The sequence below is a fragment of the Pelagicoccus albus genome (genome assembly GCF_014230145.1).
Taxonomy (GTDB): domain Bacteria; phylum Verrucomicrobiota; class Verrucomicrobiia; order Opitutales; family Opitutaceae; genus Pelagicoccus; species Pelagicoccus albus.
The window spans coordinates 344,411-402,081 of the sequence record NZ_JACHVC010000007.1 but is presented as its reverse complement, the minus strand read 5'-3'; the positions used below and the strand labels follow the sequence as shown (position 1 = coordinate 402,081).

48 protein-coding genes and 1 tRNA gene (2 of these 49 running past the window's edge) are annotated in these 57,671 nt (G+C 51.7%); 23 read left to right on the top strand and 26 right to left on the bottom strand.

The genetic code is table 11. The annotated features are described in order from the left end of the window. The 3 genes in view from H5P27_RS08580 to H5P27_RS08570 are tightly spaced (each overlapping or abutting the next) and all read left to right on the top strand, a layout consistent with a single transcriptional unit that may run on beyond the window. Window positions 1-531 carry the final stretch of a YcaO-like family protein gene (locus H5P27_RS08580; protein WP_185659981.1) on the top strand. Its footprint begins 1,230 nt before the window's first position, so the window shows 531 of its 1,761 coding nt (coding positions 1,231-1,761); its start codon lies off the left edge, out of view; it ends in the stop codon at window positions 529-531. Further along, entirely contained in the window at window positions 528-1,751 is a 1,224-nt protein-coding gene (locus tag H5P27_RS08575; RefSeq protein ID WP_185659980.1) for an MFS transporter, read from the top strand. Before H5P27_RS08580 ends, H5P27_RS08575 begins: the two co-directional genes overlap by 4 nt. Then, window positions 1,742-3,283, top strand: coding sequence for an ATP-binding cassette domain-containing protein (locus H5P27_RS08570; RefSeq protein WP_339382573.1), 1,542 nt, complete (start codon window positions 1,742-1,744; stop codon window positions 3,281-3,283). The genes H5P27_RS08575 and H5P27_RS08570 overlap by 10 nt, the downstream gene beginning before the upstream one ends. Window positions 3,284-3,438: 155 nt before the next feature. Here the strand turns inward: H5P27_RS08570 and H5P27_RS08565 are convergent, their stop codons facing one another. Beyond that, entirely contained in the window at window positions 3,439-5,283 is a 1,845-nt protein-coding gene (locus H5P27_RS08565; protein WP_185659978.1) for a beta-L-arabinofuranosidase domain-containing protein, read from the bottom strand. Between the two features lie 112 nt (window positions 5,284-5,395). Here H5P27_RS08565 and H5P27_RS08560 point away from each other — a divergent pair, with 112 nt between their 5' ends. After that, a complete protein-coding gene (locus H5P27_RS08560; RefSeq protein WP_185659977.1) occupies window positions 5,396-6,229 on the top strand; it encodes a helix-turn-helix transcriptional regulator in 834 nt (277 codons plus the stop codon). A 1,950-nt stretch (window positions 6,230-8,179) separates the two neighbouring features. On the opposite strand, the gene H5P27_RS08555 is transcribed toward H5P27_RS08560, so the two are convergent. Next, the gene (locus H5P27_RS08555; RefSeq protein ID WP_185659976.1) at window positions 8,180-8,572 is read right to left on the bottom strand and encodes a CHC2 zinc finger domain-containing protein; all 393 of its coding nucleotides are present in this window, start codon (window positions 8,570-8,572) and stop codon (window positions 8,180-8,182) included. A 221-nt stretch (window positions 8,573-8,793) separates the two neighbouring features. Here H5P27_RS08555 and H5P27_RS08550 point away from each other — a divergent pair, with 221 nt between their 5' ends. The 7 genes from H5P27_RS08550 to H5P27_RS08520 all read left to right on the top strand — a co-directional run bounded on the left by H5P27_RS08550 (window position 8,794) and on the right by H5P27_RS08520 (window position 16,794). Beyond that, window positions 8,794-9,318 (top strand): hypothetical protein, encoded by a 525-nt coding sequence (locus tag H5P27_RS08550; RefSeq protein ID WP_185659975.1) that lies wholly within the window; start codon window positions 8,794-8,796, stop codon window positions 9,316-9,318. Window positions 9,319-9,544: 226 nt separating this feature from the next. Then, window positions 9,545-9,991, top strand: coding sequence for a hypothetical protein (locus H5P27_RS08545; protein WP_185659974.1), 447 nt, complete (start codon window positions 9,545-9,547; stop codon window positions 9,989-9,991). Window positions 9,992-10,268: 277 nt separating this feature from the next. Beyond that, window positions 10,269-11,828, top strand: a complete 1,560-nt coding sequence (gene gapS1 / locus H5P27_RS08540; RefSeq protein ID WP_185659973.1) for a GapS1 family protein — start codon at window positions 10,269-10,271, stop codon at window positions 11,826-11,828. A gap of 67 nt (window positions 11,829-11,895) precedes the next feature. Beyond that, window positions 11,896-12,498, top strand: coding sequence for a restriction endonuclease subunit S (locus H5P27_RS08535; protein ID WP_185659972.1), 603 nt, complete (start codon window positions 11,896-11,898; stop codon window positions 12,496-12,498). 81 nt (window positions 12,499-12,579) lie between these two features. Continuing rightward, entirely contained in the window at window positions 12,580-14,106 is a 1,527-nt protein-coding gene (locus H5P27_RS08530; protein ID WP_185659971.1) for a type I restriction-modification system subunit M, read from the top strand. Continuing rightward, on the top strand, window positions 14,096-15,316 hold the full coding sequence (locus H5P27_RS08525; protein ID WP_185659970.1) for a restriction endonuclease subunit S: 1,221 nt from the start codon (window positions 14,096-14,098) through the stop codon (window positions 15,314-15,316). The genes H5P27_RS08530 and H5P27_RS08525 overlap by 11 nt, the downstream gene beginning before the upstream one ends. Further along, the gene (locus tag H5P27_RS08520; protein WP_185659969.1) at window positions 15,316-16,794 is read left to right on the top strand and encodes an ATP-binding protein; all 1,479 of its coding nucleotides are present in this window, start codon (window positions 15,316-15,318) and stop codon (window positions 16,792-16,794) included. The genes H5P27_RS08525 and H5P27_RS08520 overlap by 1 nt, the downstream gene beginning before the upstream one ends. 239 nt (window positions 16,795-17,033) lie before the next feature. Here H5P27_RS08520 and H5P27_RS08515 read toward each other — a convergent pair whose 3' ends face one another. Continuing rightward, window positions 17,034-17,309: a hypothetical protein gene (locus H5P27_RS08515; RefSeq protein WP_221774649.1), complete on the bottom strand. Its 276-nt coding sequence runs from the start codon at window positions 17,307-17,309 to the stop codon at window positions 17,034-17,036. Window positions 17,310-17,712: 403 nt separating this feature from the next. Between H5P27_RS08515 and H5P27_RS08510 the strand changes: the two genes are divergently transcribed. The 3 genes from H5P27_RS08510 to H5P27_RS08500 are packed head-to-tail and all read left to right on the top strand — an operon-like array spanning window position 17,713 to window position 21,906. After that, window positions 17,713-17,865 carry a hypothetical protein gene (locus H5P27_RS08510; protein WP_185659967.1) on the top strand — a complete coding sequence of 51 codons (153 nt, stop codon included), beginning with the start codon at window positions 17,713-17,715 and terminating at the stop codon, window positions 17,863-17,865. Beyond that, window positions 17,862-21,143 carry a type I restriction endonuclease subunit R gene (locus H5P27_RS08505; RefSeq protein ID WP_185659966.1) on the top strand — a complete coding sequence of 1,094 codons (3,282 nt, stop codon included), beginning with the start codon at window positions 17,862-17,864 and terminating at the stop codon, window positions 21,141-21,143. The genes H5P27_RS08510 and H5P27_RS08505 overlap by 4 nt, the downstream gene beginning before the upstream one ends. A 1-nt stretch (window position 21,144) precedes the next feature. Beyond that, entirely contained in the window at window positions 21,145-21,906 is a 762-nt protein-coding gene (locus H5P27_RS08500; protein ID WP_185659965.1) for a M48 family metallopeptidase, read from the top strand. Window positions 21,907-22,030: 124 nt separating this feature from the next. Here the strand turns inward: H5P27_RS08500 and H5P27_RS08495 are convergent, their stop codons facing one another. The 6 genes from H5P27_RS08495 to H5P27_RS08470 form a co-directional block, all read right to left on the bottom strand. Beyond that, window positions 22,031-23,158, bottom strand: a complete 1,128-nt coding sequence (locus H5P27_RS08495) for a hypothetical protein (protein ID WP_185659964.1) — start codon at window positions 23,156-23,158, stop codon at window positions 22,031-22,033. Window positions 23,159-23,924: 766 nt separating this feature from the next. Continuing rightward, on the bottom strand, window positions 23,925-24,521 hold the full coding sequence (locus H5P27_RS08490) for a hypothetical protein (protein ID WP_185659963.1): 597 nt from the start codon (window positions 24,519-24,521) through the stop codon (window positions 23,925-23,927). A 16-nt stretch (window positions 24,522-24,537) separates the two neighbouring features. Further along, window positions 24,538-24,711, bottom strand: a complete 174-nt coding sequence (locus H5P27_RS20205) for a helix-turn-helix domain-containing protein (RefSeq protein ID WP_425511340.1) — start codon at window positions 24,709-24,711, stop codon at window positions 24,538-24,540. Between the two features lie 636 nt (window positions 24,712-25,347). Beyond that, on the bottom strand, window positions 25,348-26,229 hold the full coding sequence (locus H5P27_RS08480; protein WP_185659961.1) for a hypothetical protein: 882 nt from the start codon (window positions 26,227-26,229) through the stop codon (window positions 25,348-25,350). 189 nt (window positions 26,230-26,418) lie between these two features. Beyond that, on the bottom strand, window positions 26,419-27,798 hold the full coding sequence (locus tag H5P27_RS08475) for a tyrosine-type recombinase/integrase (protein ID WP_185659960.1): 1,380 nt from the start codon (window positions 27,796-27,798) through the stop codon (window positions 26,419-26,421). Window positions 27,799-27,918: 120 nt separating this feature from the next. After that, window positions 27,919-27,990: transfer RNA gene (locus tag H5P27_RS08470), tRNA-Arg, on the bottom strand. A 139-nt stretch (window positions 27,991-28,129) separates the two neighbouring features. Here H5P27_RS08470 and rpsR point away from each other — a divergent pair. After that, on the top strand, window positions 28,130-28,321 hold the full coding sequence (gene rpsR / locus H5P27_RS08465; RefSeq protein ID WP_040899432.1) for a 30S ribosomal protein S18: 192 nt from the start codon (window positions 28,130-28,132) through the stop codon (window positions 28,319-28,321). Window positions 28,322-28,389: 68 nt separating this feature from the next. Continuing rightward, on the top strand, window positions 28,390-29,373 hold the full coding sequence (locus H5P27_RS08460; RefSeq protein WP_185659959.1) for an L-threonylcarbamoyladenylate synthase: 984 nt from the start codon (window positions 28,390-28,392) through the stop codon (window positions 29,371-29,373). Window positions 29,374-29,385: 12 nt separating this feature from the next. Here H5P27_RS08460 and H5P27_RS08455 read toward each other — a convergent pair whose 3' ends face one another. The 6 genes from H5P27_RS08455 to H5P27_RS08430 form a co-directional block, all read right to left on the bottom strand. Then, a complete protein-coding gene (locus H5P27_RS08455; protein WP_185659958.1) occupies window positions 29,386-30,714 on the bottom strand; it encodes a CNNM domain-containing protein in 1,329 nt (442 codons plus the stop codon). Window positions 30,715-30,804: 90 nt separating this feature from the next. Then, window positions 30,805-31,905, bottom strand: a complete 1,101-nt coding sequence (gene hisC / locus H5P27_RS08450; RefSeq protein ID WP_185659957.1) for a histidinol-phosphate transaminase — start codon at window positions 31,903-31,905, stop codon at window positions 30,805-30,807. A 52-nt stretch (window positions 31,906-31,957) separates the two neighbouring features. Further along, a complete protein-coding gene (locus H5P27_RS08445; RefSeq protein ID WP_185659956.1) occupies window positions 31,958-34,585 on the bottom strand; it encodes an ankyrin repeat domain-containing protein in 2,628 nt (875 codons plus the stop codon). Between the two features lie 486 nt (window positions 34,586-35,071). Beyond that, window positions 35,072-35,779, bottom strand: a complete 708-nt coding sequence (locus H5P27_RS08440) for a class I SAM-dependent methyltransferase (RefSeq protein WP_185659955.1) — start codon at window positions 35,777-35,779, stop codon at window positions 35,072-35,074. Between the two features lie 298 nt (window positions 35,780-36,077). Beyond that, a complete protein-coding gene (locus tag H5P27_RS08435; protein ID WP_185659954.1) occupies window positions 36,078-36,593 on the bottom strand; it encodes an FmdB family zinc ribbon protein in 516 nt (171 codons plus the stop codon). Window positions 36,594-36,675: 82 nt separating this feature from the next. Beyond that, window positions 36,676-37,587, bottom strand: a complete 912-nt coding sequence (locus tag H5P27_RS08430) for a YeiH family protein (RefSeq protein WP_246462563.1) — start codon at window positions 37,585-37,587, stop codon at window positions 36,676-36,678. 135 nt (window positions 37,588-37,722) lie between these two features. Here H5P27_RS08430 and H5P27_RS08425 point away from each other — a divergent pair, with 135 nt between their 5' ends. After that, window positions 37,723-38,652 (top strand): LysR family transcriptional regulator, encoded by a 930-nt coding sequence (locus H5P27_RS08425; protein WP_185659952.1) that lies wholly within the window; start codon window positions 37,723-37,725, stop codon window positions 38,650-38,652. A gap of 50 nt (window positions 38,653-38,702) precedes the next feature. On the opposite strand, the gene H5P27_RS08420 is transcribed toward H5P27_RS08425, so the two are convergent. From H5P27_RS08420 to ispH, 4 genes are all read right to left on the bottom strand, one after another. After that, complete coding sequence (locus tag H5P27_RS08420; RefSeq protein ID WP_185659951.1) at window positions 38,703-39,683, bottom strand: GNAT family N-acetyltransferase; 981 nt, start codon at window positions 39,681-39,683, stop codon at window positions 38,703-38,705. Between the two features lie 139 nt (window positions 39,684-39,822). Continuing rightward, window positions 39,823-40,314 (bottom strand): GNAT family N-acetyltransferase, encoded by a 492-nt coding sequence (locus H5P27_RS08415; protein WP_185659950.1) that lies wholly within the window; start codon window positions 40,312-40,314, stop codon window positions 39,823-39,825. 33 nt (window positions 40,315-40,347) lie between these two features. After that, window positions 40,348-41,955 carry an aspartate:alanine exchanger family transporter gene (locus H5P27_RS08410; protein WP_185659949.1) on the bottom strand — a complete coding sequence of 536 codons (1,608 nt, stop codon included), beginning with the start codon at window positions 41,953-41,955 and terminating at the stop codon, window positions 40,348-40,350. 252 nt (window positions 41,956-42,207) lie between these two features. Next, complete coding sequence (gene ispH / locus H5P27_RS08405; RefSeq protein ID WP_246462562.1) at window positions 42,208-43,929, bottom strand: 4-hydroxy-3-methylbut-2-enyl diphosphate reductase; 1,722 nt, start codon at window positions 43,927-43,929, stop codon at window positions 42,208-42,210. Window positions 43,930-44,081: 152 nt separating this feature from the next. On the opposite strand from ispH, the gene H5P27_RS08400 reads away from it, so the two are divergent. Continuing rightward, window positions 44,082-45,881 (top strand): SulP family inorganic anion transporter, encoded by a 1,800-nt coding sequence (locus tag H5P27_RS08400; RefSeq protein WP_185659948.1) that lies wholly within the window; start codon window positions 44,082-44,084, stop codon window positions 45,879-45,881. A 1-nt stretch (window position 45,882) separates the two neighbouring features. On the opposite strand, the gene H5P27_RS08395 is transcribed toward H5P27_RS08400, so the two are convergent. The 5 genes from H5P27_RS08395 to ribB form a co-directional block, all read right to left on the bottom strand. Next, window positions 45,883-46,671, bottom strand: a complete 789-nt coding sequence (locus H5P27_RS08395; protein ID WP_185659947.1) for a GDSL-type esterase/lipase family protein — start codon at window positions 46,669-46,671, stop codon at window positions 45,883-45,885. Between the two features lie 65 nt (window positions 46,672-46,736). Next, entirely contained in the window at window positions 46,737-47,669 is a 933-nt protein-coding gene (gene ftsY / locus H5P27_RS08390; protein WP_185659946.1) for a signal recognition particle-docking protein FtsY, read from the bottom strand. Window positions 47,670-47,699: 30 nt separating this feature from the next. After that, window positions 47,700-48,149, bottom strand: a complete 450-nt coding sequence (gene nusB, locus H5P27_RS08385) for a transcription antitermination factor NusB (RefSeq protein ID WP_185659945.1) — start codon at window positions 48,147-48,149, stop codon at window positions 47,700-47,702. A 2-nt stretch (window positions 48,150-48,151) separates the two neighbouring features. Next, window positions 48,152-48,622, bottom strand: coding sequence for a 6,7-dimethyl-8-ribityllumazine synthase (ribH, locus tag H5P27_RS08380; protein ID WP_185659944.1), 471 nt, complete (start codon window positions 48,620-48,622; stop codon window positions 48,152-48,154). Between the two features lie 119 nt (window positions 48,623-48,741). Next, on the bottom strand, window positions 48,742-49,824 hold the full coding sequence (gene ribB / locus H5P27_RS08375; RefSeq protein ID WP_185659943.1) for a 3,4-dihydroxy-2-butanone-4-phosphate synthase: 1,083 nt from the start codon (window positions 49,822-49,824) through the stop codon (window positions 48,742-48,744). Window positions 49,825-50,285: 461 nt separating this feature from the next. Here ribB and H5P27_RS08370 point away from each other — a divergent pair, with 461 nt between their 5' ends. The 5 genes from H5P27_RS08370 (at window position 50,286) to H5P27_RS08350 (ending at window position 54,906) form a co-directional block, all read left to right on the top strand. Beyond that, window positions 50,286-51,065, top strand: coding sequence for an ATP-binding cassette domain-containing protein (locus tag H5P27_RS08370; RefSeq protein WP_185659942.1), 780 nt, complete (start codon window positions 50,286-50,288; stop codon window positions 51,063-51,065). An 11-nt stretch (window positions 51,066-51,076) separates the two neighbouring features. Then, the gene (locus H5P27_RS08365; RefSeq protein ID WP_185659941.1) at window positions 51,077-52,273 is read left to right on the top strand and encodes an ABC transporter permease; all 1,197 of its coding nucleotides are present in this window, start codon (window positions 51,077-51,079) and stop codon (window positions 52,271-52,273) included. A 186-nt stretch (window positions 52,274-52,459) separates the two neighbouring features. Further along, the gene (locus tag H5P27_RS08360; RefSeq protein WP_185659940.1) at window positions 52,460-53,953 is read left to right on the top strand and encodes a pyruvate carboxylase subunit B; all 1,494 of its coding nucleotides are present in this window, start codon (window positions 52,460-52,462) and stop codon (window positions 53,951-53,953) included. Between the two features lie 67 nt (window positions 53,954-54,020). Further along, complete coding sequence (locus tag H5P27_RS08355) at window positions 54,021-54,269, top strand: hypothetical protein (protein WP_185659939.1); 249 nt, start codon at window positions 54,021-54,023, stop codon at window positions 54,267-54,269. 7 nt (window positions 54,270-54,276) lie between these two features. Next, window positions 54,277-54,906 (top strand): MarC family NAAT transporter, encoded by a 630-nt coding sequence (locus tag H5P27_RS08350; protein ID WP_185659938.1) that lies wholly within the window; start codon window positions 54,277-54,279, stop codon window positions 54,904-54,906. Between the two features lie 12 nt (window positions 54,907-54,918). Here the strand turns inward: H5P27_RS08350 and H5P27_RS08345 are convergent, their stop codons facing one another. Both H5P27_RS08345 and H5P27_RS08340 read right to left on the bottom strand, forming a co-directional pair. Beyond that, complete coding sequence (locus H5P27_RS08345; RefSeq protein ID WP_185659937.1) at window positions 54,919-55,293, bottom strand: metallopeptidase family protein; 375 nt, start codon at window positions 55,291-55,293, stop codon at window positions 54,919-54,921. Window positions 55,294-55,371: 78 nt separating this feature from the next. After that, window positions 55,372-57,671, bottom strand: the 3' portion of a protein-coding gene (locus H5P27_RS08340) for a M16 family metallopeptidase (RefSeq protein ID WP_185659936.1). Its footprint extends 610 nt past the window's final position; only the last 2,300 of its 2,910 coding nucleotides appear in the window; its start codon lies beyond the right edge, outside the window; the stop codon is at window positions 55,372-55,374.

Genomic DNA, 57,671 nt, shown 5'->3' with positions numbered 1-57,671 from the left:
TTCAGTCGAATAATAAAGTCTCCAGAATTCAAATACTCCTTCAGCACAGACAACTCGACGAAGATTCTTTTTCCTCATCTCTCTAGAGTTCGAAGAGGCTCGTCTGATTTCGACGCGTACTTTTCGATAGCACGTCTCGCTCACTCAACAGGCAACTACATGCTCGCGTTCCAAAGCCTTCAGGAATACGAGAAAATGGTAAATGTAGTCAACAGTTCGATACTGTCTCTGTACAAACAGTTCTTCCTGTTAATGCATCACCTCGAAGACAGCACCAAAGTCGAATCAATTCTCGTCGACCTATTCGGACCTTCAGCGCGGGAAGAGATACAACCTCTATTCGACAACGACAACGCCCTCGAGAATACAAACTACCCCGATTGCCCGCACTGCCAAACTTGCAGCTACAAGGAACATTGCAATTTCGAAACTTGGAAAGCCACCCACGATAGGCTGACGAGAAAAATGATACAACCTGACCAGAACCTTCGAAAGGTTCTATACAGCGCGTCCCAACCAAGGTCCGCATGAGTATATTCAAACGAAACCCCGAATTCCTAAAACTTTGGTTCGGAACTTCAACATCCACCTTCGGCGATGCTCTTTTCACCATCTGGTCAGTATCCATTGTATACTCCTCGAGTAAGTCACCGCTTCTTGTGTCGCTGGTATTCCTGTCGGGAATGCTCCCCGATATCCTCTTCCAGCCGATAGCCGGAGCAATCGTCGACAGATACAATCCGAAGAAAATCCTCTCAATATCGGCAACCGCGCAAACGATCCCCTTGATCGGTGTAGCGTTGCTCGCCTACACCGATTCCAAATATCTCACGGCTTCTATAATCATTTTCAATGTAATAGAATCGATCTTCAATACTGCTTACCATAACTCTGTCTACGTCCTAACGCCCGCGACAACTCAGAATGAAGATATTGTTTCAGCGAATTCCGCGATCCGGTCAGCCAGCGAAATATCCAACATTCTAGGTTTTGCACTAGGCGGCTTTCTACTGGCCCATCTCGGATCCATCACGGCGATCGGAATAAACGTGGCATCTTTCGCGATCGTCGCACTAGTGGGGTACTTCCTGAAGATTCCAAAGAAACTGGAAAATCGCGAAAACGAGAACTCCTTCCAGTTGAACGATTTACTGTTGGGATTTAAGTACACTATCAAAATTAAGCGGCTAAGATTCTTTATCATTTGGGCAGCAGTCGGCAATCTAGCGCTAGCCCCAGTAATGATACTCCTGCCGTCAGTGGTGGACAGGCTTCACCCGGGAAATGAAGCCCTTCTTGGATTGCACTATGTCTCCATGAGCATCGGGGGGCTACTTGGTTCTCTAACACTACCGCTCCTCAAGTTGCCAGCCGACAAAAAGTTCTTCGTGGTATCCACAAGTTTTCTCGCCCTCTTCACCGCAGTGATCGCATTTACGAGCCACACGTCACTCAGCCTGGTTTGCGTCTGCATGATATCGATGACAATGGTAGTATCCTCAATTCAAGTCGTATCCGAATTTCAGAAAACCGTCGATATCGACATCCTCGGCAAGTCCATTTCAAGCTTCGAATTCTTCGGATCCCTCGGGCTTCCCTTTGCGATCATTGCGAGCGGCTTCTTTTCTACAGTCTTCAGCATCGAGTCCATTCTCCTCTGGGCGGCCGTCCTTCTGCTTGCGGTAGCAACCTACGCCATGGTTTCAGACTCACTTAAAACAAACTCAACCGGTCTGGAGCCATCGGAGTAGAACTGTCCAACATTAGAAAGTCGTACAACGACAAGCGCGTTCTCGTCGATGTATCCCTCAGCGTGGAGGACGATGAGAACACGTTCATAATCGGCCCGAACGGATCTGGAAAATCCACACTCCTGAGAATTCTCGCAGACGTCGATCGAACATTCCGGGGACACAGAGCCGGACCTAGCAGAGGAGATATAGCATACGTTCCTCAGGAGATCACCTACCAATCGAGCGATAGGACTGTTCTGCAACATCTGCACGACCAAGCCATCCACTCCGAAACGATAGCTCTAGCGATCAAAGCGATGCATGGAATGGGTCTTTCCCGAAAATTCGACCTCGAGAGAAGACTCTGCGAACTCTCCGGAGGGGAGAAGCGAAAGTTAGAACTCTCTATCGCGTTCAGCTCGCAAGCGGAACTGGCATGCCTCGACGAACCAACCAACGACCTGGATGCCGCTGGCATCCACTGGCTACAGTCCGCTATACAGAACTCCTCAATCCCGATCGTATCGATAACTCACAACAGCGAGTTGCTCGAGGATAGCCTCAACCGCTATATACGCATAGAAGACGAAGGCTCATCCATCGTCAGTTTCAGAGGTCTATTCCAGGATTACCTCGAAATGAAGTCGAGACAACTCTCGTCGAGCTGTCATCAATACCTTCAGGCAAAGGAGGAGAAGAAACGCTTGGAACAAGCTATCAACAAGAAGCGAAACTGGGCCATAAAAGGCCAATACAAGAAACCTAAAGACAACGACAAAGGAAGAATCAAAGCTGCTCGAGAGCGTTCAATGAAATCTGCAAGGCAAGCAAAAGCGATGGAGACTAGGTACGATCGCCTGCCTGACCCCACCAAGCCTTTCGAAAAGCCTGTATTTAGATGGGACCTACAATCGAACAACAAGAGCCACAGGCCTGTTATATCCGTGATCAACGCAACCGTAGGATACTCCGGGCACTTCGAGCTTGGCCCCATTGATCTCAATATAACCGCAGGATCGAAGTGGCTTATAAAAGGTCACAATGGAATCGGCAAGACCACACTTCTCCGATCCTTTACAGAACCGGGCCTTGTTCTTGACGGGAAAATAGAGGTCAAACCCAACGTTCGCATAGAGTACCTTTCCCAAGAGATATGTAGCCTCAGACAAGAATTAAGCATTCTTCACTATCTAGTTGAAGAATCCCGATCTACCACACAACAGTGCATGCACGCTCTTTCTCTCGCTCAATTCCATAGATCGAGATGCAACGAGCTCGTGAGCGAGTTGAGTTCCGGAGAGCTAGTCAAACTCGTGCTTTGCTGCCTTTCACTTAAATCTCCACAAGTCATTGTGCTGGACGAACCCACGAATCACTTGGACTTCGAAGCCTGTCAGATAGTCATCGATGCACTAAGTGAATACGACGGAACCTTGGTCATAGTAACCCATGAGGCCAAATTTGAGGAAGCCCTTCCATTGATCAAGGTCGTGCATCTAGAGGAGATTTCCTCAAAGCGATTCGTTCATCCGAAGGCGGCAAGGCTCTGATATAGGCTCAAAGATTCAGCAGAGGAAGTTCAAATACTAGAGGAGACTATCATCCAAACACCATTCTCTTGCCGAGACAGTATTGACCTTCCTTCCCTCGAGCCAAACAGAAAGCCTCCGCAAAGTGGTACGTACTTGTTTTACGGATACTCTCCCTACTCTTCTCCATGAAAATAGGTCGTATACGCTTCGTCGGCGATTTCGTAGATTGGGACTAGCGAAACCGAACCTTCCTTGGTTTTGGCCAAATAATGTCCGGACTGCCAATCGCGCCCCGAAACGTACTGGTGCTCGTACTTGGAAACTATGGAATCCAAGGAAAGACTTGGCTCAGACTCGGTCAAAGCGGCCAAGACAACCGGTCCGTCGAGAAGCGCGAATCGGTTTTCGCCTCCCGGGAGTGGCTCGAGTACCAAACGCTTCGAAAAAGCTACGCGAACGGTGGATTCAGTCCACTTGCGCTCGATCTTCAAACTGCCATCGTCGGACAAACCGGCCTTGACCGGTACGCCGTCGATCGTGATTTCCGCTTTCCCAATCGCCCAACTGGGTTGACGGATTTTCAAAACCCAAGGATCCGTACTCTCACTTTCAACGGCGAGCTCGACAACAAAACGGGTGAGCTCATCGGTACGAACGAAATTCTGCCCGCGGTCGCTTGTGTCTACCATTTGGCGAATACGAATCTCATTTCCGCTTGCGCCAAAGGCAGCTTCGGAAGCCAGGAACTGCCCTACTGTCACTCCTTCGTCCGAAATGTAGTATACAAGATCCTCATACATCGATTGGGCCTGCACCAGCGTTCCATGACAGCACCAGAAGTCATGCGTCTCCGTTCCCCAAACCTTTTTGGAGCCGGGTTCGTTCGGCAAAAAGTAGGCGATCATCCCGGTGTGGGGATTCTGCTGAGCGAGGATTCCATTGTACAATGCCCGTTCGATGTAGTCCGCGTAGCGGGCTTCTCCAGTCCAGCGATACAGATAGTCGGCAACACGTATCATGTTATACACGGTGCAATGCTCCTGCGTGCGGCTTCCGAGAAAGCGTCCAAACTGCTGAGGAGGAATCCAAAATTCGCCTGCGTTGCTACCCGTCGTAGCGAACATTCCCCTATCCTCGACTCCCTGTTTCCAAAACGCCTCTACAACCTCTCGGTAGCGTTCGTCTCCAGTTACTTCATACAAGCGTGCCGCTCCTTGAATCCAAGGCACGCTCGCGTTGGCGTGGTCGTTCGTCAACGCGTCCTCGCCTTCCAAAAGGCGACGGAACAGGTCCGGCATCGCGTAGCGGGACGCTAGCTTCAAGTAGCGTTCATTTCCGGTCACGGCATACAGATCCGCCCAGAGCTCAAGCATGCCCGCGCACTCGCCGCCATAGACCGCTTTGCCATGACCTTCATCGATCATACGCCGCGTCCAGTCGTCGAACCAGATGGACGCCTTATCAAGGACCGCCAAAGCTTCCTCATCACCAGAAAACCGATACGCGTCAAACAATCCCATCAGAGTCTTATGTAGCGTGTACTGGGGTGACCAAATCGGCCTACCGTCAACCAAATAGGCGAAGTACTCTTCCGGAATGGAAGCGACCCATTGGCCACCATTCAACTCCTGACAATGCTCAAGCTGCTCAACGACCTCTCTGGCTCGAGCAGCCATCAAGGGATCATGGTCAACCGCTGCGTAGTGAGTAGCTGCCGAAAGCCAGTGACCCGCGAAATGCCCGCGCAACTGATAGTGCGGAGCCTCCCAGCCCTGGTGCAGTTTTTCGGAAGGGTCGTCTATCCGTATGCCGGCTTCAAGCATGTGATTTTGCAGCAAGTTTCGGGTACCCAATCGCAGAAGGTACGCCTTCGTCAGCTCGCGCCGCTCTTGGAAAAGGCCGGGCAACAAAGAGACCTCGCCCAGCGAGCTGCTCGTAAGTCTTGGCTTGGGCAGTTCCGAGCTGATTTCCAGCTTTTGCTCCCCCGGATCTTCAGAGACGCTATTGATCTGGATCACCTGGGAAGATGCCGAAACGGCGACTAGAATCGGGAGGGAGTAAAGAAGGGTTCGAATGGGTAAGTTTCTTCTGCGCATCGGTCTATTTAACCGTAAAAGGACAAGAATGACAATGTCTGCCCCCAACCAGTTTTTAAGCGAAACCCACATCATAGGTCCCGAGTGCCGGGAACGGGCACTGGACAACGAACGTTTCCCCATCCTCAAAAACGCCCCTTTCATCTGGGTAGGATACAGCGTGCTTAAGCCGCCCTACCGCATTGTCAGACTCAATTCAGTACACAGCCACATCATCGTTTCGGTCTCCGGAAAGGGGCGAACATTGATCGATGGGCAGTCTGTCGACTGGGAACCGAGGCAAGCCCTTCTGGGACCTGTCGGCAAGCACCATGGCTTCGAAATCGCCGGTTCGGAACCATGGACCATTGCGTGGATCTTCTTCGACGACCACCCATCATCCCCCGCCCTAAAAGGGCAAAAAGTAGAACTCGTCGACTCGCCGTCTAACGACTTCGAAACAACCGTTTCAATGCTTCTGCACGAAGCGTCTGGCCCCGCTCAGCCGAATGTCATGGCCGCGCTTGTAACCATACTCGACGCAAACGCTCGCAGACTCGCCGGTTCCGAGGAGGTCGACCAACGACTTTGGAAGCTCTGGGAAAAAGTCGAGAGCAACCTGGCATACCCTTGGACGACTTTGGAGATGTCCCGCTCCGCGAATATGAGCGAAGAGCATCTGAGGCGACTCTGCCAAAAGGATTACCAGCGCAGCCCCATGAGGCATCTAACCAAACTCCGAATGAGCCGTGCCAGCGTCATGCTGAAATCCTCCACGATGAGCATTGAGGAAATCGCAAGCAAAGTCGGCTACGCCTCCGTCTATTCCTTCTCCGCCGCCTTCAAACGCCAAACCGGCTACTCGCCCGGAAAAACTAGATCCCGCTAATAGTCGATTCGGAAACTATTTTGGAAGTCGTCAAGTAACCGATCCATCAGTGAACTCTTCAGAAGGACGCGTTGCTCATCTGACAATGTTAACACGCAACTCAAAAGAAAAACAAACGACAGCCATGCTTACTGAGAGAACATGGGAATCGTAAATTGAGTTCGATAGTTAGCTGCAATGTCCATCCGGTTAAGATCACTCTAAGAACCAAAGTACATGCTTCCAATCCATCAGGACTATCGTTCAGCTAAGCTTCCGAAACTTACAGACATAACCTAGTAAAGTTACCAAACATGCAAAGAGGTCGGAGGACGCTAGTATCATCTGGCGATTAAAAACTGCCACTGTTCGAAGCACCTATGCCTAAGGAATGCGGTAGGGTATTACCCTGTTTTCGCTGATTTCAAACAGAACAACGAGCAACCGCAGAGGCTTTGGGTACTTGCCAACTCTGGCACCGGAAAAATGCTAGGGAGCTAGAATAGGTGTTATGTGCCTAAACATTTAAGGGCTAACTTTTCCCAAAATGGATACCTTGTCTGGCTTTCCCTAAAGCTTAGCCGGAGGAAAAAGCTGCATGCCTAGGCAATCGGCGTTGACCGAAATCCTTCAACATGTGAAAAAATTTGCTCCGTATTCCTTTGCGCCGACAAAGTAAAACTATCTGTCGAGAGAGCACCTACAACCGCATTTGAGGCTAACCCTACTCTGTGATGCAGCCGGAATTCATCTCCAACGATACAGTAATCCCAATGGGTGAAAGCAAAGTTATCTTTGCTGAAAAAACAAAGCAAAACCTATCTTAGACCGAACAGGAAACTTCTCGGTTGGAGCTAGAACTAAGCTGAAACTAATTTAGGAATTGTTGGTTGAATCACTCGAAATGCCCAACTTGCCGAGCTGAAAAAGTCCGAAATCGGATGGAGAAGATATGCTCCAGTCTGCGATTTTTCAAAGCCATGAATCAGCAAAATCTGCCTGAAAATCATGAGCTAAAAAGAAGATTTAAGCTGTTTGACCTAGATTGATGAAGAAGAAAATCGGATAGAGAATCCTCGCTAAACCAATCCAGAACACCGGAGCAGCTTTAACCGGCAGGGCGGTAAGCACTCAAGTTTTTAGAAGAATTCATCCGAGAACGAATTCAAAAACCAAAGAAATTTAAGAAGCTAGTCCTGGATGTAGAGGAGCAAAATCCGAGCGATGATCGCCCCAGTTTTAGTGTTGGAAATTAAACGTCGATCGCATCTCCGTGGAAGGAACTCAGGCAGCCTGCAAAAACATCAAGCTCTACAGATCGAGGATATCGCAGGCAAAACTCACAACTCTACACGTGGTCAAAATTCATGGACTGTTGCCCCTAGGCTTCATTGATTGTCAGTCTCGTTACCAAAAAAGTTTGGGGTGAAAAAACACAAGATTTGGCCAGCCAAAACCATTTTTGTTGTGTGCTTTCGCCCAGTTCCACAGGGCCGCCCAAACCCATCTCCACTTTTTGCAGAGTACGCTTAATCGCGATACCGGCTACCTACCGAAGACTAAATTTGGCAAGGGGTTTCGGACCCCGAAAACTCGCGAGATGAGAGCCAGGACTCGCAATCCGTCGTCAAACCTTCCTTTACTGTGAAAAAAATCAACTGAAATCGCAGCATTTCCCCAGAGAGCCTCAGTTTCACTCAAGCTATCTAACAATGTTTCGGGATCACCGGAACTTGCATGATAGCATGCTTTTTAAGGACGCTGAGTTTTAGTGAAAACCACATAAAGACTATAAGTGTGAGTTCCTCTGCCAAGAAGAGCACTGGACTTCTAATTCTCTGTGATCTCTCAAAGAAAACCTTTGGCCGAGTGGGCTTAAAAATAGCGAAGGCCGCCCTTGTCCGGGTGGCCTTCGCTATGCGTGGCTTTGGGCGAATGACACGCTTTCCGAGAGCGGAGCTGGCCTGAAGGTCAGGCTGTCCTTCGGCTGGCTGGCATCTGCCAGTCGGGTCCGAAGTTGAGCTCTGGATAGGCGGGCGGAGCTAAGCGTCTGGCCGGACGTCGCGACTGGCCGGATACTTCTATTCCGCCGATTTTCGCCAGGTAGCGGACGGCGTTCAGAAAGGAGACGTCATCCCTAAGCATGATATAGGCTATATTATCCCCCCTTTCGCCCGTTACCTGGCAGGAGAAGCGGTTGAGGTCCGTATTTACGTATATGGGCCCTTCGTTTCCTTTGCCCGAAAATGGGCTCTCCCCTACGAAGTAGCCATCCCGATCGAAGAGATCGGTGTCTTGGGCTACGATATCGGCTAGGGATACGCGGCGTTTCACTTCGGCGACTTTTTCTTTGGATATGAACATTAGTTTTATGGATTTGGTTTTTGTCCCCAATTTTCGTATACCGCCTACTGGACGGCGGCTTTAGGATCGCGGCAGGGGACGCTTGCCGCGACTTGTTGAGATGGCTTCGAGCTGGCGCTCGAAGGAAAGTGAAGGAGTCAAGGTCCGAATCGGAGCTACGTATCCGTTTTTTGTTTACATTAAAGATTGCAACGGGACCGAGCGGGGCCTAATATCGGGCCATGACCCGACATTTCGAAAATGACCTTTTGGACTCTTGCAGACGCTCGGCGGACTTTCCCGTCGGCAACCACTACGCCCGCTATTTCCGCGACTACATAGGATACCGGATCGGTACCGAAAACCAGGACAAGTCGGGAACCGACCATGTGGTGCTTACCCGCAACGGAAGCTATTGCGTAGACATTAAGGTCAGGGGTGAAGACCCGCTGGCCTGGGGCGTGGACGATCTCGCGGTCGAGCTATACTCCTGCGTCGAAAACGAGGTTCGCGGCTATCAGGACAAGACGACGACCCACCTGATGTGGATATTTCCCAGCACCGGCAGGTCGGTGCTGATCCCATTCGGCGCGTTCCGCAAAGTATACGACGCCTGCTTCGACTATTGGGACTTCTGGCTGGCGGAACGGCCGCAAGCCAGCCGACATAGGGGAAGCGTATACCACTCGACTCACTGCTTCGTGCCGACTGGCCTCTTCGGGAGATACGTCCTCCGCCACCAAGGCGACGCGGCTGGGGCAAACTGATGGTCGCCAAGGCGAAGCCTCTCCAAGGGCATGACCCGGAATCCCAATCAATAAAGGATCCATTCAAGAAAATGGTTGAGGTGGAACAAGACGAGTCGCGCGAAGCGGGGCTCGGATTGTTCGTTGAGGAAAAAGCGAACTGTGTGGATATCGTATTCTGCCGTCGGCAAGGGAACTCAAGGCATCCTTGGAAAACCGGCCTAGCATTGATACCGATTGGACCAGTATGAAGATGAACTATCTCGAACTGCTTGGTTCCGACCTGAAATCGGAACCCCTTGTCGACCTATTCGAGCGGCATGATGTCAGCGTCGTCTACGAGTACGATCGGAAGTACGAAAACCGGCCCGATCGGTACGTAGCCCAAATCCCTTCCCTCGGGCTGGAGTTCATCTTCGACGACCAAAGGAAGCTGCAGGAGCTGTTCATCAAAAGCCTGGGCACACTAGCGGGCGGCCCTTTCGCATGCGACGAAAGCCTTAGGGTATTTGAGGACAAAGGCGAAGCGGAGGAATTCGCCAGGCGGAACTCGATAGAGTTCACGGAAGCGACCGAGGACGAGATGGGTTTCGACATATGCCGGATCAGGTTCCTGCGCGACGAGTATTCCATAGAATATCAATTCGTCCGGTCCGCCCTGCACATGATCACAATCCGGAAAGGAAACGCCTGAAGCGGCCTTTCAAGCGAACTTCGCGAATTGCCTTGCAGAGATTCAAGTCTGACGAGCTTAGGCATGCGAAAAATAGAGAATTCTGGATACAGCCGCGACAGCACTCAATCGAAGTATCGGGCTTTATCCTCACCGGGCCGAGATACGCGAGGATGGCGATAATGTTCAGCCCTTCGCGCAACGCTTAGGCGTCCCAGGCTCTTGCCAAAATAATTGTATAGCATAACCGAGCATCTGATTCGACAGGTATGCATTGCACGCCTAATCATCCTGCAACGTGCCCGAAAACGATCCTCACTTCGCAGCCTACAAACCGATTCGCAACAAGCTCCGAAAGCTAAATCCCCATAGCATCCTCAAGCTCGTAGCAGACAAGCTTTTTGAAGTCGAAAATCGCGGGATAGAGGTAATGCGCCACTTCCAACCCTGGAACATGTTGCTGCTATTGAGGTGGTCCATTCAGGAAATCGATACGGTTGCCCATCGCAGGCCTGATGCGACTCAAAACGACTTCCACCAGCTTTTGAACCAAATCCACGAGATGGATGCCCTTTCGCTTCCGGATGATTACGAGCACGTGATACTATTTCTGCGAACGCTTTCCTACCAGCAATTCGCCCTGCAACGCGGTCCAGACGGGTCAGCTATCGCCCGGATGAACCTACTATTTGGCGGGCTGAAAAACGGGCACGAGTATCAAACACAATTCAAAAAACAGACTGGAATCTCGATTCTAGACTGCCTGGATCTCTGCTACGCCACTGCAACAATCTTCATAGCCCGCACACCTTCACGCACAATACAGCCGCAGCTATACAGACTGATCAAAGATTCGCTACCTCCTTCGGCTATCGAGGATTTCCTCGTGCTTATTTCTACAACGCCAACAGAAGTTCAAAGTCGACTCGCCAACGATCCCGATTTCAAAAACCAAACAATCGCCGAACAAAGCATCCTTCCCTCGCCGTTTTTAGACACCCCCATTATTCGAGTTGGTCAATCAAAGTACCGAGTGCTGTCTCCAAGACTGGTCTTAAGAAGAATAGAGTCCGTAATCTACCGGACTCTCAAGACTGGCAATCCGAGCTTTGGTGTGAAGTTCGGTCGCATCTTTGAGGCCTATGTCCACGACTGCCTCAGATCCGCAGAGGTCGACTGCCTGTCAGAGAACCAACTTAACCGAACATTTGGCGGCGAAGGTAAATGCGTCGACTTCCTGATCCGAGAGGACGAGTGCAACATCCTGATCGATGCCAAAGGCGTCGAGGCTAACCTTCCCGCACGCATCGCAAGATCGACATCCTACCTAATCTCCAAGCTTAGAACCTCAGTCCAAAAAGGGATAGAACAGGGCATGGAGACGCAAATAAGAGCGCTTTCGAGCGATAGCCTCAAAAGAGAAATTCGCATTAACCCGTGTGAGCCCTTCCTGCTTATAGTCACTTACGATCACTTGCATCTGGGCTCTAGCTACGACCTCGAATCGATTCTCGGCGATTCCATGCTCTCGAAGTTGAGAGAGAAATATGGCGACCCGCTTCCCGTTCCACTGGGAAACATATTTTTCGCCAGCATAGAGGAATTTGAAGATCTTCTGTCGGCAATTCGCACTAAGGAGATATCATCCTTTGGAGGCTTCTTCCGATACGCCCGAGAACAAGACCTCGACCCCAGAACACGTAAAATGGACCTCTATCTGCATTTGGCAGAAAGGATCAAAAATCCCGAGAGGCTACCTATTCTGCAAGAGTCACTGACCCAAATAGCGCGCCGCGTGATCCTCCGAATTCCGGACGCGTACAGAAATGGAGCGAAAACCAAAGCATTCCTCAAATAATTTGCATCATCCCCCATGAAGCACTTGACAAAGAAACGATCATTATCTTTTTTATGCATCATAACCGATGAACATTAAACACTGTAGACTAGCTGATATTGTCGAGATCTTCCCTGGATACCCATTTCGCGGCCCCGTCGAAGAAAAGGAACGCGGCAGTCATTATGTGCTTCAGCTCAAGAATGTGCAGTTAGGCCGGCGTATTGACTGGAACAACTGCACAAGAACCGACCTGCCTGGCAAAAAGGAACCCGACCTACTCGAAGAGGGGGATTTGGTTTTCGCAGCTCGAGGTGTGCACAATCACGCTTTCGCAATAGGCATAAAGGGCGACAGCTCGCCATACGTGGCCTCGCCCCACTTTTTCCATCTGCGCATCAAGCCGAATGAACAGATTTACGACGAGTTCCTCGCCTTCTTGCTAAACTACGGACCGAGCCAAAATTATTTTCAAAAAGAAGCGGCAGGCTCGCTAACTAAGAGCATCAAGCGTTCGACTCTCGAAAACACCCCCATCTGCATACCTTCCGTAGAACGACAGATCGCTATGAACGACTTAGTCTACGCCATCCGCCAAGAGAGAATTACCGCGGAAAGGCTCATCCAAGTTGGGGAATTTAATCTTCATGCCCTCGCCAACAACGAAATGCTCCGCTCCACCAGAGATTAACCATTTCCTCCAAACCAAGGTGTACCGACCGCGATCGCCGACCTCCACCTAAGACCCAGAACCTTTCCACCTGTATCCGCGATGTCCGAAAAAGTAAACCAAGACACCATCAACAAGGCCCTTTGGTCCGCCTGCGATACCTTCCGCGGCACCATTAGTGCCGACACCTACAAAGACTTTGTACTCACCATGCTCTTCCTCAAGTACATCTCCGATGTATGGCAGGACCACTACGACGAATACGCGAAGGAGCATGGCGACGAACCAGACCTGATCGAAGCCCTCATGGAAACCGAGCGCTTCAAGCTCCCTAAAGAAGCCTCCTTTCAATCGCTCTACCAGCATCGCCACGAGCCGGGCAACGGCGAGCGCATCGACCAAGCTCTCCACGCCATCGAAGAGGCCAACGGCAACAAGCTTCGCGACGTAGGCAAAAGCGTCTTCCAGGACATCACCTTCAACACCGACAAGCTCGGCGAAGAGAAGCAGAAAAATACTATCCTACGCCACCTTCTGGAGGACTTCGCCAAGCCCGAGCTCGATCTCCGCCCAAGCCGCGTCGGCACTCTCGACGTCATCGGCAACGCCTACGAATACATGATCAAGCTCTTTGCCGCCAGCGGCGGACAAAAGGCAGGCGAGTTCTACACCCCACCCGAAGTCTCAGAGCTCATTGCCGAGCTGCTCGATCCCCAGCAAGGCGACACCATTTGCGACCCTGCGTGCGGATCTGGTTCCCTACTCATGAAGATCGGCCGCAAGATCCGCGACCACCACGACAGCAAGCAGTACGCCCTCTACGGCCAGGAAGCCATCGGCTCCACCTGGTCTCTCGCCAAGATGAACATGTTTCTGCATGGCGAGGACAACCACAAGATCGAATGGGGCGACACCATCCGCAACCCCAAGCTGCTCGACAAGAACGGCGACCTCCACCACTTCGACATCGTCGCAGCCAACCCCCCCTTCTCCCTCGACAAGTGGGGCCACGAAGACGCTGCCAATGATCCCTTCGACCGCTTCCGCCGCGGCGTCCCGCCCAAGTCGAAGGGCGACTACGCCTTCATCCTTCACATGATCGAGACCCTCAAGCCCGGCTCCGGACGCATGGCCGTCGTCGTGCCCCACGGCGTGCTCTTCCGCGGCTCCAGCGAGGGCAAGATCCGCCAACAGCTCATCGAGGAAAACCTGCTCGACGCCGTCATCGGCCTGCCCGAAAAGCTCTTTTACGGCACCGGCATCCCCGCCGCCATCCTCGTATTCAAAAAGCAGCGACAGGCTGACGACAAAGTTCTCTTCATCGACGCCTCCCGCGAGTTCAAGGCCGGCAAGAACCAGAACCTGCTCGACGAGGATAACATCCAGAAGATCCTTGCAACCTACCGCGATCGCTCGGTCGTCGACAAGTACAGCTACCTCGCCACCAAAGCCGAGATCGCCGAGAACGACTACAATCTGAACATCCCCCGCTACGTCGACACATTCGCCGAGGAAGCCGAGATCGACCTCATGGACATCCGTGAGAAACGGAAAATACTAAAGCGACAACTCGCCGATCTCGAAACCGAAATGGACAAACATCTAAAGGAGTTGGGTTATGGTGCTTAACTTTAAAGAAGCACGCCTCTCCTCTGTAACAACCTTAATTACCAAAGGAGCAACTCCGACCACTTACGGCCACGACTTCACCGATGAAAATGAGGATGCTATACTCTTTCTCGGTGCTTTCAACTGCTCTATCGAAGGCCGTATCAAGTTGGACAAGAAAAAGTGGATTTCGAAAGAAGCGGACAAGTCTATCAAACGCTCACGGCTACAGAAGAACGATTCCCTTTTCTGCATCGTTGGTAATACTATTGGAAATAGTTGCCTTATAGAGGAGAAGGTCGTTCCCGCGAACATCAACCAAAATGTCGCGCTAATTCGCCCCAACTTCAAGAAGCTGAATCCACAGTTCCTTTCATACAACTTAAGGTCCAGCCGGATACAGTGGACAGTCATTCAAGAGGCATCCACTCAAGCTCAACCCAGCCTAAGCCTCAAGCAAGTAGGAGACTTTTCGATCCCACTCCCTCCTCTATCCGAGCAAAAGAAGATCGCGAAGATATTGTCGATTTGGGACGAGGCGATTGTCACCACTGAACAACTACTCGCCAACAGCCAGCAGCAGAAGAAAGCCCTCATGCAGCAACTCCTCACCGGCAAGAAACGCTTCCCGGGATTTGCTGAATGGAAAACAGTCAAATTGAAATCGTTTATGACCGAGAGTCGGGTTCCAGGGTCATCGGGCGATGTCGCGAAAAAAATCACTGTCAAACTCTATGGACAGGGAGTTCTCGCAAAAGACGAAAAGCGGCTCGGTAGCGAATCGACAAAATACTATAAGCGCTCTGCAGGCCAATTCATCTACAGCAAATTAGACTTCCTCAATGGAGCTTTCGGAATCGTCCCTTCCGAGTTAGACGGCTATGAGTCGACACTTGATCTACCAGCCTTTGATCTGAACTCCAAAGTGGACTCAAGTTGGCTAATCAATTTCGTTTCCAGAGAAAGTTTCTATAAATCAAACATCGGACTGGCAAACGGAGGAAGAAAAGCCCGTCGCGTAAATCCAAAGGATCTTCTCAATCTGAAGATCAATGCTCCAAGCCTGGAAGAACAAAAAGCGATCGCAGCCGCTCTCAACACCGCCGACGCCGAAATCGCCACCCTCCAGCAAAAGCTCGACCGCCTCAAGCAAGAGAAGAAAGCCCTCATGCAACAACTCCTCACCGGCAAACGCCGCGTGAAAGTAGACAAGGAGGCCGCGACTGCGTAATGGAATCCCAAAAGCAAACCTATCTGCTCAGTCTCGTAGAGGAACTTTGCAAGCTACCCAAAGAAACAGAATGGGTTGAGTTTAAGCATAACAACGAGGATCCCGAAGCGATTGGAGAGTATATTTCCGCCCTCGCGAATTCAGCCGTTTACTGCGGAAAAGTTTACGCTTATCTCCTTTGGGGTGTCGAAGATACTTGCCATGAAATTGTGGGTACAAACTTCAACCCCTCCGCTGCCAAAGTCGGTGCCGAAGAGTTGGAAAACTGGCTGCTTCGGCTTCTCGCCCCTAAACTGAACTTCAGCTTCCACCTCCTTCAATTCGGAGAGAACACTGTAGTCCTTCTTGAAATACAAGCGTCAGCTCGTCAGCCCGTGCAATTCAAAGGACAAGAGTACATACGTATCGGCTCCTACAAGAAGAAGCTAAAGGAGCACCCAGAGCGCGAGCGAGAGCTCTGGCGAATATTCGACAGGACTCCTTTTGAACAACGCATAGCAAAGGCGCATTTGAATGGTCACGATGCTCTCGACCTACTCGACTTTCCCTCCTATTTCGAACTACTAAGTTTACCCCTCCCCTCCAATTCATTGGCAATTCTCGAATCCCTCGAAAGCGAAAGCATCATCCAACAAGACGATGCCGGGCTTTGGAATATCACCAACCTCGGAGCTATCCTTTTCGCCAAAAAACTAGATAGCTTCGGCGAGCTGCGTCGCAAAGCAGTCAGAGTGATTCAGTATAAGGGCGAAGGTCGTATAGTAACGGTCCGCGAACAAATCGGTTCCAAAGGGTATGCTGCCGGTTTTTCAGGCCTCGTTGAATACATAAACGGACTCCTTCCTTCAAACGAGGTCATCGGACAAGCCTTGCGAAAGAAGCTCCCCATGTTTCCCGAATTAGCGATTCGGGAGCTCGTAGCCAACGCCTTGATACATCAGGACTTTTCCCAGACAGGAAATGGTCCCATGGTTGAGATTTTCGACAGCAGGATGGAAATAACCAATCCTGGCCAGCCTCTGGTAAAACCAGAGCGTTTTCTCGACTCTCCTCCCAAGTCTCGAAACGAGGCGATCGCGTCATTCATGAGACGAATCGGCGTTTGCGAGGAACGCGGAAGCGGAATCGACAAGGTCGTTTTCGAGACCGAATACTATCAACTACCGGCTCCTAGATTCGAGTTGGCGGGCGATTCCCTACGTTCCGTTCTGTTTGCTTACAAGGAACTGAAGGAAATGGACAAAGAGGAACGGATCCAAGCATGCTACCTCCACGCCTGTCTTCTTTTCGTCCATCGGAAACTAATGACCAACAGCAGCCTACGGGAGCGATTCAAGATCGAAGAGCATAACCGAGCGATCGCATCACGCATAATCAACGACTCAATTGAGGCCGGTTGGATCTCTCCACGCGATCCCGACCAAGGAAGAAAGCACGCCAAGTACGTCCCATTCTGGGCAGGCGAGCTATCACTTTAACGCAGCACGCTTTTTGATCCGTGCGCACAAAACAAACAGGAAATCAGGATTAATAACTATCAATCAACAACTTACTTATTTGATGGTTATTTGATCAACACCTACCTACTCGCCCAGACTCCGTTGAACTTCTCCCCTGTAAAACGGAATTACCCGCCATGCACCTAAGAGGATTTATCCCCAACGACGACGAGTCGCATTTCAATGCAGGCAGGCCTTATTTGTGACGACGAAAATCATCATTTTGATCCGATAGTCAAATCCGCAATTGCGCCTAGCTCCATCGCAAAACGACAACCCAATGCCTGCAAAACGACATCACTCTCAACTCCACCGTCGATGGACGTTCGGAGTTCAACCTTCGGAAACTCGACGGCCTGAATTGTTTTACCCAAATCGAAAGCGCGGCACTCTAACAAACCGCCAAACTGAGTGTCAGCCTTCACCTGAAGAACATTCAGGCCGAGAGAGAGCGAAGCGAAGAAGCAACTGTCATGGAACACTTGACAGTTCAAAAGGAAGGCGAGCGAGAGGTGGAATAAAGTTCGCCTCAAATGCGAGTGACCTATCTCCAAATACGGGTGGGTTAGAACCAAATGCGAGTGACTTCGCAGCAAATACGAGTGAGTTCTCACCGGAGCTTTTACAACGTGCAGCAGACCTTAGTCCCAAAGCCCGAAAGAATACTCTCTGGCCAGTCCTCCTTGGTCTATGCGCCGAGAGCCCGGTAACCGCTGAACGGCTCGCATCGATAACCAAGCGCAAGGTTGTTCACCTAAAGAACAACCACCTGAGTCCACCAAGACGTCAGCACGGCCTTCTATCTTACCTGTATCCAGAAGTGGAGAACCACCCTAGCCAAGCTTACGTCACCACCGAAAAGGGAAAAGCTTGGCTTAAGAAAGGATCCTTGGAGCGATGACAGCGACAATCGACGTCATCATCAACATCATCATCATCATCATCATGAGCGACAGCGTGACCCGTCTTCTCAACGCCAGCACCATGATGATAGGCATCAATACGATACCAGGCGGACCTTTTGAGCGAAGAGGAGAGGCAGCGAAATGAGCCCCGAAGCGCCCAAGTTTCAAGAGGAGTACAGCGCCAAGCTGCCAGCCCTCACGTTGCTCCACAATTTGGGTTGGACTTTCCTTCCTCCCGACGAAGCGTTGGCCGGTCGCGGCGGCAAGCTCGACGAAGTCGTGCTCCGCAGCGAGTTGAAACGGCAGCTGAGCAAGCGGCGGTTCGTGTTCATGGGCCATGAACACGCTTTGAGCGAAAAGAGCGTCGACAATCTCGTGGCCGAAATCTGCTCCCCCGCCCTAAACGAAGGACTCAAGGCAGCGAACGAGCGGATCTACAACCACCTGCTATACGGGATCCCGGTTACCGAATTCATAGACGGCCGCAAAGCGACCCCTACCATTCCGATCATAGACTGGAAGAACCTAGACAAAAACTCCTTCCTCTTCACGGAGGAGATGAAGGTGCTCCGTAGCGGGGGCGTCGAGACGCGTCGCCCTGACATCGTGTGCTTCGTCAACGGAATCCCGCTGGTGGTCATCGAAGCCAAGCGACCAGACGGAAACGCCAAGAAAGGCCCAACCATCGATGAAGGCATTTCCCAAAGCCTGCGCAACCAACGCATCGACGAGATCCCCCAGCTATTCGCCTACACTCAGCTCATACTCTCGATCAACGGCCTCGAAGGAAGGTACGGCACACAGGGTACGAAGCAAAAATTCTGGAGCGCCTGGCGTGAAGAAGACCTTTTGGACACTGACATGGCGGTGATCAAGAATCGCGTCATAAGCGAGGAAGCGCTGGATCTGCTATTCGTTCACCGCCAGCCAGCCGATCGAATGTGGTACGAATCGCTCGTCGCCGGCGGACATCTAGCCGTTACCGGACAAGACCGCATTCTCATCGGCTTGCTGCAGCCGGAACGCCTGCTCGAATTCGCCCGTTTCTTCGTATTCTTCGATCAAAAGGCAGGCAAGGTAGTCGCTCGTTACCAGCAAGTCTTCGGAATCAAGCGACTACTGGAACGCGTCCAGCAGAAGACTCCCAAGGGCAAGCGACAAGGTGGAGTAATCTGGCACACAACCGGATCGGGCAAGTCCTTCACCATGGTGTTCCTTTCCAAGGCGCTCATACTCCATGATGCGCTGAAACAGTGTCGCCTCCTCGTCGTGACAGACCGCGTAGATCTAGAGAAGCAGCTGAGCAAGACCTTCATGACAGGCGGCGAGCTTGGAACCAAAAAGGACAAGGAAGCGGCCATGGCCACTTCCGGAAGACGTCTGGCGGAGCAGATCGGACGAGGTACCGAGCGGATCATTTTCTCACTTATCCAGAAATTCAATACAGCCGCCAAGCTGCCCGAATGCCGCAATGATAGTTCGGACATCATTGTCTTGGTGGACGAAGGGCACCGCAGCCAAGGCGGCGAGAACAACATCCGCATGCAGCAGGCATTGCCGAACGCGTCGTTTATCGCTTTCACCGGAACTCCATTGCTCAAGGACGACAAGACGACCAACAAGTTCGGCCCGATCGTCCACGCCTACACCATGCAACGAGCGGTGGAAGACAAGGCTGTCACCCCACTCCTCTACGAAGAGCGGATTCCCGATCTCGACGTGAACGAACGGGCGATCGACGCCTGGTTCGACCGCATAACAGAAGGTCTAACCGACCAGCAGAAAACCGATCTCAAGAAAAAGTACGCCAAGAAGGGACAGATCTACCAAAGCGAAGACCGAATCCGGCTCATCGCTCTGGATATCGCGAATCACTTCGTCAAAAACGTCCAAGACGGGCTCAAAGCTCAGCTCGCTTGCGATAGCAAGGTATCCGCAATTTTGTACAAACAATATCTCGATGAAACGAACCTGTTCGAGAGCGCGGTAGTCATGTCTCCTCCCGACACAAGAGAAGGCAACACCGAGGTAGACGAAGAGAAAGCCCCTCTCGTCGCTAAGTGGTGGAAGGAGAATGTCGGTTCTCAGGATGGCGACGATTATACAGAAGCGGTAGTCAAACGCTTCGAAAAGGATCCGGATCTGAAGCTTCTAATCGTGGTTTCCAAACTCCTGACAGGATTCGACGAACCCCTGAATTCCGTGCTCTACATCGACAAGCCGCTTGAGGAGCACAATCTCTTGCAGGCGATCGCTCGCGTAAACCGGCTCCACCCCGACAAGAAGTTCGGCTACCTCATCGATTACCGAGGAATTCTGAAGGAACTGGATACGACCATCGCCAAGTACCAGGACCTCGCGAACCGTACCCAAGGCGGCTACGACATCAAAGATCTCGACGGGCTCTACAACCAAATGAGCACCGAGTACAAGCGGTTGCCACGCCTTTACCGTAAGCTTTGGGACATCTTCAAGGCCGTCGCCAACAAGCAGGATCTCGAAGCGCTACGACAAGTTCTCGTCCCGAAAATGGAAGAGGTCGAAGGCGAGATGGTAGACGCGAATTTGCAGGTTCGAGAGGACTTCTTCGAAGCCCTTACCGAGTTCTCGAGCTGCCTGAAAGTCGCTCTGCAATCGGTGACTTTCTACGAAGACAAGAGCTTCACCGACGCGGACCGAGCCAAGTACAAGGAAGCAGTAAAGCAGTTCTCCAGCCTTCGGCAGATCGCAAAGCAGGACGCAGGGCAGACCATCGACTACGACGAATACTCGGAAAGTGTTCGTAAGCTGATGGACAAGCATGTGGTCGGAGTGGAGGTAAAGGAACCGAAAGGCTTCTACTCCGTCGACAAGCTCGGCAAACGCGAAAATCCCGAAGATTGGACCAAGGAAAAGACCCGTAACGAGACGGATATCATCCGCACGCGGGTCACGAGGATGATCGAGGTAGACCTTCGGGACGACCCATACGCCCAAGAGTCTTTTTCCAAATTGCTGCGGCGCGTCATCGAGGAAGCCGAACGGCAATTCGACAATCCCATGAAGCAGTATCTCCTGTTCCACGACTTTGAAGAGCAGGTTCAAAAGCGAGAGTTGTCGGACATCCCCGACGAGCTAGCCGGACGAAATCACGCCCAAGCTTTCTTCGGAATCTTTAAGAAAGAACTGCCCAACGCGCTTAATTCGGTTGAGCCTTCAGGACTTCAGAAATGGATCGAACTCGCATTACGCATCGAGCAAATCGCGGAGAAAGCAATCGCTGAAAACTCGATCTCGCCTCAGAATATCGAAGCTCAAATTCGTAAAGAAACCCTTCTAGCTACCTTCGGTCGTTGCAAGGAAGTGGGAGCCGGATTGGACCAAGCGAACCGGATCTCTGAGTGGGTTGTGCAGATCACACGAGCCGGCTTTACGGCTTCCTGAAATGGCGAAAACGATCTCGAAAGTTCAAACTACCGATCGCGATTTCAGTCTCCGATACGGTAAGGAATTCATCAGATTCCAACGTGTCAGCAGCAATTCAAAAAAGGCGAAAGCGACCATCAAGGTTCACCCTGACGGGACTGTTTTCGCCCACGCAAATGACGCCGCGAGCGACTCCGAAGTGCTCGACGCAGTACGAAAAAAAGCACGCTGGATAGCCAAACAGCGTAGGTATTTCGCAGAGCTAGAACACGGCATTCGAACAAGAAAATTCGTCAGCGGAGAGAGTCATTTCTATCTCGGCAGACGATACCTGCTGAAGGTTTTTGTCGATCGAGAGAAAAGTCCCAAAGTTCGTTTCTATCGTGGGAAGATCGAAGTTTTTGTTGACGAAAAGTCTTCCGAAAAAGTCGCGGGACTTCTCCAGAATTGGTATCGTGAAAGAGCTCGTATCGTGCTTTCCGACTGCCTCGATGAGATGACGAAGCGAGCTCTTTGGGTTCGTAGAACGCCGTCTCTTCGCCTCCGAAAGATGTCCAAACAATGGGGTAACTGCTCGCCCAATGGCGTCCTAACGCTGAACGAAAACCTAGTCAAAGCCCCTCGCGAATGTATCGAGTACGTCGTACTTCACGAGCTTGCCCACCACGCTGAACACAATCACAGCAAGCGTTTCTACCGTCTGCTTGACCAGGCCCTGCCAGATTGGAGAGCTTCGAAAACCCGCCTCGATTCTCTCGGCCCGGCGATCCTAGAACGCTGAACCAATTCGGCCATTGGGAGCGCGTTGATCAGCTCCGTCAAGTGCGACAAGACGGTCATATATAGTTTGGGTACTTGCCAAATCTTTCCTCATGGGTTGTCGCACGGGGCGTCTAGGGCATAAACTAGAACCCCATCTCGGGCCCGCCTGTACCCCCCGGGGCTCTATCATCGTCGTCAGGTTTACGATCCAGGTTCATATCTCGGGCCATATCTATCAGGGTTTCCTGAGGATCTTCCCAAACCACCTTGGATCCAACTCTGAAAGAAAGTTCCCCATACTCATCCAGAACACACTCTGCTCCTAAATCGGCCGCTACCCTCTTGATGATATCCAACTCGCTCGCCTGATCCCCGATTTCAACCTCCTCTTTCTCGAGGGCATCTGCAACGATAGAAACCATCTCTGCTGGATCGAATAGAGGTCTCGCCTCGAACGTCGGTTTGGGTTGTGTTTCTGCAGCCTTGGGCTGCTCCTTTTCAACATTGATCTTAGGCTGTTCTGGCCGCCGTTTTAGGTCTTCCGCTTCGACGAATTGCTTGACTGCAACTTGTAAGTCTGACCGCAAAATAATCACAGTCTCCCCATTTTTATCGCGTAATTTTTCGTACTTACCGAAGAGGGAAATCGAAGAATACTCGTATAGCCATTCGACATAAATTTCCCGAAAGAGTGCATCGCTGAAGCTTTCGTCAACGGCCTCCTCCGCAAACGCCACGAAAGCCCGCCATTCATCCCTCTTTTCCTCAAGAAAACGGCGCCCATGATCCAGCATCTTTTCAAAACGAATCTCCAGTTCGTTGCGGAAAACTTCCATTGCTACACTCGCTGGGGCTACCTTTCCCAATCCAAGAAATTCAACGCGTTCCCTGTTGGCGTTCGATTTTTCGCACCCAGCTAGCTTCAGCGATTCCACAATCGTGTTTGGTTGAAGCTCCTCTCCCCTACAGAGCTCTGTAAGAAGGGATTCTGCCACTTTATCAAGAACCTCTCCATAACTTTCTAGCGTTTGGAATCGATCCAGCAGTAGTCTGCGATTGATCAATCTGAAATTATAGAAATCGAGATAGAATGGCGTTTTCCGCTTGGACCCCTCCGGCAATAAACCAACTCGATCCTTTTTTAGGTCGAATGCCTCCGCAGCTTCATCTGGATCATTGATAATAATGCAGCTAGTCTTCCCCGATTGCTTGTTTTTGACCCGTCTCGCAACCTGCCAGCCATTCGCTTTGAGCAATTTTCGAAGCTTCATGCGCAGTTTTTTTTCATCGTCCGGAAGCCAATAGCAAAACCCCTTCGCTAGAAACTCGATCATCCAATTTCTAGATGTAGGTTGGCTATTTGTTCGGTCTTCTTTTTGGGAATCTTCTTTCCGCTTTTCAGCTTTCGCCTGCGAATATGTCATGATCTCACGTTCGCCACGTTCCCTTCGGAAAGAATTTATTTTCTCCACAGACAGTCGCGCCTTCAGTTTTACATTCTCAATCAGGTCATGACGATGGCTTTGCTCACGAATCAAATGCTCGGTCGGTCGTGGAAAGACTCCTTGAAATGTTATTCCACAAAGCAAAACATGAAGATGAGGACCATCGCCATTCTCCTTCTGGTGCCAAGCCGATGCGGCGGGGCTTCTGTCGCTCAATTCAGAAAGGACATCCGTTCGAAAAAGTTCTTTCTCACTTAATCCTGCGTCACCTTCAAATCTCGTCCCTTTCGGGAAGTTAAAAATTACATGAATTGCGAGCTCTATTTCATCTGACCGTATTGACTGAAAATCCGAATGGAGCCGGTGATAGTCTTCGCAACACTCGATAACCATTTCCAAAAACGTTTTTCCATTCGGAACCAACCAATCCACTTTTTGATCGAGAGTACAGTCAGTGTGGTCTGGATGCTCGTTATCGTTTAAGTATTGTTCAGCTTTCTGTACTTGCTCGACGGTAATGATTTTTGTCGAAGTAGAATAACCGGAGGAGAGTTTTGTACCCTTTTTCTTGGCTGGAAAAACGGGAAACATATTATGACTGGTTCGCGCATTTTGACTCGTACACCAAATGGTAGAAGGCTTGATAAACTGGATCCTCAGAGCCTTTCTTTACCGCCAGAATCGCTTTCTCCAAAACATCGTCAGGTACTAGGTCAAATCGGGCAAATACAAGTTGCTTCAACTTGGCTCGAATTTTCTCAAACTCTTCCAAAGTACGCTCTACCTTCTTGGCGTATTTAAGAACCACATCCGATTCGGTCAACGTTACAGCGCAGTTCCGTAATGACGCACGCGTATCACTAAGTCCACTACATGCATCCACAAGAGCTTTAACACAATCTCTAAAGTCTTCCACTTGCTTCGTAGAATTCGGATTTTCAATGGCAAAACGAAAGAAAGTAACATTAATCGGTCCGGATTCCTCACCTTCAGATTCACCCCTGGCTCTAATTTCAAGATTGATGGGGAGATTACCTTCGAGACTGTCGGCGAGACTCAAAATCAGCTTCCATTGACGAACGATATGTTCGAGCAATTTGGTATTATCCATCCCCGTCTCCGACTTGAGATCTTGCAGGAATTTGTCGATGTCTTTGGGGGCGCAAAGTGTGTAATTTTTCTTAGCCACTATCTACCTCCGATAACTACGCTGCATCAGTTTGCATATATCGATCTAGATCCTCTCGTCGAATAATGATTCGACCTCGTCCGTCACTGTTCCCAAGGATCCTCTTATACACTATCACTTCCTTTGAAATAAGACTTCGAAGCGTTCTCTCAGAAATTCCGATATATATAGCCGCTTCAGTTACAGACATATACATAGGCGGATGGCTTCTCAATTCGATCAGACTCAGCCCAACAGGGCTTTCTTTATAATTTTCTTTTTTCATAGACATTTAGGGCGCCCGAAGGCCAAGCGCGGTTACTTTCATTTCTTTAGTTGCCTTCACCCTACAGGGCTAATTTCAAAATAATCGAAATATCACCCCCTACAAAAATCCGGAATTTCGTTTTAACCCGACTACACAAATTCTGCCTAAATATATGATCTCCTGACAATTGCACACACTCAGGACTTTTATCTAATTCCAATCTTGAGTAATAACACTCACTTTCCGATCGATTTTTTTTGAGTATACCCCTCTAAATCAAAATAGGCAATATAGTCTACTTTCCGGGATTACTGGCGTTACAGAACAGCCTGCGTTGCCTTCAACTCTCAAGATCCTCGTCAGTATAGGACTTCCGTAGCTACAGCTCCTAGAAAACGCAAAACCGTACCGATTGAGCCACCTAGAAAAGAGGCTACAAAATGCGAAAAATGTTTGAATCGCTTTTTTAATCTGAGCAATCCAACCAAGCAAAACCAATTGCTCCGAGATTTAGAACTATCTCGAATTAAGAAAATTTCCGTTGGAGAAGACAGATTGAGTCCGCCAACCTTACACCCTCTATCTACTCAAAAGATCCTTCAAGATCCGCTCGATAAAAGACTGAACACAGTCCTTTTCGATTTTGAGAGATTCTAGATCTCTTTTTATTTTAGACAGGCCGTCTTCCCTCCATGATTCTGCTATAGAGTTGTCCACGTTTCGCTCCCTCATACCATTTACGTCTGCTTCAACTCTCTTCTCCCTTTTGAGGGCTTTATCTCGAACTGACTTGCGAATTCTAACGCTGGATGTCAGCTCATCAAGCCATACAACTCGAGGTCTAGTTTTCATTTTCTGTAGGTTGTATGCATAATCGACCATGGACTTGGCCCATTCTTTTGCCGTATCTTTTTCAAGATCAGGAAGTCGCCACCTATTCTTTTCCGCTTGGTCATAGTGGTGAATCTGGTCTTGCTCTCCGTATACCAAGCTACCCGGCTGACATTCCTCCTCAATAGAGTCCCAGAGACCGACTGGCTCTTCCATTTTGCGAAAAGCTATCGTATCTTCAACAAAATCCAAAATAGCAATGTTCAGACTTTCATGTTTTGGATTTATGGATACAGGAAGCCCTTTTCCCAAGCCAATTCGAGAAAAGCGTTGGCTAATTTCATCGCTTTTCGCTCTCACACCTTTGAATCCATCCGACACTTCGCGCGTGTGATAAAAAACCATCGGCCACTTAACTTTTTCGCCAGCCACTTTTCGAACAGCTTCAGGATGGTAGACCTCAAGAGCTTCGATAACTCTGCATGCGTCAACGACCACGCCAACCAGGCCACTTACAGCATCGTCGTACCGATCCTGCTTCGCATTCCCGCTCCCACTAGAAGAATGACAGTCGATTTTCCAAAGGGCTTCGTTCAGCAATGCTCGAATTTCGGAAACAATCTCGTCCATTGGACGCTAAATCGACCATTCGAACAATTACCTAAACGCAAGCCCATTACATGGGTCAAATCGCGTGAATTCGGGACAATCAAAATTGCCGATGACCAACTCTCCAGGATCACTTTTACGGTGAGGCGAAGGGGACTCAGAGAATACCAAGTTCCCCCTCATTTAAACGATTGCCCAATGGGATCACCACTACTGAGGTCTAAGACTGAAGAATCGATTGCCCTCGCCCCTCTTTACTAGTTCCCGATAATTGGCAAATAGCAGGTCATCATTTGTCGGATGCCCCATTTGGATGGAAGTCTTTATAGAGTCTCCGAATTTATCGAAATGGTAACTACCGTACGAATGTCTCATCCCGTTTTTTATCCAGTGCGACACCTCCTTACCGCCCTTCCTGTGCGAAAAACCGGCCTTATACCGAAGTTTTCGAAACTTCCTATCGAAATGGTTCTTATCTCGATATTCCACGATAGGACCCGAGTCTTGGTGACAGAGACTGAGCCATTCGACCCCATTAGGCGGGATATCAACATGCCTAATGCGTCGCTTTTTAGCAATGTCTTTAGGCACGGTAACAATCGCCATTTCCTCGGATAAATCGACATTCGACCAGTCTAACTGTTTAGCCTCTTCAGAGCGAATTCCACAAAAGAGCGAAAGGGTGACGAATCCCAAAAGCCCCAATTGCTTCTCCTTTCTCGCAATTTCAAGAAGGTGTTGAGCTTGCTCGACCTGCAAAATACCGACTTTGCCCTTTCCTTTACCCTCTTTCGTGCCTACGAGAGCTTTGCGACGCTCTCCAATCAAGCCATGCGTCGGCGAGTGTTTAACATACCCTTCGATTAAAGCGTGATTGAACACAGAAACCGCGATCCTGACGTAATTTTCATTGCTTCTGGCGGAAAGGCCTAGCCCCTTGATCCAGTTAAAGATATTGTCTCTGGAGACGAGCGCTATGTCCATATCCTCACCCAATTCCCGAGCCATCCTTCGAGCCCGGTACACGAAATCCTCTAAAGAGGGATCCGCCAATTTGCCTTCATTTGGACGGGACTCCTTGAGCGCGATCATCTCCTCCACGACAAAGGAGAGAGAACGATGCATGTGAACCGGAGACAGGTGTGCCAATGCAAATGGGACAACATCAACAAACTCAAGTCCTCGCTCCTGAAGCTTATCAAGTCCACTTGCCACCTCGGAAAACTTTGCAGTCGATCCTTTAGCAACTTTCAGCAGCTGCCGAAGCCCTTCCAGTGTCTGACCTGACTCCTCAAGCACGGGAACGAGGGCTGCAACCTCGTTCTGCAGCTGCGAATCGAGCGAGAAGAACGAGTCTCCACGAGCCTTTTTAGCCCGGAATGCTTCCGCAGCAAACAACTTAGCATCCTCGCGTTTCTTAAAGTTTCGCCTGATGCGACCAGCACCAGTCAGCTTGGCCGGTACGGTAACCTTAAAAGAAATATTGAAAACCAGCCCATCACGCTTGTTTGGGACCTCCCTGATGAGAATTCCTGAATTTTTGGGGTACTCCTCTTCACGCAAGCCGTCATTTCTTCTCTTTGCAACCATGTGCTAAAGCTTGCGTTCTATGCCGAACTCGCAATTCAAATTGGCAATACTTGGCAATAATTAGCCTAGCTTCTCTGGCATTCTAAAGCCAATAACCTGATCATTAATCATTTATCAGCTTAGGGCCACCGGGAATCGAACCCAGATCTAAGGTTTAGGAAACCCTTGTTCTATCCGTTGAACTATGACCCCAAGAGGGCCAGCCGTCGATTTGGCTGGATGAGCTGTTTTCTGTCCGAAGCCTAGTTGGCTGTAAAGATTTTGCTGAACATAAAATCTCGCTTTCCGTTGTTGACAAGGCACCGGCAAGGCCTAGTTTCCGCCGTTCCTTATGAGCACAGAGAAAAAATCACAGAGCCTCACGCCACAAGAGCTGGACTTCCACCATGCTCACATCCTCGCTCGCTACGTCACCGAGACTGGCAAGATCATCCCTGCCAAGATGAATCGCATCAACGCGAAGCAGCAGCGTAAGATCACCAAGGCAATCAAGCGCGCCCGCAACTTGCGCTTGATGAAGTAGCCCGCTTCCGAAGCGGATAGCTACGACACACACGTGGGACTTGGTTGGCCCGCTCGTTTCACCGTACCATGGCGAACATACTCCAACCTACCGAGGAAAACTTACGCGACCTGCGTAAGTTTTTGCTTTTTGGGGGTCTCGTTGGAGTCCCCACCGAGACTGTATACGGCCTCGCTGCCAACGCCTTGGACGCTGAAGCCTGCGCCAACATCTTCCAAGCGAAGGAGCGCCCCACCAACGACCCACTCATCTGCCATGTGGCGGGAGTCGAGTCTTTGGAGGACATATGCTACCCGAATCCTCTCGCCCTACGTCTGGCGGAACGATTCTGGCCTGGGCCACTGACCTTCGTACTTCCCAAGAAAGCAAAGGTTCCGGCCATCGTCACCGCTGGATTGGACTCCGTAGCGGTCCGCTGCTCGGCCCACCCGGACTTCAAAAGGCTAGTCGAACAATGCGATTTCCCGATCGCAGCCCCGAGCGCCAACCCCTTTGCCTACATCAGCCCGACCACAGCTCAACATGTGCAGGCCGGATTAGGGTCAAAAATCAGCTTCATTCTGGACGGCGGCCCGTGCGCGTTTGGGGTGGAGTCCACCATCATCGACGTACGCGACGAATCCGCACCCCGCATCCTTCGCTACGGAGCCTTGCCCGCAGAGGAGATCGAAGCGGAGATTGGCAGATCAATCGATAAGCCAGCGGCAACCGATGCCGACGAATCCGTGCAGCACCTTGCGCCCGGAGCCTTGCCCAAACATTACAGCCCCCGAACTCCGCTCGCTCTACGAGGCGGCATATCAAGCGAGGAAATCGAGAAACTTGGGCCCGAAAACGCGGCCTTGCTGCTGGCCAAGCCTAGCTTCGCTACCGGCAAAAACGTTTATTGGCTCTCCAAATCAGGGCGCCTAGATGAAATCGCCTCCCAGCTTTATTCCAAACTGAGGGAAATCGATGAATCTGGCTACTCGAGCATCATAGCAGAGGAAGCTCCCGAACTCGGCCTGGGACTGGCAATCAATGACCGCCTTCGCCGCGCGTCTTTTCAGTAGATAGGCAAGTGCCTACTCCTTGGATTCGGAGCTGGATTCTTCATCATCCTCCTGCTCCTTTACGATTTGCACCGAAGCGCTGAGCACGCGTCGCTCATCGACCTGGGTGACTTCGATCTCCAGATCCTTGATTCGGAATTGCTCGCCTTGCCTCGGCATACGGCCGAGCTCGTAAGTGATATACCCGCCAAAAGTGGAAACTTCTCGAGCCTCGATATCGATACCGATCTCGTCCGCCAAATCGTGCAGCGCAGTCAATCCATCGACCTGATAAATGCCTTCCGCTGATTCGGTCACCATCTTTTCCTCACGATCGAACTCGTCCTGAATCTCGCCTACCAGCTCTTCCAGAACGTCTTCCATAGTGACCGCTCCCACGGTGCCGCCAAAGTCGTCCTTCAAGAGGGCGAAGTGCTTTCGCGATTTTAGAAAACGCTGCAATACCTTTTCAAGGGGAGCATCCATGGAAAAGGTGATCATTGGCCGCTTCAACTTCATCCAATCGATCTTGAGCCCCTCCTGCCCGCTGCGGAAAACGTCCTTGATGTGCACGATGCCCACACAATCGTCCAAGTCCCCATTGCACACAGGGAAACGTGTGTGCCCAGACTTTCTGGCAATATCTAGATTCTCAACTGAAGTATCCTCTAAATCGATATACTGCAGCTGGTTACGAGGAATCATGATATCGTGAGCCACTCGCTTTCGGAGCTCGAGGGCGTTGCTGACAATGCTTTCCGCCAAAGCTGGAAGCTCATCGCCCTCGTTCACAAGAGAGCGGATCTGGGCTTCCACATCCAGTAGGTTCAAATCCAAATTCGGGTCCAAGCGGAAGACTTTGAGGATGATTCCAGACAAGAAATTGAGAACGGCTGAAAGAGGCCGAACGAGAAATCGGAACAGGAGGACGAACGGCAGCGACCAACGGATCGTATTGACCGGATGCTGCAGGGCCATGGCTCGCGGAACCAGCTCTCCGAGAACGAAGTGAGCCATGACGGAAATGATCAGAGCAAAAACGATCGACACCCGTAGCTCATAGCCAGAGGCCCAGCCCATCCCCGTGGTGAAACTGTATGCCAGCGGCAGAATCAGAAACGCGGCCCCGATTGAGAACATCGATATCCCCAGACGCAGCATCTTGATGCTAGCGCTCATGTCCTCCAGCAATCCCGCAATGTTCTCCGATTCGCGAGCTGCCTTCATTTGACCGGACCCGAAACGGGTAAAGCGAAGCTTCACCAAGCTGAACTCAGCTCCGACGAAGATCGCATTTAAGGCCAAAAGAACCGCGGCTCCAAGTCCGCAGGCAGTTAGTTCCGAAACTGTATAGGTGTACACTTTTGCTTCTATGAAACCACCGCAGCGAGCGAACGCGCTAGGAGGCGAGGCTCCGCATGCAGTAGATATGCCAAGATGCTGCGGGCTGAGCTAAGATTTCAAGAACGAATTGAGTGCCTTCAGAGCCATATCGTTCTGCTCCGGCAACCCCACCGTCACTCGAACCCACTCAGGCAGGCCGTAAGGAGCAAGCGGACGAACGATGACCCCCTGCTTCTGCAGTTCCTCGAAACAGCGCACACCATCGCCTACCTTTACGGTCACGAAGTTTGCGAAGCTTTGGATATACTCGCATCCCATCGACATGAACCCCGTCTCCAGCTGAATGCGGCCAACTTCATTGGCGACACGGCAATCCGACACAAACCCCTGATCACCAAGGGCTGCGATCGCTGCTGCCTGAGCGATGGAATTCACGTTGAAGGGTTCTCTAACGCGATTGAGCAAGCCAACCAACTCTGGGGAACCGTAACCGTAGCCGACCCGCAAGCCCGCGAGACCATAGATTTTCGAGAAGGTTCGGGTACAAAACACCTTGCGCCCCGCTGCGATCAAATCCCTCAGGTCTGGAGCATTGGCAACATATTCGGCATAGGCTTCATCGAGCACGAAAAGCACGTGCTCGGGCAACTTTTCGATGAAGGCGCGAATTTCCGCTTCCGAATTAGCTGTGCCGCTTGGATTGTCCGGGCTGGGCAAAAAGACAACTTTGGTCTTTTCCGTTACCGCCTCGGCCATGGCATCGAGGTCGTGCGTGAAATTTTTCATGGGCACTTCCACCGGTGTCGCCCCAAACAGCAGCGTCACCAGCTTGTAGACGATGAAAGCTCGGTCGCCCATCACCGCTTCGTCGCCAGCTCCCAGAAATGCATGGCCAATGATTTCCAGTACTTCGTTGGATCCATTGCCGATCACGATCTGCTCCGGGCTTAGGCCGCGGTTCGCAGCAATCGCTTTCTTAAGCTCGAAACATCCACCGTCCGGATACAGCTCGACTGACTCCATGGCAGCCTTGCCCGCTTCGATAGCCGCTTCGGAGGCCCCCATGGGATTCTCATTGGAAGCGAGCTTCAGGATCCCCAATGGGTCCAAGCCCAGCTCTCGAGCGACATCTTCGATCGGCTTACCGGGTTGGTAGACTGGCTGCTTCAGAAGCTCCGGCTTCACAAGATCTGTTACGGAAACTGACATAGGCCGGAAATGACACTCGAACCGCTTTCGATAGCAAGTCTATCAGGATTCCCTAACGGATAATCTCATACACCTCGCGGCCATATTCCCTCTTTTGACGGAAACGAATACCGTGAGCCTCCCACTCGTCCGTTCCCGCCGAACTGGGACTCGCTCCCTCCGGTCGTCCAATCAAAGTGGCTCCGTAGGGCACCGGAATCTCCTCAAAGCCGACTCGAACCTGCTTGTAAAAATGCCCTTGCGAGAAAAACAGCGTGCCTCCTTCGTGGAGAAAGGTCTGAAATCCACCGGGCAAACCACTCACCACCCGCGGCTCAGCGCCCTCTTCCGAAACCAAAGTCGGCTCCACCGGCTCCGCTTGAGGCAAGACGCTCTTTTTCCCACTGAGATCGACCGCTACGATCATTCCAGTTCGCGGCTGAGACATCGTTTGTTTTGGAGCAAACCGACCCAGCCCATTCCAACTTTCCAGACGTCGGCGACCTTCTCCCCAAGGTCCTATCGGACCAAAACGCTCAGCTCTCGCGTAGTCCAGAGCCCGTTTCCCATCACGATCTCGCAGCTGGTTCATGCCACCCGCCGCCAAAATCGAATCCAGAACATTCAAGTGCAACCCCGCTACCTGATCCTCCCTAGCTCCGCGAAAATAGGTTCGAGGCATCCAAACGTAATGCAGAGGAGTTCGGCCCTGAAGATCTGTTCCGACCGGATCACAACCCATTTCCGTTAAAAGGAGAACCGCTGGCGCCACCCCGTTGTAAACAGCCAGGTGCAGAGCCGTGCGCCCTTTCGAATCGGCAGCCATGATGTTGGCTCCTCTTCCCTTCAACAAACGAAGGGTATCCAAATACGCTTCTTCACCCTCCAAATCTTCAACGCTACCGCTGGGCACAGCGCTCATGAGCGGCGTGAATCCCTGCTCGTCAGTTCCCTCCAACTCAGCTCCGCCATCGACCAATGCCGCGATCGTTTCCAACTGGTCTTCTTCCGAGGCAACGTGCAAGGCGCTCCGACCATGATCGTCCCTCAAATCTACATTCGCGCCCAGAGCCAATAAAGTCTGTACGCCGACTAGCGAGCCCCACCTCGCCGCCAAATGCAGCGGCGTTTCTCCCCCCGAACCGCTTTTCTCGTTCACGCTAAGCCCCGCCTCAGCCAGTTCTTGCAAGGTGGACGCGCATGATTCGGCTTCATCCGACGAATGCGAGAACCCCACGTGATTCACAAGGTTGCCTCCTCCCTTAACAATGCCCTTAGCTAAGTGTCCGCTCGCCTCCAAAAGTTCAATACACTGCGAAGCTAACAGGTCTACAGCCATCAGGGAAACCGCTTCTTCCTGCCCGCGCACAAAGCCATCCTCAATCAAGGCCCCCAGCAGATCCGAACGATCCAACTTAAGAAAACGATAAACTGGAGTGAAACCGGCACGATCCTCAGCAAATGGCTCAAGGCCATGAGCAGTTAAGATACGGAGATATTCGGCGTCACCTTTCTCCGCGGCGAAAGCCACAAGCGGAGAGCTTTCCCAATCCACCTCATTCCAAGCTGCACCGGAATCTAACAAACACTGCGCCAAATCAGATCGCCCGAGTTCGAGAGCCCTACCGAGCGTCGAATCCTCTCCCTTTTCCAAGGGAGCCCCGCTTCTCGCAAGTAGCTCCAGAATGGCAAGATCTCCCATTTCGAGGGCTAGGCAAACCGCTTCAAAGCCGAGCGCATCGTGGCCCGACAAATCGTATCCATTAATCAATGCATCTTGAATTTGGATCGCATCCTGATTTTGCACCGCCTCTAAAAACGCCGAGGGATCGAGGCTTGCTGTTTCAGTTCGCGTACTTGCTCCGAGCAAAGAAAGAATTTCTTCCGATTCAAATTCTGACAGATCGAGCTCCCCATCAAGCGAAGCGTGATAAAATATGTTCCTGCCCTCAGCATCCGTTTCTCGAAGCAGGTATCTGCTATCCTCCAAAACAAGCTCGGAGAATTCATCGTATCCAGATTTTGCGGCCAACATAAAAGGCATCACACCGCTCGCTTCAGTTCTGTAGTCGATTGGATAAGCGGATTCCATGATCAAGCCCCACAAGTCGTCCCGTCGCAACGCGACCGCACCGTGAGCCAGCAGACGAAAGAGAGGCTCTTCTTCGTAGTCGGACTGGGCAGCGAGCACCTTTGCAAGATCTTCTCGATCCCCGGTGAGCGCACTCAGGAGGACCTCCAGCTTGCCCTCGTTCCAGTACCTGTCTTTCACGAAACGCATGCGAGCTGGCCCAAAGGAACTGAGCGTATCTTCGTCCTCTACCCGCAAGACGACTGAATCCGTTTCAGCCATACCTGACTTCTTCCAGGACATTCGCACCCGATCCCCCTTTTCCTCGTAAGTTCCCTCGAACTTGAAGTCGTTTCCTTGGGCACGCCCTTCCGCACGGCAAGTTCCATTACGGAAGAGTTCATATTGAATGCGGGTCTCCCTAGCATCGTCGACCCAAGCCTCATTTTGCAATTTGGCTAAATCCTCCTCAGAGCCCAAAGACTCGTCGAAAAGGACCGTGAGGAAATCGCTGCGATCCAAGTAATAAACTCCCGGCGAGACCGCGGCTCGGCAGACAGGAAGTTGGATGGTTAGGAAAATGAGAGGCAGGAAAACTCTCAAGACGAGGCGAAGAGAAATCGAATCCATAACAAGTTGGGCAACTCATCCATCCAAAACCTTTCCCTCTCCCCCATCAAACAAATTGATGCCGTGAGGAATCGGCGTTCGAGTTTGGCTATCGGCAAAGAAAAAACCCGGGCGAATCCCCATCCGCCCGGGCCCTCCTCTAGTTTTTCTGGGTTCCTCAAATCCACACCAGAAAAAGATGTTCTAACTACTGTCAGAACGAATAACTGCTATGTCTGAATGTGACCCATAGACTATTTTTCTGTTTCCGTTTTTTGGCCGTTTTTTGCGAAAAACCCTCAGTTTCGCGGTGTCACGCGCGGGTTTTCCATAAGCGTGCGTCCGTTCTGGAAATTCGGCACAGAGACGGACGAGTTGTTCGCAGTTGCCTTCCCGGTTTCCATGACAAGTCCACTTCTGCCTCTTCCCGCAAGCCCGCCCCTTGATTATCCTTGTTTCAGCCAACGGCCGGGTTCGGGGTAAAGGAAACCAAAAGCCAAGGGAGGCTTAGGCGCTCTTCCTCCGTCGCAAGACGAGCGTCCGATCGGTTCCTTTGAAGAACTCGTGATCTACAGTCTCGACTGTGGCATCAAACCCGAGCTCGTCGGCCAAGTCTAAAAGCTCATCGAGAAACGGATGCCTCGCATTGCCATTATCAACCACAGGGTGAATGCGAACCTCTTCCCGAGCCACTCGGCAAAGCTCCTCCAGCGACGCTCGATGAAACTCGCGGTCAAGCGTATCCGAATAGATGAACATCAGGTGGCCACACAAAACAAAATCGAAAGCATTGTCTTCGAATTTCAAATACGGCAGGCTTCCCTCTTGATAGCGGCCGTTCGCCTTTCCTATCGCATAGTCGGATAAAAAACTCTGCAGTCCTTCCGATCGTAATGCCTCCGCTTCCTCGACGCTGGCATAAGTCTTTTGTACAAAATGTTCGGCCGACTGCCGAACCCGATCGAACATGAGGCGAAAGTCCGACTCGGCCAAATCGCGGATGGCGGAGGGTGATCGGTAAAACAAGGGATCGATTCCGATCGCATCGATACCCCGACGATTCGCTTCGTAAACGAACGAAGACGGACCGGACGGGCACTCGAGAACCTGTTTCCCGATTAAGTCGGCTTCATCGATTCCAAAACATCGGAGCAGTTCCGCGTAGGGACGGCCAAAGAAATAGATAGAGTTAAGAGAAAATTGCTTTTGTGACATGTGAAAAATGGGCTGAAAGTAGTTGTTAAAATACAAAAAAACCTGCCTCCGAATTCAGGAAGCAGGTTTGGCGAAAAGGACGGAAAAGCACTTAGCTTCGCCATCGCCAAACCTTCAGACCACGCCACCAAGAAGCCGTCGACAATTCGACGTTCATACAAAGGCTTCCATTTGGACGTTTAGTTTTCACGCACTGACAGACAGAGCAGAGACTGCCCTTTGACAAGCTCAAATCCCATAGGGACACAAAAGAGCGAATCCGAATCGTTCAATCGCGGGCACAATCGCCGCTCGAAAATCAGTCGCAGTATTCTGCCATGTCATACAAATTAGGATCGCGCCTGCTTCCGAGCAAACGCCTCCGAAGTTGCCCTATTTTCGCGGCCGCTCCGTCCTCTAAGTCCATGTCATCCATCGCGTCGCCGAACTCTGCATCGAGCGCTTCAGGATCCTCTCCTGCCTCAAGTCGTCCTACTAGCTCTGCCATTTGACCGCTCAGTTTCCCGCCCGTCATTTCGGTCATCTTTTTCATCAGGCGGGCCATTTGGCGAGGATCCGGATTCTCTTCATCCATTCCCGACATGTCCCGTTCGAGCTCCGCCATGACTTGCTCCATTTTGGCGTCATCCATTCCGTCCAGGTCATCGTCCTCCTCTTTCGCTTTTCCAATGAAGGCGAAGTTGCTCACCTTTTTTTGGAGCTTAAAAGCGGGATTCGCCGGACAACGAGGCACCTTGTCTCCGTAGGCCATCGACTTCGCTAGAAAGGAATAAGTCGTGTTATTTTCGGAGCAGAAGAACTCGTAAATCGGCATCTTCTACTTCGAACAAACTCAATGCTTCCTTTGCAATTTCAAAACGAAGGATCCGCTTTGAATCCGAGTTTCCTCTATCTACTCAATGAAAATGATACACGTAGACCAAGGCTAAGGCAGCCGTGGGGAGCCAAAGGGAAACACCTAAAAGAAACGCCCGAGCACCAGCAGCCCGAATACCTTTGAAGTCTATACACGCCCCTATGAAGAACAAAGCGACCACCATTGCCGACTTCCCAAGGCCCGACAAAACACTTCCCGCTCCTCTCAAACCTGGCAGTCCCCAAAACAACGCAACTACGCCCACAAACACTAAAACAAACCAAGGAAACGCAGAAAAGGAACGATGCGAATCGACTCTATCACGTCTCAAAACACCAAATACAATCGCAATAGGAATTATCCAGAGTGCTCGGGCCAGCTTCACTGTGGTCGCGAGTTGCAGAGATGATTCGCCATAGGCTGAAGCGGCCCCAACCACAGAACTAGTATCGTGAATGGAAAGAGCGGACCACCAAGCGAAACTTGCTTGGCTCAAGCCAAGCCCATGTCCAATCATCGGAAACACAAACAGAGCCAATCCGTTCAATGTGAAGACTACCGTCAACGACGTAGCAATTTTTTGGTTACCTGGTTTGATCACACCGGCGATAGCGGCGATAGCGCTCCCTCCACAAACCGCAGTCCCTACCGAGACCAGCAAAGCTGTATCTCGAGCCACACCCAGCAGACGTCCCAATAATATTCCAAGCAGCAAAATGCCGACGATGCTAAAAAAAGTGACTCCGAGACCTTCGACACCAACCCTCAAGGCACTTGGAAAATCAATACCGGCCGCCATCGCAATGATCGCTCCCTGCAGGAACCAACGCGATAGAGAGTGGTAGCGTTTTCTTTGGCCAGCCAAACCTCCAAGAGAAGCCACGGTCCCTAAAGCTAATGCGACGGCTGCCGGAACCCCAAGGCCTCCACATGCGAGGCCAAGAAGCACCATAACAACGAGCCTTACATCCTTCAAACAAGCCCCTGCTCTCCTCAAAATAGCATTCACGTCCCTGATTCTACTCGCTTTCAAATCAACTTGGTAATCCTATATTTTTATAGGTGATAACTTTGTTGTATACAAATAATGAACCAGACTAGACTCGATCCAGACTGGCTAGGAACTTTTCTGGCCGTCGCCGAACATGGGGGTGTACAGGCCGCCTCGCGCAGCTTGGGTATTTCCCAGCCCGCCCTATCCACCCGGATACGTAAGCTGGAGGAAGTTCTCGGGCACCCCGTTTTCGACCGCTCTGCGTCTGGAATGGCGATTACCGAAGCGGGGAAACGTCTATTGCCCGTAGCGCGCAAGCTATCCGTCCTCATGGCGGAAGCTATCGAGGCAGTCGACCCCCAGCGAGCGTCAGCCACTCCCGCGAAGCTCCGTTTTTCCGCGAGCACGACCTTGGCGGACTATGTTTTCCCAAACCTCATCGCCGACTACGCCCGCGTGAGAAAGATCGAGGGAGTGGACTTGCGAGTCGGCAATACAGATGAGGTCCTCGCGGCAGTTCGAGCCGGACGTGTCTCCCTCGGGGCCGTAGAGGGGCTGACCCGTGCCTCCGGCCTGCATTTAGAAGCGTTCGCGCAGGACGAAATAATCCCTGTGTATTCAAACTCCAATACACCGAAGGCATTACGCAAAGCGTTGTCGGCAGCCCGTACAGCGAAAGACGTCGCTAAGTTGCCCATCCTATGGCGTGAATCAGGATCGGGCACCCGACGAGTTGTGGCGGAACGATTCCGACAAAACGGTGTTTCCTCGGGCTCCCTAAACCGTAGCTTCGTACTAGGTGGCACTCTGGCACAAAAAGCAGCAGCATTGGCCGGTCTCGGAATCGCCTTCCTTCCCAAGAGGGCCATTGGCCAAGAGCTGGCCCTCAAGAGCCTACAGGTACTACAAATACCAGAACTCGCAATCCACCGCACCTTCTCCTGGGTTCTGCCGCCTGGATCGCTTCCACCCGAGCTAGAACACTTCCGTCGTTGGGTAGACTCTGAAATGCAAACGAGTTAGGCGGAGGCGTACGTGGGTCTCTCGAATTTGATTCCCTGATACATTTCACTTCAACTCGGCAAAGGGTTGGCCCTGCGGGCATAACGCTCTTTGCAGGCGATAACGAAGTCCGACTTGTACCAGCGAATCCAAAACGGCAGCCGGTTAAGCTGTATCCGATAAAACGGCATCTCTTGGCTTCCAAAGCTTTTGAAAAAGCGAGCGATAGACGGAATGGTCGAACCATCGAAGTCCAAGACTTTGTCCGTTCCAGCGTTTTCCCGAATGACGCTATCTAACAAGTGATGCATCGCGTTGAGACGCCTGCCTTCAGCAGTCACTGCAGGGATCAAACTTATTATCCGACCGTGGCTCTCGAGAAAAAACGCACTCGCGACAAGCTTGCCTTCCGAATCATTCAGCCCCAGCACGAAGCCTCGATTTCTTTTCAGGGCTTCTTCCACAATCGAGATTGCCATCTCGACTAACTGATTATCGAGCGAACCAATCTTAGGTCCCTGATAGGTACGATACTGCTCCAACAAGACTTGCGGAGAGATAGATCGGGTCAGGGTGAAGCCATGCTTCGCCGCCTTTTTCAGACTGCGACGAAGACTTTCGCTATAGTTGCGGCGGAGGCTCTCATAAGACTTTTCGAGAGGAAGCACACAGTTGAATTGCTCCTTCCCCGCTACTCCTTTGAGCGAAGGGAACGGAGTACGTTCGTTTAGCTGGACTTCGACAAACCTGAACCTGCGGGGGATGGAACCGAGGAACGCTTTAATGCGTTCTTCGGTAACGGGGAATTCTGAATAAACCCCTAGTTGCTGGCAAAAGAACGGCTGATAGAGCTGCTGGACGCCAAACAGTCTGGTATTCCACACCAGTGGCATAACCGATACGTAATCTCCTTCCACAAGGCCTCCCCAACTCCCGCTAGAATGATCCAGATACCAAGAGAAGCCATAAGGATTACCGTTCACGGAGTCATCGATACACCGGTCCCATCGACTGATATCTATTTGGCTTCGTTCTAAAAATTGGATTTCCATGCTTCAACACATTCTGGCGTAGGCCTTCAATCGACTCGGAATCCGAGAAACTGAAATGCCTATCAGGCCGAAAAAAAGGCTATGCCGACTCGGCTCGCTTCTGCCATCCTGAAAGCTTTGCACTCCCAATCGACTCGTCCTAGCGAAAGCGACTACGAACCCAGAAAGTGGCCCGCAAAAGAACGATCGCATCCTCGCCATCCGCGTAGAAGCCACGCTTGCATCCAGCTTTCACGAAGCCATAGCGACGATACAGCTTCAGAGCGGAAACGTTGCTGGGGCGGACGAGTATGCGAACGAAGGGCCGCTTCGCCAAACGCATACCTTCTTCCATGAGGATAGCGGCAGCCCCCTTGCCGGCGTGCCCACGGCGTACCGCTAGATATTCACCATTTGTCCATGGCCTAAAGCGAGGCTCGACCATGATCATGTAACCGGCAAACGAATCGCGAATACGGCATACCAGAATCTTCGAATCCGAACTTCCAATAATTTTCTCCAACTCCGAGCGACGCAGCTCCAAGGCATCTTTCGAAAAGCTTACTTCGTGTAGAGACAAGATATCGGGAATGTCCTCCAAGCGAGCATAGCTCACCTCCAGAAGAAGCCTCAACTTACTGAGCTTGCTCATTCTCGGCCAAAAGTATCCGGAGATAGAAGCGACTTAGCCGCCCATCACTTGAATGAGAAGCTTCGCCAATACCGTCATCATGATAAGAGCGACCGGGTAAGCCGTCGCATAAGAAACAATCGGCTGTTGCGAGTTGCTGGATGCGGTCAACGCTCCCAAGGCTGGCGTGCTAGTCATGCCACCACAAATGCCTCCTAGCGTTTGCTGACGGGTCAAGCCAAGGGCTTTTCGAGCGAAAATGTAGGCTACAATCAAGGGGGTCAAGGTGATGAGCGCTCCCGTGAGGAAGACGACAAAGCCGTAGGTTGAGACCGTTTCACCCAAGCTAGCTCCCCCGACTATACCCGCATTGGCTAGGAACAAAACAAGTCCCAATTCCTGAAGGAGCATGCGGGTTGGCCTTGGAACGTAGCCGACCACGCGACCGATTCTGCCAAAATATCCAAGGACAAGCGAAACGAAAAGAGGTCCGCCCGCCAATCCCAAGGTCATGGGCTCGCCTCCAGGCAGATGGAGCGGAATCATTCCACAGAAAATGCCGAGGCTAAGGCCCACGGTTAGGGAAATCATGTCGGTCTGATCGAACGCCTGTGGACGATGTCCGATATGGGAGCCGAACCGCTTCAACCCATCTCTTTGCCCCACCGAAGTCAGAACGTCGTTCACCTCGATTCGGGTATTGGGAGTCGGAACGAAAGTTTGTCCGAGACGATCGATTCGAGTCACCACCACTCCAAAATTGCGAAGCGACCCGATCTCCTGTAGCAACTTACCTCCGACAGATTTCGCGGAGACCACCAAACGTTCCCGTTCGTTCTCCGTATCCATCACGTAGCTCGCCTCGCTCTTGCGGCCAATAAAATCGGTAGCGATTTTGATGTCTCGAGCACGCCCCACCAACATGAGGTTTTGACCTACCGCAAATTCGTCATCTTGGCTCAGAGGCACTAAACGCCCCTCCTTCATCACTCTTGAGACCTGGCATCCAAAACGTGACAAATTTTCATCGCCAATCTTCAGGCCCACCAAATTCGAATTGGAAACTTCCACCAAAAGGTGTTGCACCTCTTTTTCCGCTCCATCGGCGTCGTCTTGGTCCGCTTCCTCTGAATCATTGCCGCCTTTGAGCAGTTTCGGTAGCAATTGCACAAAAAGCACCACGCCGATAACCCCAAATGGATAGGCGATACCATAACCGATGGCTACCCCTTCGGCAGACACTTTGGTACCTTCCGAGGCCGCAGCGAGAGCCGGAGTACTCGTCAAGGCCCCCGCAAAAAGACCAGCAGTCAAATCCGTGGGAAGTTCGAAAAAGCGACCCAGCCCCCAGGCAGTAAGGGCTCCGATGCCAACAATCAGGAGGCTTAGCTTAGCCAGCCCTCCCCCTTCCCGAGCCAAAGCCGGAAAAAAGCGGGGTCCCGCTCCGATGCCCACGCAATACACAAAAAGAGCGAGACCGAAACTGCCTATGCCAGCCGGCACTGCTAAACCGAGATGCCCAGCCAGCAAAGCCGTAAACAAGACCCCCGAGCTTCCAAGGCCGATGCCTTTGATCGTTATGCTTCCCAGCAGCAAGCCGAGACCTACGATCACGAACAATACGATCAGCTTGTTCTCGAAAATGATTTGAAGTGTGTTCATCCTAAGGTTGGTTGGCGACTCTGATAGAAGCCAAATCAAGCAAGACTTAGACCTCCCAAGAGATTGGTGGGGCTTCTACTGGAAAGATCTTACAGCTAAAAGGAAAATAAATATATTTTCGTCGTGAATTAAGTTTTTCTACTTCTGAAATCCCGCTATCCACTGAATTTCAACAGCTTCCCCAAAGAGAAAAATCTTAGATTACAAACCAGCTAGGAGCTGAGCTTATAGGAGAATCGCCCCACGCGGCGTTCAGTCTTCTTTACCGACCTCTTGCAACACCTCTTCTACCGAGCGGATCGACTCCTTAGGAAAAAAGCCGTTTATCCGACAAATGATCTGCTGCAAGATGCCGTCTGGACAGGATGCTCCTCCGGTAACCAAAACCTTGATTCGATCCTTTGCCGGCAAGAATGGACGCGGCTCCATGATCCCTTGCTTCGGATCGTTGGGATCGTAGGGAAAGATGAAATGCTCAATTTCCGAGCGAGACAGGATGTTCGCCTCCGACTGGATGTAGAAGGCCCTTTTTCCAAAACGCTCCCGGCACAGACGATAGAGTTGAAAGGTATTAGAGCTGTTTTTGCCTCCCACCACGATCGCCGCATCTATGTCTTCGTCCAAGGCCTTGGCCAAGGCGTCTTGATTCACCTGTGTCGCGTAGCAAAGCGTGTCGCCCTTACTGCTCATGGCGAGGTGGTCCGTTATCTCGGCTTCACCGTACACAGAGGTCAGCGTTTCCTCGAAATGGGCTATGATCTTCAGCGTTTCGTTTCGCAGCAGAGTCGTCTGGTTGATCAAAGCCAAACGATCCAAATCCTTTACAGGATCGAAGCCCACGGATGCCAAGGACCTGAACGGCTCGAAAAGGCACTGTTTCTCCTCCTCTGTTTCGGCTTTGATGACCGCAGAAAGATTGGCCGCCTCCTTCATGTCTCGAATCACTACAGACGGGGCATACTTAGCGCTATTGGAGAATGTGGCCTTGGTTTCCTCATGCTCTGCCTTGCCATGGATCACGATGGTATAGCCTTGCTCGCCGTAGCGGCGGGCGGCTTTCCATACCTTCTCTACGAGCATGCAAGTCGCGTCGTATTGCCGGATCGGCAATCCACGCTCGATGAGACGTAGCTTATCCTCGTCGCGAGCGCCAAAGGCGGGTATGATCACAATATCCTCGTCCGAAAGGCTATCCCAATAAGCTTTGCCCGAGGCTTCTTCGATCAAAGGAATCCCCTTGTCGCTCTGAAGATATTTCAACCCTCTTGCCTGCAGATCATTGTTTACAAACGGGTTATGAATCAATTCGCTGAGCATAAAGACTCGTTTACCAGGATTGGCAGCTAAGGTTTCGTAGGCTCGCTCTATCGCGTTCTGCACCCCCAAACAAAAGCCGAAGTGGCTGGGCAGCAAAAATTCCGTCGCTCCAAAATCCAGGCGGGCCGGACTGGTGGCTGAACGCTCTTTGGCACGCTTGACCGCCTTAATCGCGTCGCAGAGGGCACTGTGATAGAGAGCGACCGACGAATCGTCGAATTGGTAGACTTTGCGATTTCTCTCTCTCTCCGCTCTGAAGCGGTAGATGTAGTCGTTCGGGTTGAGATAAAGGTAGGGGATCCGAATCGCATCCGCCCGAATGAACGCCACCGTATCCTCGGATAGTACGGACTCTTGGTAAAAAGCCTGCAGCGATTCGCCAAACCAACCTTCCTCTTGTAAAGCCGCAGGTACCTCCATCTCGTCAAGGGCCACAAAATACAGTCCTGGGGATACCTCTACCAACCGCTCCTCGCGGCCCAGCGATTGCAGCCTGTCCCTCGCGTCACCCACAGAGTTTTCTCCGTAGGCGAAAGGCTTGAGCATTCCACAGTTTTTGCCGCGGCGAACCACTATCTTACAATTGCCCAAAAACAGGCATACGGTAGCTGACAAACCGGCGACTTCCGGGACTGGGCTGGACTCTGTGGCACTCATAAAGGAGTTCATTCAAACCACTCCTCTCCCCACCGCAAACAAAGATTCAGGCTCGTCAAAAACTGACTAACGGCTGGCCTGAATCCAGAAAAGGACTAGCTTTTCTAAACCGCCCGCTTCGCTCAAAAGCTTTTCTGAATTTGATACCCCCTATGCCCTCTCAGTCCGGCTCAACTCCTTCCAGCAAATCCACGATCGGGATCGATCTATTTCCCATCCGGAAGACCACTGCCGGCTACAATAGAAAAAAACTTACCGGAGACATGCGAGCGGCTTTCAATGTAGCCTTGCTAGCGTTTCCCCAAGGCATGGCCTACGCCGCCATCGCGGGACTCCCCCTACGCTACGGGATATTTGGTTCTGTGGTGGCAACAATCATAGGCTCCTTTTTCGCTGGCTCGAAATACATCACCCTAGGTCCCACAAACGCGACCTCTGTCATGGTGGTAAGCTCCTTCACCGCTATGGGTTACGTCACAGAACTGGAGGCAGTATCGAACATTTCGCTACTGCTGTTTCTGGTCGGCTTGGTTCTGCTCATTGGAGCCGTGGTACGGGTAGCGACGTTGATCCAGTATGTGTCTCGAACAGTGATAACCGGATACATCACTGCGGCGGCCTCTCTCATCATAGCGAATCAGCTTAGAAAAACGCTTGGTTTCGAATTCACCATGGAGGAAAAGGCGGAAGCCTCGACCTTCTTCGAGGTAGTGAGCCTTACCCTGCGACACCTGTCGGAAACGCACTGGCCAACCCTAAGCCTCAGCCTTGTGACAGCGCTGAGTTTCGTCGTCCTAGCCAAGTACTTTAAGAGTCTGCCAAACGTGGCCGTCACCTTGGTCCTGTCTTCCTTGCTCGCGTACTTGGGAAGCCGATACATCGACGGTTTCTCAGTCTCTTTGCTTCCGGGCCTCAATACTGCCGAATGGGGACTCACCCTTCCCTATTTCGATCAGAACACCATCAACAAGCTTCTTTCCCCTGCCATCGCCATCGCCTTGCTGTGTACCTTGGAGGGCAACTCGATCGGCAAGTCACTCGCAGCGCGAGATGGAGCCCGCCTAAACAGTAGCCAAGAAATGTTCGCGGTCGGGATGGCAAATATAGGGTGCTCGCTTTTTTCCGGCATGGCCGCTTCTGGTTCGCTAACCCGCTCACAACTTAACGTCGACTCTGGTGCCTCCACCCCGGTCTCCGGCTTTCTCTCGGGACTCCTCATGTTGGCAGGCGCTTTTCTTCTGGCAGACCTGATTCAATTCGTACCTACAGCTGCCCTCGCGGTCGTCGTCATATCGATAGGGCTTTCGCTCGTGAACAAGCACCACCTAAAACTGGTTACCCAAAGCACGAAGTCGGATAGCATCACCTTCTATGTTACCTTTATGGCGGGTCTCCTAATCGCTCTCGACTTCGCCATCTACATAGGCACATGCGTTTCTATCGCCCTCTTCCTGAAAAAAGTGGCCAGTCCGGAAATCGTGGAAGTGGACGTGGACGAAAAAGGACAGATCGGCCAGCTCGCCGATACGCAACAACGCTCCAATCCAGAAGTCTCAATCGTACACGTCGAGGGCGAACTTTTCTTCGGGGCCGCAGAGCTTTTCCGAGATCAAATGAGGCGAGTGGCAGACGACGAAAATCTCAAAGTAGTCGTTATGAAACTACGAAATGCCCACAACCTTGACGCTACCAGCTGCATGGCCCTCGAAGAGCTAATCCGCTATATGAACGAACGCGACCGTATCCTCCTGGTCAGCGAAGTCCGGCCCGATACCATGAGGATATTCAAAAACTCGGGACTCACGAAAGTGATCAATGAGATAAACCTTTTCGCTGACGACGAAAGCAACCCAACGCTTTCAACCGCGAAAGCTCTGAAACGAGCTCGCCAGATCCTCGGCGGCTTGACTCCGAAAGTTTCGATCTACGCCAAGGAAAAGGCTAAGGCCTAAGCTACTTTTGGAGTGGGACGCGTTCGTCCACCCACGGTAAGATAGCATCTGCCCAAATCTCATAACCCGGCTTTTGCGGGTGCAAAAAGTCAGGCGTCAGATCCGCTGGCAAAGTACCATCATCATTCAAAAAGTCCTCCGTCAGGTCGACCGACGAAACCCGTTCCATTCCTTCGATCTGCAAACGGACGAGCTGGTTGATAGCCAGGATCTTTCCGCGATTCGGGTTATCGGGAAACTCACCCATTGGAAAGATTTCCATCCACATCAAGTCGGCATTGGGGAAACGGGTCAGCAAGGAATCAATCGTGGCCAAGACGCCTGCTGCGACCTCGCTCGGAGCCACGTCTTCGATGTTTCCCACGTTGTTGACCCCAATCAACAGCACGATCGCAGCCGGATCCAAAGTTCCCTGGGCACCGTGATCCAGTCGCCAGAGTACGTTTTGCGTCATATCCCCGCCGATCCCGAAATTTACCGCGCCTCGTGGCTCGAAGTGCGTTTCCCAAACCTCAAGCCCCGGGCCTCCCCAACCTTGAGTGATGGAGTCGCCCACAAACAAAAGCTTAGAAGCACCTTCTTCAGCGAGCTCCACATCATCGGCATGCATGCGATACCACTCAGCGAGAGACATCCAGTCATGAGTCAGCAAGCGGGGCTGCGGATCAAGCGAGACAGGTAAAGGCCCCTCATCCGCAGTGGTAATCGATGCTGTACAAGCGACAAGAGCAGCGGAGCAAAAGATGCCAATTCTACGGGATACGGGATGAACGATCGAAGAGAAGATCATAGCCCAAACTACACGCGCTTTGGCGAATCGAGCAAATCGAAAGACCGCTCACTCTAAAGAGGCGGCTACGCTTCCTGATCCTGCTCGGATCCAAAAATCGCATCCACGTAGTTGTCGATACGATACTCTTGCAGGTCTTCCGGCTTCTCGCCAAATCCAAGAAAGAAGATGGGCAACTTGAGCTCCCGGTAGATTCCAACCAGTGCCCCACCACGGCTAGTGCCATCCAGCTTCGTAACGACGAGCCCGTCCAAGCCAAACTTCTCGTTAAATACGCGAGCCTGCTCGATCGAATTGGATCCCAAGCTGCCATCCACAACCAGAAGACTATAGTGCGGAGCCGCCTCGTCGTGCTTTTGCAAAACACGTCGAATCTTCGCCAGCTCATCCATCAGATTGCTCTTGGTATGCAACCGGCCCGCCGTATCGATAATCAGCGTATCATGACCGCGAGCCTTAGCGGCTTGGTAAGCGTCGAAGGCTACAGCTGCAGAATCCGCTCCATGCTGCCCCGATATGATATCCAGCCCCAAGCGAGAGGACCATTCCTTTAGCTGTTCGATCGCCGCAGCTCGAAAGGTATCGCAAGCGGCAACGATCGGATTGCGGCCATCTAATTTGTATTGGTGCCCCAACTTCGCGGTCGTAGTCGTCTTGCCGGATCCATTGACACCGATCAGACAAATCACGGTGGGAGATCCCTCCACAAACTGGATACGACCTTCCGATCCAGACAATACTCGCTTCAAGATCGAAGACCCTATGGCAGCGACTTCGCGGCCACGCAGGTCCTTATCCTTCTTGTAGGCCTTCTGCGTTTCTTCGATTATTTCTTCCGTTGTTTCATAACCGAAGTCGGAGGCAAAGAGAGCTTCCTCCAATTCCTCAATCGAAGAGGCGTCGAGCTTCTTGCGGCCAAAAACGCCTCCAGTCTTCTCCGCTATGCTCTTAGCGGACTTGGAAAGACCATCCTTAAACTTCTTGAAGATAGAGAGCATGCGAGTCGGATTCTGGTAATTGCTTTCTAACTACTCCCAGCTTGCAGTGCGGGATGGTCGATCAAGGCTCGCTTTGAGGCGATCTAGGATGCCATTGACGAAGCGGCGGGATTCCGCCGTTGAGAATTCCTTACTCAAATCAATCGCCTCGTTAATGGTAACGACGGGCGGAATGTCCTTTCGGTAAAGAAGCTCGTAGGTAGCTAAGCGCAGGATGGCTAGGTCGATCTTGGCGATACGCTCGAAATCCCAGTTCTTGGCCAAAGCCATGATCTTGTCGTCGATCTCGTCTGAATACTCGATAATGCCGTGCACCAATTCTTCAGCGAAACTGTAATAGTCGCGCTCTTCTTCGAGTCCGTCGAAGAAAACGGTTAGATCGTCGACCAAATCGTTAGGACGATTGATGGACCAAGCGTAAACGTACTGCATGGCAGCCACGCGACAAAGACGGCGTTGTGATTTTTTACCCTCGGACATAGCTATGAATAGTTGCGGCGCAGTTGCGCCATTTCGAGTGCGCATTGGCCGAACTCCGACCCCTTAGGGATCGAGCCAATGCATCGTTCGCGAACTTGCTCTTCGTTGTCTCCCACGATTAAGCCCGCTACTACCGGAGTGCCGGAAGTAATCGCCACCTCCTGCAAACCGTAGTTCGCTGAATCCGATACCATCTCGTAATGCCGTGTACCCCCGGCGATCACCACGCCAAGAGCGATGACTACGTCGAATTTCTTGGAATCGATCAGGAATTTGGCCGCGATTGGCAGTTCGTTGGATCCGGGAACGCGTTCGATGACGATCGATTCCTGTGGGACGCCCGCTTCGCCAAGCGTCTTGAGAGCTCCGTCGAGCAATCCGGCGACGTATTCTTCGTTGAATCGGGCTGCGACGATGCCGATCCGGAAGCTGGATCCATCGACGTTTAACGCGTTTGGCGATAGTTGGCTCATAATAAGAACAGGTGCGTGAGAGGGATGGCAACTTGTGCCGCTTATCTCGCTTGTAAAGGCAAAATCCCACGGGCGAAAACCGTGGAAGGCTGCAGAATCAGTGGACTCGCGGCAGTTGCCTAAAGGGCAACGGTTTCCACGATCTCCAAATCGTAGCCGTCCAAAGCGATCAAGTTGCGATTGCTCTGCGACAAGAGACGAATCTTGCGAACCCCAAGGGCAGAGAGGATCTGCGCTCCTATTCCGTACTCGCGCAGGCTCATCTTCTTAGCCTCCGGCGAATCCACCAAGCCACCCGCTGGGCGGCGGATGTAGACCAAGGCTCCATTTCCTTCCTTGGCGAGACGTTTCATGGCGAGAGATACGGAGTCCTCGCCCGACGAGTCAGCCGGATTGAAAATGTCCTTTACTATGTTCTCCGCATGCATGCGGACCAGGGTCGGCTCTCCTGAAATTTCTCCCGCAACCAGCGCCACATGCTCACGGCCGTCTAAGGAGCTCCGGAAAACCTTCATGGTAAAACTTCCGTACTCGCTCTCGAAGGGGCACTCACTCACCAGCTCCACCAAATTTTCCCGCTCGTGCCGGTATTTGATGAGAGAGGCGATGGAAATCATCTTCAGACCAAAACGCTTCTTGAACTCAAAAAGCTCAGGAGTGCGCGACATGGTTCCGTCGTCGTTCAGGATTTCGCAAATGACGGCACAGGGAAACAAGCCTGCCAAGGCGGCCAAATCCACTGCCGCCTCCGTATGCCCAGCCCGCTCCAGCACGCCACCAGACTTTGCCTTAAGCGGAAAAACATGCCCTGGCTGAACGAGTTGGTCCGGACGCGTATCCGGGTCGGACAGCAACTTGATGGTGTGAAACCGGTCGTAAGCGCTGATGCCGGTGGTTATACCTTCCGACGCGTCGACCGAGACGGTGAAATCGGTCTTATGAGACTCCCGGTTTTCCTGCACCATCGGGCTGATCCCCAAACGATGCAAATGCGGCGGAGTGCAAGGCACGCATATCAAACCTCTAGCGTGCTGAATCATCATATTGACGTTCTCCACCGAGGCGAGAGACGCGGCGAAAACGAGGTCTCCTTCGTTCTCCCTGTCCTCGTCATCGGTTACGATAACCGGCCGCCCTGCCGCGATCTCAGCGATCGCTTCTTCCACCGAATCAAATACTGCAACTTCTGCGCTTTCCGCCATAGTCCGCCAGCAAAACTGGCCGCAGCGGTCCTGACAACTCGATAAGCGACCAGAACCGCCGATTGCCAAGACTCGCAAGCGAGAAGCCAAGGAAGCGAGGACGCCTCAGCGCCCTCGCCCTCCTTAATCCATCATTAGTTAAAAACATGTAATGCGCATGGAAACAAAGCCCGAGCACCCTACACCTTCCGATCGTTCAATTCGGGAATGCTTCAACCAACTTTAGGCATTGCTCGCAAAAGGGAGTGAAGACCACTCAAAAGAAGAGGCAAAGACCCTAGCCAATCGGGAAAATACACACTAGGAAATCGCAGAAAAAGAGAGGCCAAATACCGGCCGCCTTTTGCGTCCGCCAAAATCGGTAACAAAGCGGTAACAGCCCTCAGCTAAAATAGCTTACAAAACAGTTTCCAAGCCACCCTTATGGGGTTTCACTAGCCCCATCCAATTCAGTCTACATCGTGATCGAAGCCAATAAGCTGACCAAAACCTTCCGCGACAGGAAACGCGGGCTCGTTCGAGCCGTCGACCGAGTTTCCTTTCAATGCCAGCCCGGCCAAATCTTCGGCCTACTCGGAGCCAATGGGGCGGGAAAGACCACCACTCTGCGAATACTCGGCACCCTTCTCGAACCTACCAGAGGTTCAGCAACCGTGGCGGGATTCGACGTCGTGAAGGAACCGGAAAAAGTTCGTCGTTCCATCGGCTTCCTTTCCAACGGGACCGCTCTCTACGGAAGACTAACTGCACGCGAGATGCTAGGGTACTTCGGACGGCTGAATGGACTCGAAGGAAGCCAGCTTAAGTCGCGGGTCGACGAGCTGATCGAACGCCTCGAAATTGGCGACTTCGAAAAAGGTCGCTGCGACAAGCTGTCTACCGGTCAAAAGCAGCGCGTATCGATTGCCCGTTCTATAATCCACCGCCCGCCGGTCATGATTTTTGACGAACCCACCACTGGACTCGACGTCATGACTTCACAGACGATCATGACCTTCATCGAGCAATGTCGGGACGAGGGCCTCACCGTGGTCTTTTCTACACACATTATGAGCGAAGTGGAGCGGCTTTGCGACGAAGTGGCCATCGTTCATCACGGCAGGATCGCCACCGAAGGGACGGTTGCGGAACTGAAAGCTCAAGCCGGCGAGGAGGTGCTGGAAAACGCCTTCTTAAAGATCGTGCAGGGATTCGATTTGGAAACTCCAGCCGCCGAGGCCTCTGCCTCACCTAACGCCTAAGACACTTTCACATGCCCAACCTAGCCAAGATCATCTTTCTGAAGGAGCTGAAAGAAACCCTGAGGGACAAGCGCGTTATCCTCGGCGTTATCGTCTCCCCCTTGCTCCTAACCCCCTGCCTCATGGGGGCTGCTATGTTTTTCGCCAGCAAAAAGGCAGTGGACCAGCAGACTGCCACCCTCGAGGTTGGCATCTACGAAGAAACCGCCTTTCCCGAGCTAACGGAGTACATCGAAAGCAATGACAGCCTCGCAGTCACTCGCTACGACAGCCGAGAGAGATCGATGGACGCGCTGAAGGCATTCGAATCTCGAGCCATCGTCGTAATCGCGCCCGAAGCGAGAGAGGTATTTCTGGCAAACGGATCCGCGCCCGTGGAGATAATTTACGACCAAGCCAATGAAAATTCGGGCAACGCCCACGGCCGTTTGAGAGGCATCCTAAACGAATTCAATCGCGAGCAAATACAACAGAGACTCGCCGCCTCAAACCTGGACGAAAGCTTCGTAAAACCAACCGAGCTCAAATCCACCAACATCGCCGATAAGTCCGCCATGGTGGGCTTCGCCCTGTCCATGTTTCTACCCTACCTCGTTGTGATGGGAGCGGCTTTTGGCGGATTAAACACCGCCTTCGACCTCTGCGCCGGTGAGAAGGAACGCGGCACCATGGAGACCTTGCTCGTATCCCCGGCTTCCCGCTACGAGATCGTGAAAGGTAAGCTCTTCACCATTTTCGCAGTCAGCTTGATTTCCGCGATCTGCTCCATCCTCGGAATCGTAATCGCCCTCACATTTGGCGGGCAGATTCTGGAAAATATCTTCGGTCAAAGCTTGCAGCTCTCTTACCTGAACCTAGCGGCCTTGGTCATAATCGTGGTGCCACTTGCCTTGCTCAGCTCTTCAGCCTTACTTCTGGTGTCGACCTTCGCTCGAAATCCGAAGGAAGCCCAAGCCTACATTTTCCCATTCGTGGCCGTCTTCCTCTTTCCCGCCGTTATCTCATCAATCATCGGGGCGGAGAGCCCACTCTACACTAGCCTCATTCCTGTACTGAACATCGCACTCTCCATGAAACAGCTCCTCGGAAACGCCTTCGACCTGACTTTCTTCAGCCTAGCCCTGGTCAGCTCCATCGCCTACGCCTGGGCTTCCATCCGCCTAGTCGCCGCGTTTTTCCAACGGGAATCCATCCTTTTTAGATCCTGACCCCTTCCAATCGGGCCGACGCGAAGCGCCGTACCTTCCGTTTTAACTCATCTCACAAATTAGCTTTACTTATTTCTAAATAACGCAGCATAACAGCTTTTCATTTGTACGAATACAGGCTATGCTTCTTCTACAATAAACTTTTTCTAATCACTGATCCGAAAATCTTAGCCGACTACCCTTCTCATGAGCAAACCAGTCATCTTCAACAATACCGTCTTGCGCGACGGCCACCAATCTCTCGCAGCTACCCGCATGACAACCGAGCAAATGCTTCCCGCCCTCGAGGTTTTGGACGGCATGGGCTTCGGTTGCCTCGAGACTTGGGGTGGAGCGACCATCGATGCGGGTCTCCGCTTCCTGAAGGAATTCCCCTTCGATCGCCTCGACGCGATTCGCTCGCGTACCAAGAGCAAGCACATGATGCTGCTACGCGGACAAAACATTGTTCAATACGCCCACTTTCCAGACGACATCGTCGAAACCTTCATCAAGACGTCCGCCAAGCACGGCATGGACATCTTCCGTATCTTTGACGCACTGAACGACCCCCGCAATATGGGCACTGCGATCAAGGCCGCCAAGGCTGCCGGCAAGGAAGCCCAGGGCGTAATTTGCTACACCACATCCCCAGTCCACACCACAGAAGCCTTCGTAAAGCTGGGTCGCGAACTGGAAGAAGCGGGCTGCGGCTCTCTCTGCTTGAAGGACATGGCTGGCCTAGTTCCTCCGCAACAGGCGTACGATATTATCAAAGGCCTGAAGGATTCGGTTAAGATCCCAGTCGTTCTCCACACTCACGACACTGCAGGATTGGGAGCGACCACTTACTACGCAGGTATCGAAGCGGGCGTCGACTACATCGATACTTCCGTAATTCCTTTCGCCAACGGTACTGGCCAACCGGATACAGCTCGCATGCTCTCCATGCTAGAGAACCACCCGCGTTGCCCGAAGTACGATCTCGACGCTCTCCAGTTCCTGCGTGAGCACTTCACCAAGGTGTACGAAGAGCTAAAGGACTTCACTAGCTTCTCCAATGAGCGCGTGGATTCCGACGCTCTCAAGTACCAAGTACCGGGAGGCATGCTCTCCAACTTCCGCAACCAGCTCAAAGAGCAGAAGATGGAAGACAAATTCGAGGACGTGTTTAAGGAAATCCCAGTGGTGCGCGAAGCGCTCGGCTGGATCCCACTCGTAACGCCTACTTCTCAAATCGTGGGCGTACAAGCGATGCTCAACGTCAAGTTTGGCCGCTGGAAGAACTTCTCGCCACAAGCGACCGACATCGCTCTCGGCTACTACGGACGCACTCCTGCCCCTGTTAATCCAGAGGTTCAAAAGATCGCAGCGGAAAAATCCGGCAAGGATCCGATCACTGTTCGCCCTGCCGACCTCAAGGACCCTGGAATGGACGCATTGCGCAAAGCACTGGCCGCTAAGGATATGCCAACAGACGACGAGCACTGCGTCATTCAGGCCATGTTCCCGCAAGAGTTGGACGCATACTACAAGAGCAAAAATCAACCCGCTCCTGCCGCGGCACCAGCAGCTGCTCCAGCTCCTAGCGAGCCTGCCAAAGCCGGTCCCACGGAGTCCATCACACTCAGCGATTCAGCTCGCCAATACAACATATCCGTCAAAGGCAAAAGCTATTCCGTCGCGGTCGAGGAACTCTAAGCGACGCAAATCGATTTACCACAAGGCCCGCTGGACAGCGGGCCTTTTTCGTGTCTGAAATAGAGCTATGGCGTCAAAGGACAAAACGAAACAAGCCTTTTCCCTATCGACGATGCTTATGCTCGCGGCCGCTCTAGTGACGGCAGTACTCACCATAATCTCATTCACACACGGCACCCTCTACACTCCGTTCGGAGCCATGACAGAACCTGAATCCGGAGTGAGCTTCTACATGGGGATCGCAGTGTACATTACTATATCCGCCACGCTTTTCACTTCCGTGGTCATTCGTATCGCCCTCGGCATTACAAAATAGCATTTACGTGGACAACGCATACCAGCTTCTCCTTGCCACTTTGGCCTCACTCCTACCCATCACTAACCCGCTCGGCAATGCAGCCATATTCCTTTCCATTACCAAGGATCGCAGTTCGAAGGAACGAAACAAAATAGCGTTTCGGGCGAGCCTCTACATGTTCTGCATACTGACTGCGTTTCTGGTCGGCGGCAGTTTCATCCTTCATTTCTTTGGGCTGAGCTTGGAAGGAATCCGAATCGCTGGAGGACTTCTGATAATGAAATTTGGCTTCGACCAACTTCAGCCAAAATCCACCAACACCCATTCCGATGAAGAACATCAGGAGGCGAAAGCCAAAGAAGACATTTCGTTTTCTCCCCTCGCCATGCCTTTGCTTGCTGGCCCGGGCGCTATCGCATCGGTGATGAGCACCTCGTCCTATGTTCCTTCCCCTTCGCTAGCAAGCTGGTCGGTCATCATCCTTGGGATTTTAATCACTTGTTCCATCTGTTGGATACTCCTGCGTCAGGCTGAAAAATTGATGAAGCTCCTAGGCGTAAACGGAGCCAATGCGCTCACGAAAATAATGGGATTCCTGCTGCTCTGTATCGGAGTCCAGCTTGGGATAGCTGGGGTTCAAGGCTTGATTGGTTAAGCAAGAGGGAAACTAGAGCCCTCTTTCCTCTACCTCAGCTTCATCCCAGCCAAAGTGATGCCCTAATTCGTGCAAGAAAGTCGTCCGTATTTCTTCAACAAATACAAGCTTTTCGTCTTCGCAATACCAGGCAATCGCGCCGAGATAGAGAGCGATCACACCACTCTCATCCATGCCACCAAGGGCATCCTCCTGCGCAATGTATTCGCCCAAAATATACATCGCCTCAGGATCGATATGCGGAGCATTGGGGTGATACTTGCGATACAAAACCGGAACCGACTCGGCAGCGCTTCGCAACTCATCGGGCAATTCCTGCAGGCAAGCCCTCACCTCTTCTTCGGCCTGCCCTTGTAACCTAGCCCATTCGTATCTGGGTAACTTCATCAAAAAAACAAAACGCGACACGCAGTAAGCTTCGTCAACTAAGCTCGCCGCGGGTCGCAAAATTTAAAGCCAAGGTTCCTAATCGACAAAGATATCTTCGATCTTCAGGTCGGTCACCTCGCCATACTCTTGCAGTTTCGTTTCATCGATCGCTGCAGATGGACCTAAAATCGATATCATCTTTGGCTTTCCTTGAATCTCCGAATCGTAAAAGGAGAACAATTCCTCGATGCTCGCATCCATAATCTCCTCATAGCGATGTTCGCGGGGATCTCCCTCCAAGCCCAATCGCTCCCAAGATTTGACGGCTCCAAGTACGTCTCGGAAACCAATTTTAGAGACACGGTACTGATTATCCAAAGAGTTTTTGATGATCGCAAAACGATCCGTTGAACGTGGCATCTCGTCCCAGAGATCAAGGTAGGCAGCGATCGAATCGACTGTCTTATCCGCTTGGGTTCCGATAAATCCCATCACGAGATTCTCTCCGTCCGCATAATCGGATACAAGGTAGTGAGCCCATACCGAATACGCCAAGGCTCTCGCCTCACGCATTTCCTGGAATACGATACCAGACATGCCCCCATAGAAATACTCGTTAAAAGTCTCGATCATGGGCAACTCGCTCTCGTCAAAATCGCCACCGGGAAACTCAATTCTTATTTGCGACTGAGCAGTCTCGTAATCCACGTATGAGATTTCGTTCGACTGGGGTTGATGCAACTTGGGCTGAACACGTTCAGGTGTTGGCAGCAAGGCGATCTTAGTCCGCTCCAACTTGTTCAGTTTGGCCGCAACCTCATTGACCGGCATCTGACCCACGTAGAGGTAATCATGCTTGTATTTGGAAAGCTGATTCAATTCGCCTATCAACTCATCAACCGTCAAGGCCTTGATCTCATCGGAGGAGAGTGCGGTTAGAAACGGAGACTCTTCGCCGTAACGGGCGTAATTACGCAAAGCGTTGAAAATGACGCTCGGCTCTTTCATCGCGTCTTCCTTTTGCTTTAGCTGGATAGCGATAAGTTCTTTCAACACATCCGGTTCACCGACGGATTCGTGCAAGACTTCCGAGTAAAGAGCTAAGGTCTCGTCGAAGTTCTCCTCCAAACCGCTGACACCAAGGGATGTGTTGTGGTTGCCCACCGAGAAACTGAAATCCGCTCCCAAGGCATACCACGCCTTTTTCAGTTCGCTGGCAGAGCGTTTCGTGGTACCAGACTTGTCCAGCAAAGCGGAGGCCATGGAAAGCTTACGCTTCTCGCTGCTTCCCATCTCGAAAACCTTAGACAGCGTAAACAAGTCATTAGCCGGATTTTCAACGTAGTAGAGCTGAGTACCATTAGCCAAATCGACAACCTGGTAGTCTGTTCCTTTCTCCACGAAATCCGGCTCGATAGGATCAGACTCTATGGCTAGCACATCCGCTACAAACTCGGATTGCTTGCTGCGATCAATATCGATGGGATCAAACTTTGGCTTCGGCACCGTCGGCGGTGTATAGTCTCCATTTTTCCGATACGTGACAACATAAGGCTTTGAAAAATACTTGTTCGCCACCGCTACCAACTGTTCCTTGGTAACGGATTCCATACGGCTGATCTCATTCACGACATCCGGCCAGGCCTTTTTCTCACCGAAAGAGGAGCTGATCACCCGCAGACGACCCGCATTCGTCTCAAGGGCAAGCTTTTCGCTTTTCTTAAAATCCGTCACGATAGCCGGAAGGATCCAATCTTCGAACTCGCCAGCCATCAGCAAATCCAACTGTTCAAGAAGTAAGGCTTCCACCTCTTCCAAGGTCTGCCCTTCTTTGGGAGCTCCCCACAAAAACTGGCTTCCTGCATCATTACGGATGTAAGGGAAAGATCCAGCTGACGATACCCGCTGTTGCTGGTTAAGGTTCAAATTAATCAGACCCGCATTTGCGTTATCAAGAATCATGTCGACCAGCTTGAGAGCTTGCTCGTCCTCGCTCTTAGTTGGAGCTGTATCGAATCCGATGATCACATTTTCCTCGCCGGGATAAGTAATGGTCGCCGCCTTCTTCTCCGTTATAGGAGCCGGCATAGGACGGGTAAACTCCGGTATCTCACCCGATTTCCAAGATGAGAAATGCTCGTCAATAATTTCGATTACCTCCTCCACTTCGAAATCACCCGCTAAAGCGATTGCCATATTATTCGCAACATAATGGGCGTTGAAGAATTCATGAATCTTCTTGAGAGACGGCTTTTTGAGATGCTCGATGGAACCAAGAGCGGTCTGCGAACCATAGGGATGATCGCCGTAGAGCAGCTCGAAGATCTTCTCCTGGATCAGACGATCCTTGCTGTCCATAGCCCTATTTTTCTCTTCGTATACGATTTCAAGCTCGG

What these genes read in the sequence shown, in the direction of transcription:
- H5P27_RS08575 (WP_185659980.1), top strand. Translation starts at nt 528, where the DNA reads ATGAGTATATTCAAACGAAACCCCGAATTCCTAAAACTTTGGTTCGGA.
- H5P27_RS08560 (WP_185659977.1), top strand. Translation starts at nt 5,396, where the DNA reads ATGTCTGCCCCCAACCAGTTTTTAAGCGAAACCCACATCATAGGTCCC.
- H5P27_RS08555 (WP_185659976.1), bottom strand. Translation starts at nt 8,572, where the DNA reads ATGTTCATATCCAAAGAAAAAGTCGCCGAAGTGAAACGCCGCGTATCC.
- H5P27_RS08550 (WP_185659975.1), top strand. Translation starts at nt 8,794, where the DNA reads ATGACCCGACATTTCGAAAATGACCTTTTGGACTCTTGCAGACGCTCG.
- H5P27_RS08545 (WP_185659974.1), top strand. Translation starts at nt 9,545, where the DNA reads ATGAAGATGAACTATCTCGAACTGCTTGGTTCCGACCTGAAATCGGAA.
- H5P27_RS08535 (WP_185659972.1), top strand. Translation starts at nt 11,896, where the DNA reads ATGAACATTAAACACTGTAGACTAGCTGATATTGTCGAGATCTTCCCT.
- H5P27_RS08530 (WP_185659971.1), top strand. Translation starts at nt 12,580, where the DNA reads ATGTCCGAAAAAGTAAACCAAGACACCATCAACAAGGCCCTTTGGTCC.
- H5P27_RS08525 (WP_185659970.1), top strand. Translation starts at nt 14,096, where the DNA reads ATGGTGCTTAACTTTAAAGAAGCACGCCTCTCCTCTGTAACAACCTTA.
- H5P27_RS08520 (WP_185659969.1), top strand. Translation starts at nt 15,316, where the DNA reads ATGGAATCCCAAAAGCAAACCTATCTGCTCAGTCTCGTAGAGGAACTT.
- H5P27_RS08510 (WP_185659967.1), top strand. Translation starts at nt 17,713, where the DNA reads ATGACAGCGACAATCGACGTCATCATCAACATCATCATCATCATCATC.
- H5P27_RS08505 (WP_185659966.1), top strand. Translation starts at nt 17,862, where the DNA reads ATGAGCCCCGAAGCGCCCAAGTTTCAAGAGGAGTACAGCGCCAAGCTG.
- H5P27_RS08500 (WP_185659965.1), top strand. Translation starts at nt 21,145, where the DNA reads ATGGCGAAAACGATCTCGAAAGTTCAAACTACCGATCGCGATTTCAGT.
- H5P27_RS08495 (WP_185659964.1), bottom strand. Translation starts at nt 23,158, where the DNA reads ATGAAGCTTCGAAAATTGCTCAAAGCGAATGGCTGGCAGGTTGCGAGA.
- H5P27_RS20205 (WP_425511340.1), bottom strand. Translation starts at nt 24,711, where the DNA reads ATGTCTGTAACTGAAGCGGCTATATATATCGGAATTTCTGAGAGAACG.
- H5P27_RS08480 (WP_185659961.1), bottom strand. Translation starts at nt 26,229, where the DNA reads ATGGACGAGATTGTTTCCGAAATTCGAGCATTGCTGAACGAAGCCCTT.
- H5P27_RS08475 (WP_185659960.1), bottom strand. Translation starts at nt 27,798, where the DNA reads ATGGTTGCAAAGAGAAGAAATGACGGCTTGCGTGAAGAGGAGTACCCC.
- rpsR (WP_040899432.1), top strand. Translation starts at nt 28,130, where the DNA reads ATGAGCACAGAGAAAAAATCACAGAGCCTCACGCCACAAGAGCTGGAC.
- H5P27_RS08460 (WP_185659959.1), top strand. Translation starts at nt 28,390, where the DNA reads ATGGCGAACATACTCCAACCTACCGAGGAAAACTTACGCGACCTGCGT.
- hisC (WP_185659957.1), bottom strand. Translation starts at nt 31,905, where the DNA reads ATGTCAGTTTCCGTAACAGATCTTGTGAAGCCGGAGCTTCTGAAGCAG.
- H5P27_RS08445 (WP_185659956.1), bottom strand. Translation starts at nt 34,585, where the DNA reads ATGGATTCGATTTCTCTTCGCCTCGTCTTGAGAGTTTTCCTGCCTCTC.
- H5P27_RS08440 (WP_185659955.1), bottom strand. Translation starts at nt 35,779, where the DNA reads ATGTCACAAAAGCAATTTTCTCTTAACTCTATCTATTTCTTTGGCCGT.
- H5P27_RS08435 (WP_185659954.1), bottom strand. Translation starts at nt 36,593, where the DNA reads ATGCCGATTTACGAGTTCTTCTGCTCCGAAAATAACACGACTTATTCC.
- H5P27_RS08430 (WP_246462563.1), bottom strand. Translation starts at nt 37,587, where the DNA reads ATGGTGCTTCTTGGCCTCGCATGTGGAGGCCTTGGGGTTCCGGCAGCC.
- H5P27_RS08425 (WP_185659952.1), top strand. Translation starts at nt 37,723, where the DNA reads ATGAACCAGACTAGACTCGATCCAGACTGGCTAGGAACTTTTCTGGCC.
- H5P27_RS08420 (WP_185659951.1), bottom strand. Translation starts at nt 39,683, where the DNA reads ATGGAAATCCAATTTTTAGAACGAAGCCAAATAGATATCAGTCGATGG.
- H5P27_RS08415 (WP_185659950.1), bottom strand. Translation starts at nt 40,314, where the DNA reads ATGAGCAAGCTCAGTAAGTTGAGGCTTCTTCTGGAGGTGAGCTATGCT.
- H5P27_RS08410 (WP_185659949.1), bottom strand. Translation starts at nt 41,955, where the DNA reads ATGAACACACTTCAAATCATTTTCGAGAACAAGCTGATCGTATTGTTC.
- ispH (WP_246462562.1), bottom strand. Translation starts at nt 43,929, where the DNA reads ATGAGTGCCACAGAGTCCAGCCCAGTCCCGGAAGTCGCCGGTTTGTCA.
- H5P27_RS08400 (WP_185659948.1), top strand. Translation starts at nt 44,082, where the DNA reads ATGCCCTCTCAGTCCGGCTCAACTCCTTCCAGCAAATCCACGATCGGG.
- H5P27_RS08395 (WP_185659947.1), bottom strand. Translation starts at nt 46,671, where the DNA reads ATGATCTTCTCTTCGATCGTTCATCCCGTATCCCGTAGAATTGGCATC.
- ftsY (WP_185659946.1), bottom strand. Translation starts at nt 47,669, where the DNA reads ATGCTCTCTATCTTCAAGAAGTTTAAGGATGGTCTTTCCAAGTCCGCT.
- nusB (WP_185659945.1), bottom strand. Translation starts at nt 48,149, where the DNA reads ATGTCCGAGGGTAAAAAATCACAACGCCGTCTTTGTCGCGTGGCTGCC.
- ribH (WP_185659944.1), bottom strand. Translation starts at nt 48,622, where the DNA reads ATGAGCCAACTATCGCCAAACGCGTTAAACGTCGATGGATCCAGCTTC.
- ribB (WP_185659943.1), bottom strand. Translation starts at nt 49,824, where the DNA reads ATGGCGGAAAGCGCAGAAGTTGCAGTATTTGATTCGGTGGAAGAAGCG.
- H5P27_RS08365 (WP_185659941.1), top strand. Translation starts at nt 51,077, where the DNA reads ATGCCCAACCTAGCCAAGATCATCTTTCTGAAGGAGCTGAAAGAAACC.
- H5P27_RS08360 (WP_185659940.1), top strand. Translation starts at nt 52,460, where the DNA reads ATGAGCAAACCAGTCATCTTCAACAATACCGTCTTGCGCGACGGCCAC.
- H5P27_RS08355 (WP_185659939.1), top strand. Translation starts at nt 54,021, where the DNA reads ATGGCGTCAAAGGACAAAACGAAACAAGCCTTTTCCCTATCGACGATG.
- H5P27_RS08345 (WP_185659937.1), bottom strand. Translation starts at nt 55,293, where the DNA reads ATGAAGTTACCCAGATACGAATGGGCTAGGTTACAAGGGCAGGCCGAA.